This window comes from Pantanalinema sp. (assembly GCA_036704125.1).
Lineage (GTDB): Bacteria > Cyanobacteriota > Sericytochromatia > S15B-MN24 > UBA4093 > JAGIBK01.
In genome coordinates this window covers 1-56196 of sequence record DATNQI010000004.1, presented here as the reverse complement: position 1 = coordinate 56196, position 56196 = coordinate 1, and the positions used below count along the sequence as shown (strand labels likewise).

Genomic DNA, 56196 nt, shown 5'->3' with positions numbered 1-56196 from the left:
TGCCGATCACGATGGCGGGGCGGCCCTCTCCTTCGATGACGTAGCGCAGCTGGAAGCCGCCGGACTCGATAATGCCGCTTTCGGTCGGCATGCGCGGGGTCTCGCCTGTCTTCATTTCGCGTTCCTTACGACGTCGGAAGGGGGGTTAGAATCGCGCCTCGCGCCGGATGAGGTCGTACGAGCCGTTGGCCGGCACCACCGAGAGCGACATTCCCGTGATGCCGGAGGGGCCCGGCGAATCCTCGGGGGCGAGCTTGAAGCCCGTGGCGTCCTTGGCTTCGAGGAACATGACCTGGCTGGTGCCGAAGACGGTGGCCTGGCCGCCCGATATGGTGAGGGCGTTGTCGGGCGAGAGGCCGACGGCCAGCGAGCGGCTGCCCCGGATCGACGAGCGCACGAGTCGCTCGACCGCGTCCGTGGTCCAGAACGCCTTGTCCACCACGGCGGACGGCAGGATGCCGAGCCCCGGCAGCGAGAGGTAGTCGTTGGAGCCGGGCGCCCCGAAGATCGCATGGGTGCCGAAGAGGCGCACGCCGTTGCCCGCGGCCCCCATGGGCATGCGGTTGCCCGCGTCGATCACGACCTGGGCGAGACGCCCCTGGTTGGCGAGCAGGGCCTTCAAGAGGCTCGCGCGGCCGTCCTCGAGCATGAAGATGCCCGTGGCCTGCTGGAGGGCCAGGGCGAGGCCCTGCTCCGAGAGCTCGATGGACTGGTAGTTGACCACCTGGGCCGCGCCCAGGCGCATCAGGTGGGTCTTCCACATGCGCGCGCCCTGGGTGGCGCCCTCGCCGGTGAGGAGCAGGATGCGGGCCTGGCTTCCGCCGCTGGCGCGCACGAAGTCCGAGATGGGCGGCGATTGCTTGGGGGGGGTGTCGCTGCCCGCCAGCGCGATGTAGGGCGTGCGCGGGGGCTGCCCCTGGGCTTGAGCGAGCGGTTCCTCTTCCTGGATCGTCTTCCACTTGCGCAGGTAGGTCTTGCCTGGGATCAGGCGGTGGTACGAGACCCTGCCGATGGCCAGCGGGTTGCCGGGGCCCACCGTCTCGGCGTTGCTCGCGCTCACCTTGTCGGTCTCGAGGACGGTGACCGCGCCTGTCCCGATCGCCTGGATGGTGTCGTTGGTGACGATCGCAGCCGTCCCCTCGTCGATGCCGAGGCCGGTGTAACCCTGGTTGCTCGCGATCGCGAGCACCAGGCGCCCGAGGCGCTGCTGCTCGGTGAAGTGGGTGTCGACGATCAGGTTGTCCCACAGGTTGAGCCCGGGGCGCAGCTCCAGGCCGGGCATCCCCTGGCTGTCGCGGCTGAAGCCGTTGAGCAGCGCGCCGCGGCTGCTGCCGTTGGCGATGAACTCGGGGCCCCAGACCATGGCGCCCGCGCTGGTGCCCGCGATGAGCGCGGCGCGCTGCCAGGCGGTCTGGATGGAGCCGTGGACCGCGGTGTTGGTGAGGGTGTTGACCAGGCGGTTCTGGTCGCCGCCGGTGAAGTAGAGCAGATCGGCCCGGCCGATGACCTTGACCGGCTCCAGCTCGTTGGCGCCGTCCCGGTCGGGGATGGGCAGGCTGTCCACGTCCTGCACCCCCGCCCCCAGGAAGTATTGCTTGTAGGCGAGCCCGCTCTCGGAAGGGGCGCCCGAGGCGGTGGGCATCACCACCACGTGCTTGTCCTTGCCGCCCGCGAGCTGCAGCACGGTCGAGACGATCTCGGCGCGCTCGGGGCCGCCGCCGATGGCGACGAACACGCCGCTCTTGACCTGCGCGGCAGCCGGCGCGACGGCCGTGAGCGAAAGAGACGCCAGCGCGACGAGCGCGCAGGCGCGGCCCGCGCGAGGCCCCCTCGGTTGAAACCCGGATGTGCTCAAACCGTCTCCTTTGTGGCTGTCCCGATGGCTCGATTATAACAAGGATGCGGAAATTAGGGCCAAGCTGGCCCAAAGGGACCATACCCCGCGACGATTTGCTCTAAAATGAAAGGGCCCGCCACGCCATCGCCCAAGAGGAGGCCTCATGACCGCGCGCTACGTCCTGGCCATCGATCAAGGCACCACCGGCTCCACCGTCCTGCTCTTCGACCGCGACGGCCGCGTGGCGGGCCGCGCCTATCGCGAGGTGACCCAGCACTACCCCCAGCCCGGCTGGGTCGAGCACGACGCCTCCGAGATCTGGCGGGGGGTGCAGGAGGCCATCGACACCTGCCTCCAGGCCGCGGGCGCCACGAGCGATGCGATCGCCGGCATCGGCATCACCAACCAGCGCGAGACGGTGGTGGTCTGGGACCGCGAAACGGGCGAGCCGGTGCACCGGGCGATCGTCTGGCAGTGCCGCCGCACCGCGGGAATGTGCGACGCCCTGCGCCAGGAGGGGCTGGTCGACTTCTTCGCCTCCAAGACCGGCCTGGTGCTGGACGCCTACTTCTCGGGCACCAAGCTTGCTTGGCTGCTCGACCGGATGCCGGGGCTGCGCGAACGCGCCGAGCGCGGCGAGGTCCTCTTCGGGACCATCGACTCCTACCTGCTCTGGCGCCTCTCGGGCGGCGCGCGCCACGCGACGGACTTCTCCAACGCCAGCCGCACCATGCTCTTCAACCTCTCGACCCTCGACTGGGATCCCGAGATCCTGGAGCGCCTCGTCATCCCCCGGGCCATGCTGCCCGAGGTCCTGCCCAACAGCGGCGAGTTCGCCCGCACCGTGGCCCACGGCCGCCTGGGAGCCGGAATCCCCGTTTCGGGGATGGCGGGCGACCAGCAGGCGGCCCTCTTCGGGCAGCGCTGCTGGGAGGAGGGGATGGGCAAGAACACCTATGGCACCGGCTGCTTCCTGCTGGTCAACACGGGCGATCGCCCCATCTTCAGCCGCAATCGCCTCCTGACGACCATCGCCTGGCAGATCGGCGGCAAGACGGTCTACGCCCTGGAGGGCAGCGTCTTCTCGGCAGGAGCCACCATCCAGTGGCTGCGCGACGGGCTGGGCCTCATCTCGAGCGCCTCGCAGACCGAGGCCCTGGCGCGCTCGGTGCCGGACACGGGCGGGGTCTACCTGGTGCCGGCGTTCGTCGGCCTGGGTGCTCCCCACTGGGACCCGTACGCGCGCGGCACCATCGTGGGGATCACCCGCGGCACCACCCGGGCGCACCTGGTGCGCTCGGCCCTCGAGTCCATCGCCTTCCAGAGCGCCGATCTCATCGAGGGGATGCAGGCGGACACGGGCCGCGCCATCCGCGAGCTGCGGGTGGACGGGGGGGCCAGCGCCAACGACTTCCTGATGCAGTTCCAGGCGGACGTGCTGGGCCTGCCCGTTCGCCGGGCGGCCGTCGTCGAGAGCACGGCCTGGGGGGCGGCGATGCTCGCGGGCCTTGGCGTCGGCTTCTGGCAAAGCCCGGAGGCCATCCCGGCGCCTGCGGGCCTCATGACCTTCGAGAGCGCCATGGCCGAAGCGTCGCGCGCTCCTTTGCGCGCGGCCTGGAAGCGCGCCGTTTCGCGCTCGCGCGACTGGGTCCTCCATGAGGAGGACGGCGTCCGCGAGCCCATCGCGTAATTTTAGGGGAATAGTGCTTCAATGCTGAGCCGTGAACTGTCCGCCACCTCGCGCCGAGTGACTCTCGAGCGCCTTTCCAAGGAGAGCTGGGACCTGCTGGTCGTCGGCGGGGGCATCACCGGGGCGGGGGTCGCCCTCGAGGGCGCCCTGCGCGGCCTGAAGGTGGCCCTCATCGAGCGCGGCGACTTCGCGGGCGGCACCAGCAGCAAGAGCTCCAAGCTCCTGCACGGGGGCCTGCGCTACCTCGAGCACGCCGAGCTGGGCCTGGTCCACGAGGCCCTGAGCCAGCGCAACAAGCTCTTCCGCCACGCGCCGCACCTGGCCAAGGAGCTGCAGTTCCTCTACCCGATCTACGCCGAGTACGGCGGCTTCGGCCTCTCGACCATGGACCTGGGGCTGTGGCTCTACGACGGCCTCGCGAGCGCCTCGGAGTTCCGGCTGGGGCGCCTGCACCACAAGCTGAAGCCCAGGGAGGCGGTGGGCAAGGAGCCCGTCCTGCGCGTGGAGGGCATGCGCGGCGCCCTGTCGTACGTCGACGGCCTGACCGAGGATGCCCGCATGAACCTCGAGACGATCAAGTCGGCGGCGCTCTGGGGGGCGGCGATCGCGAACCACGCCGAGGTCGAGTCCTTCGCGAAGGGCCCCGACGGCAAGCTTTCGGGCGTGGTGGTGCACGATCGCCTGGGGGGCCAGCGCCTGAGGGTCCATGCCCGCCGGGTGATCAACGCGACCGGCCCCTGGGTGGATCGCCTCAACCGCCTGGACGACCCCGAGGCCAGGCCGCGCCTGAAGCCGACCAAGGGCATCCACGTCGTCACCCGCAAGATCACCGACGCGGCGATCGTGATCAAGAGCGCGGACACGTCCGACCCCAAGAAGAAGCGCCTGATGTTCGTCATCCCCTACGGCGATCGCACGATCATCGGGACGACGGACACCGCCCACCCGGAAAAGGGCGAGGGCGATTCGTACCTGGACGACGACATCTACGCGAGCCCCGACGAGATCCGCTACGTGCTGGAGGCGGCGAACGCCGCCTGCCCGGGGGCGCACCTGACGCCCGACGACGTGATCGCGACCTTCGGCGGCTGGCGGCCCCTGATCGCGCCCGAGGGCGAGGGCGTCAGCGAGTCGGACATCTCGCGCGAGCACGAGATCTTCACCACCCCCTCGGGCCTCATCTGCGTGGCAGGGGGCAAGTACACGACCTTCCGGGCCATGGCGCGCCAGGTCGTGGAGGTCGCCATCAAGAGCCTGCGCGCGGAGGCCTGGCTCGCGCCCTTGACGGACCGGCACTGCGACGACGTGCCCCTCTCGGGCGGCGACGTCCCGGGCGGCAGCTTCGAGGCGTACATGCAGTACGCGCTCGCGACCCATCCCCGGGTGGAGCCTTCTCTCATCCGCACCCTCATCGGGCGCTACGGCACCAACTACCTGGTGGTGCTGTCCCTGATGGACGCGGATCGCGGCCTGGACCGCAGGATCTCGGGCCTGAGCCCCGAGACGCCGCTGTTGCGCTCGGAGGTCGCTTACTTCGTGCGCTTCGAGCTGGCCATGACCCTCCAGGACGTCATGATGCGCCGGACGCGCCTGAACCTGCTCGATGCCGACCAGGGCCTGGGCGCCGTCGACGAGATCGCCGCGGTGATGAGCGGCAGCCTGCAGGCCCTCGAGGGCTGGACCGAGGAGGCCCGCGCCGCCTGGGTCGAAAAAGAGGTGGCGGCGTACCGCGCCGAGATCGAGCGCGCGCGCGCGACGACGAAGGGCGTGCACGCTTAGCGTCCGGCTTCCCCGCCCCCCGGTGGGGCGGGGTTAGGGTGAACGTCTAACGAAACTGTTCAATCAAGCCGCTTACAGCGGCCACCACAACACATGCCTGGTTTTGTTAGATGGGAGGGGTGGGGGGATCTCATCGTTCCGAGGCCCGGGGGATCAGAACTGCCTAGCGAAGCCGAAGGTGAGCGCGTCGCTTCCAGGGACCACTTTCCCCGAGATAGGCCAGCCGAGGCGATCCGTCACCTGGCTCATCCCCCAGGTCGTGACCTTGCCCGCCCCGTAGCCCAGAAGCGCCCCCGCCAGCAGGTCGGTGGGGTAGTGGACCCCGTTGTACATCCGCGAGTAGCTGATGAGGGCAGCCAGGCCGTAGGCCGGCCAGGCGTAATCCGGCCGCGCGTCGGCGATCGCCGTGGCCGCCGCGAAGGACACGGCCGCATGGCCCGAGGGGAAGCTGTTGGGATCCGTCTCCCACTTTCCGCTCGGCGTGCGCAGCGAGGGGTCCGCCGCGAAGGGCCGCGGCCGCTCGAAGAGCGGCTTGATCAGCATGACGCTCATGCCGGCGAGCCCCTCGGCGACGAAGGCCGCGGCGGGGGCCTTGAAGGTGGTGTGGTCGGCCGCCACCGCGAGGGCGAGCGGAGCGCCCAGCAGGAAGACGTTGTTGGACAGCAGGCCCATGGGCGCATCCAGCGCCGGCGACCCGAGGGTGTTGACCCCGCGCACGATCGAGAGATCGAGCGAGGGCGCTTCGGGCTCGGCCAGGGCGTTTTGCGGCAACGCGACGATCGCCGTAGCGAGGCAGATGCTTGCGAATGCTTTCATGATTTTTCCTCCCTCAACGGCACAGGCGCCCATTATCGCAGAAGAACCCGCGACAATGGGCGCCTGTGAAGAGAGGGCTATTCGCCGTCGTCCGGCTGCGCCTCCATGGGCTGCTGCTGCTCTTGCGCAGCGTTGGCGACCCGCTGCGGCATCTGGCCGAGGGTGACGTCGAGGGTCTTCTTCTGGCCCTCGCGGTTGACCAGCAAGGAGACCTTCTCGCCGACCTTGAGGGTACCCACCGCGACGATCAGGTCGTGCGCGTTCTTGACGGGCTTGCCGTTGAGCGCCTGCACCACGTCGCCGGTCGTGAGGCCCGCCTTGGCGGCCGGGCCCCTGGGGTCCACCTGGGCGACGATCACCCCGGCATCCACCGGGTAGAACATGGCCTGGCGGTTGTCGGGCAGGTCCTTGAGGCCCACCCCCAGCCAGGCGCGCTCGACCTTGCCCTTGGCCTCGAGCTGGGGAATGATGCGCGAGACGGTGTCCACCGGCACCGCGAAGCCGATCCCCTGGGCGTGGGCCGCCACCGCCGTGTTGACCCCGATCACCTCGCCCTTCATGTTGAGCAAGGGCCCTCCCGAGTTGCCCGGGTTGATGGGCGTGCTCGTCTGCAGGAAGCCGACCCGGTTGTTGAGCGAGACCTCGCGGTCCATGGCGCTCAGGATGCCGGCGGTGACCGAGTGGCTCAGGCCCAGCGGGCTGCCGATGGCGACCGTCCACTGGCCCACGCGCAGGCTCTTGGGGTCGGCGAGCTTGAGGGCGGGCAGGTCCTTGGCCTCCACCTTGACCAGCGCGAGGTCGCTGCCGGGGTCGGTGCCGATCAGCTTGCCCTTGAACTTGCGGCCGTCCGGCAGGGTCACGCTCAGCTCGGTGGCGCCCGCGACCACGTGGTTGTTGGTGACGATCAGGCCGTCGGGGCGCACGACGAAGCCCGAGCCGACCCCCTTCTGCTGGACGATCCGCTGGCGCTGCTGCATGGGCTGGCCGTTGAAGAAGTCATCCAAGGAAAAGGGATTGAACGAGTAGGCGGGAACCCGCCGCTCGCTGACCGTGTCGATGTTCACCACCGCCGGCCCCACCCTGTCGACCAGGTCCGCGATGACCTCGGTGCCGCTGGCGACGACCGGCATGGGAGCGGTGGTGGGCGTCGCGAAGGCGGGCTGGGCTTCGACGGCGGGCTTGGCGGCGAGCACCGCCGCGGCTCCGATGGCGCCCCCGCCGGCGCCGATCACCAGGGTGAGGGCAGCGGGTATCACGCGCATGCGCATGGGCGTTGGACTCCTTTCGGGCGTAACGTTCGGACGTAACGTGGACGTGTGACGCGATCGCTCTCAATAGACCAACGAGGGATCGAAAAAGTTCCCCGCAAGCGAGCGATCGCTCAGGGGGCCGTGGAGGCCGCGATCTTGGTCAGCTCGCTCTGGGCGAGGTCGCCCACCAGCGAGTAGGAGCCGTTCGGCATCTCCCAGCAGAGCATCCGGTGGGAGCCGTGGCCCAACACGTGGCCGCGGCCGCCCTCGAAGGTGACCTCCCGAGCGTCTTCGGGCATGGGGGGCATGCTCTCGCGGGTCGCCTGGAACAGCGAGAGCATACCGAGCCCGTCGCTGAGGCGCCAGTGGACGTTGCGGACGCCCTTGCTCTCGAAGACCTGGACGTCGAGCACCTCGAAGCCGGCGGGCAGGTAGCTCGGCAGCCTGGGTGTGAACGGCAGCTCCACGTCGATTTCATCGAGGGTCTGGCCCGAGGCCAGCACCTGCACCGAGCTGCCCACCTTCGCGCGAGGGGGAAGGGTGAACTCGAAGGCGTCGGGCTTCAGCGCGGTCTGGACCTGGATGGAGCGGAACTCGCTGCGATCGAGGACGAGGCCCGAGGGGCTCAGGTGCTCGGTCCTGAGCGCCAGGCCCGTCGCCACGTCCATCCAGAGGCGCTGGCGCGAGCGGCCCGGGTGCAGAGGAACGATCTCGACGATGCGGGTCGGACGCCCGAGGACCGTCGCGCGCGAACCCACCTCGAGCCGGAAGTTGCGAGACAGCAGGCGCTCGCTGACCATCGGGCGGCGCAGGCCCAGCGTCGAGGGGGTGATGTCGACCCGCTGGGTCCTCGGCGAGTAGTGCCAGCGCGTCTTGCCGTTGTCCACCACCAGCTCGCCGGCCATGCGCGCGGGCGAGACGACCTCCTGCCTGCGGCGATCGCCCGCGCCGTGGGTCACCCTGAGGACGGTGCGGCCGTTGACCACCAGCTCGCCCACGTAGGGGACCTGGCCGGCCTGGACCAGGCGCGCGAACGAAGGCTCGGCGGTGGCCTGGGCCGAAGGAGAGAGGAGGGCCAGGACCGAGAGCGAGGCGATACCGAGGGCGAATTTGCGCATCATTCCCCCTGGAGCTGGAAGGTGGCCTCGATGGCGTCGATGGAGGGGCCACCGCTGAAGGGCGCGGGCTCCTCCTGGGCGGTGAAGATGGCGTGCTCGCGCCAGTAGGCGTCGAGGCTCGCGGGAGGCGGGGCGGGCCTCAGCGCGGTGTAGGCGACCACCACGGCGACCGCGCCGGCCGTGGCCACCCCCCAGGGCAGCGGGCGCGCCCACCAGGCGCGGATCAGGCCCTCGCGCCGCAGGGTGAAGGCGACGGCCTCCCAGCAGTCGGTGCCCGGCAGGAGGCGCGGCAGGGCGCGCAGGGCCTGGAGGGTGGCGAGCAGCTCCGCCAGGTGCCGGGTGCACGCCGGACAGCCCGAGAGGTGGGCGTGGAGCCAGTGGGCCTCGTCCGGCGAGACGCAGTCGTCGATGTAGCTCGAGAGCTGCAGCTTCGCATGGTCGCAATCCATCACCGGATCCTCCGTTCTCATCCCAGATACTCCTTGAGCCAGCGCATGGCCTGGGTCCGCGCCCGCGCCAGCCTCGACTTGACGGTCCCGAGGTTGGCGCCGGTCGTGGCCGCCACCTCCTCGTACGAGAGCCCCTCCACGTCGCGCAGGATCAGCACCGCCCGGAACTCGGGACTCAGCTTGGCCAGCGCCGCCTGGATCTTGTCGCCCAGCTCCTCTCCCAGCAGGACCTCGTCCGGAGGCCGCTCCCCGGAGGGGATCTGGCTGCCGCGGGTCTCGCCCCCCTCCTCGCCGAGCGGATCGTCGAGGCTGTCGTAGGGCTGCGTCCGCTTGATCTTGTCCGCCTGGGTCAGGCAGACGTTGGTGGCGACCCGGTAGATCCAGGTCTTGAGCGAGGAGTCGCCGCGGAAGGTCTTCAGGCCGCGAAAGGCGCGGATGAACGCCTCCTGCACCGCGTCGTCGACCTCGGCCGCGTTCCCGAGCATCCGCGTCGCCAGGGCGTGGACCATGGGGTGGTAGCGTCGAAAGATCGCCTCCGCGGCGCGCTTGTCGCCTTGTTGGTAGGCCTTGATGAGTGCTGTTTCGTCTGCCGCGTTGGGGTTCATGCTCCACCCTTATACCACGAGACTCGCTCAGCCCCGATTAGGTTCCCGTCGGGTCCCCCTTCGTTTCAGGCGAATGCTTTCGGGCATAAGTTGGAAGCGTTCGTCCTTCACGCCTTCGAGGTCCCATGATTCCCAAGCGTCCCGTCGCCTCAGCCCTCTGCGCCCTCGTGGCCGCCTGCGCCCTCTTCCCGGCGAGCGCCATGGCCTGGGCCGATCACGACCTGTTGACCCGCGAGATCCTGCGCGAGGTCTCGTGGCTCAACCAGTACCGAGCGATCAAGGTGACCCCCTACACCTACGCCGCGCAGGAGAAGGGGATCAACCCCGACTACAAGCCCGTCTACCTCGACAAGCTGGTGGGCGAGACGACCAACGCCCGCGAGGTCATGATCCGGTACGCGGACGAACCGGACTGGGGCCTCGACGACGGCCTCTCGGCCTCGCCCGCCCAGGCCCTGGCCGGCGGATCCCGCGGCTACCGCCACCGGAGCTACCACCTGGCCAACGGGGTCGTGAAGCTCGGCGAGGGACCCGCGCGCTCCAGGGCCTACTACGACCTCGCCCGCGTCGCCTTCAACAAGAAGGACACCTACTGGGGCTTCCGCTTCCTGGCGCGATCGGTCCACTACCTCGAGGACATGGGCCAGCCCTACCACACCAAGCCGATCCTGTGGCGCCAGCTCCTGGACGCCAAGCTCGACGCCAAGCGCCTCTCGACGCTTTCGACCAACCTCAACGCCTACTACGAGGCCTACGTGAGCCACCACCTGCGCAAGCAGGCGGCAAAGGGCCGTGGCAAGTGGATCGGGGCCATCCAGGACGCGAAGCCCGCGGACGTCTTCGACGCCGAGGCGGCGGCCGTGGCGCTGGCGGACTTCTCCAACGCGCGCGCCCCCGAGCTGCTGGATGCCCTCGATCGCTTCTGGCCCAAGCGGGTCAAGAGCACCAAGGCCGTGCAGCCCATCCGGGTTTCGGACCTCGAGCCCGCCGAGCCGCCGCCCTCCTTCGGGACCATCGACGAGATCACCACCCTCGATCTGCACGTCACCAGCAAGATGGTGCGGGGCCTGATGGCCCTCGCCAAGCGCGACCTGCTCGCCCCGCGCCCGGAAGAGGACCTCGACTAGAGCGAGCGCCCGGCGAATTGACGGTTGGCGTGGCGATCGCCTATAATGTTAAATCTTGGCTAAGAGTGCCAAACAAAACCAGGCTTCGGTCGATTTTGGCCGCCGTGAGCGGCTAGGCGGAACAGTTTTGTTTGACCCTCAGCATCGCTTGGCCGAGACCGTTTCCGGATCCGATCGGAGCACCATGTTCGAATCGCTGAGCGATAAGCTCCAAGACGTCTTCAAGAAGCTGCGCGGGCAGGGCAAGATCACCGAGGAGAACATCTCGGAGGCCCTGCGCGAGGTGCGGCGTGCCCTGCTGGAGGCCGACGTGAGCCTCGCGGTGGTCAAGGAGTTCGTCGCCAAGGTCAAGGAGCAGGCCCTCGGCGTCGAGGTCATGCAGGGCCTCAACCCGGGCCAGCAGTTCATCAAGATCGTCAACGACGAGCTGGTCGCCTTGCTCGGCGGCGAGCGCTCGCCTCTGGCCGATGCGCACCCCGGCCCCACGATCATCCTGATGGCCGGCCTCCAGGGCTCGGGCAAGACCACCACCTCGGGCAAGCTCGCGCTGTACCTGCGCAAGAAGGGCCGCAACCCCCTGCTCGTCGCCTGCGACGTCTACCGGCCCGCCGCCATGAAGCAGCTCGAGGTCCTGGGCAAGCAGATCAACATCCCGGTCTTCCTGAAGGAAGGCGCGAGCGATCCGGTCGCCATCGCCACCGAGGCCGTCGCCTTCGCCAAGAGCAACGGCAAGGACTACGTCATCGTCGACACGGCGGGCCGCCTGCACGTGGACGAGGCGATGATGGACGAAATCCGCCGCCTCAAGGCCGCCCTGGCCCCGCAGGAGATCCTCCTGGTGGTCGACGCCATGACCGGCCAGGACGCGGTCAAGATCGCCGAGAGCTTCCATGCGGCCCTCGACATCACGGGCGTGGTGCTCACCAAGCTCGACGGCGACACCCGCGGCGGCGCTGCGCTGTCGGTCAAGCAGGTCACCGGCCGCCCCATCAAGTTCGCGGGCGCCGGCGAGAAGCTCGACGCCCTGGAGCCCTTCCACCCCGACCGCATCGCCACGCGGATCCTCGGGATGGGCGACGTTCTCACCCTGATCGAGCGCGCCCAGGAGAACATCGACGAGGCCGAGGCCAAGAAGCTCGAGGAGAAGTTCCGCAAGGCGGAGTTCGACCTCGAGGACTTCGTGGGCCAGATGCGCCAGATCAAGAAGCTCGGCTCGCTCTCCGCGATCTTCGAGATGCTTCCCATCGGCAAGATGCTGGGGGTCGACATCAGCAAGGATCAGCTGGCGGAGGGCGAAAAGCAACTGAAGCGCATCGAGACGATCATCGGCTCCATGACGCCCAAGGAGCGCCGCAACCCGAAGCTCCTCGATATGTCGCGCAAGCGGCGTATCGCCAGCGGCTCGGGCACCTCGGTCCCCGAGGTGAACAAGCTGCTCAAGGATTTCGAGAACATGCGCCAGATGATGAAGCAGTTCGGGAAGTTCGAGAAGCAGATCGGCAAGAAGATGCCCAAATTCCCACAAGGCTTCGGTGGGGGCGGATTTCCGTTCCCGCCCAACAAGAAGCACTAGGTCGACTTTATCAAGCGACAAGGAGGTGATACAGACATGGTGAAGATCCGTCTCAAGCGCATCGGCGCGACCAAGAAGCCCAAGTACCGTATGGTCGTGGCTGATGGCCGTTCCCGTCGCGATGGCCGGGTGATCGAGGAGATCGGTTTCTACGATCCCCAGAAGGAGCCCGCTGAGGTTCGCATCAACGAGGAAGCCGCTCTCAAGTGGCTCCGGACCGGCGCTCAGCCCTCCGACACCGCGCGCGAGCTGCTCAAGAAGATCGGCGCGTTCGAGAAGCTCTCGAACCCGACCGTCTAAGGAGGCCTCATGGACCCCGTTGCCGTTGCCGACATCATCCTGCAGGGCATCGTCTCGAACCCCGAGGCGCTGCGCATCGAGCGCAGGGATGATCCGGACGCGATCCGCCTCGGCGTCCAGGTCGATCCCGACGACGTCGGGAAGGTCATCGGGAAGCAGGGCCGGACGATCAACGCGATCCGGACCGTCCTGAGGGCCGCCGGGGCCAAGCAGCAAGAGCCGATCTACCTGGATCTGCTCAACGAGTAGGTGATATTCGGCCACGAGGGCGGGAAGCAATAAGCTTCCCGCCCTCGTGGTATGGTTATAGGGTGCGCCGACGCACCTGAAGGAGGACAACCGATGCTGGAAACCCTCGTCGCCATCTACCACCACACCATGGAGCGCAACCGGGATCGGGTGGGCTTCAGGTACAAGCAGGATGGGAGATGGCACGACATCACCTTCGGCGAGATGGACCGGCGGGTGAGCGCGCTCGCGGCCTCCTTGATCGAGGCGGGCGTGCGCCCGGGCGATCGCGTCGGCCTGCTGAGCGAGAACCGGCCCGAGTGGGTCCAGACGGACCTGGCCATCCAGCGCATCGGCGCCATCAACGTGCCGATCTACATGACCCTCTCGCCCAAGCAGCTGGCCTACATCATCGACGACGCGCGGCCGCAGGTCATGGTCTGCTCCAGCAGCGACCAGCTCGACAAGGTCCTCGAAGCGGCCAAGGAAACCGATTCCCTCCGGCTGGTGGTGGCCATGGACGCCCGGCCGGCCGAGGACGCGGGGCTTTCGGTCGTGAGGTTCGCCGACTTCGTCGCCGGGGGCGAGGCCCTCGGCGACAAGCACGCCCAGGAGATTTCGCTGCGCGAGGAGGCCGTCGAGCCCCAGAGCGTCGCCTCGATCATCTACACCTCCGGGACCACCGGCAACCCCAAGGGCGTCATGCTCAGCCACCGGAACCACGCGACCAACGCGAGCTCGGTGTTGGACCTGATCGACCTGCGCTCCGATGACAGCGCGCTGAGCTTCCTGCCCCTCTGCCACGTCTTCGAGCGCGTCGCCTACTACGCCTTCCTCATGAAGGGGGCATGCACCGCCTACGCCGAGTCCATGGACACGATCGCCGCCAACCTGGTCGAGGTCAAGCCGACCTTCATCATCAGCGTGCCGCGGGTGTACGAGAAGATCCGCGCCCGCGTGCTCGGCTCGGTCAACGAGGGCTCCCTCGTCAAGCGCGCCCTGTTCACCTGGGCCCTCGATCTCGGCCGGCGCGTCTTCCTGGCCCGCGAGCAGGGTCAGGAGCCCGGTCCCTGGACCGCCATGGAGCTCAAGCTCGCCGACCAGCTGGTCTTCTCCAAGGTCCGCGAGCGCACCGGAGGCCGCCTGCGCTGCTGCATCTCGGGCGGGGCGGCGCTGCCGCGCGAGGTGGGGATCTTCTTCCAGGTCCTCGGCATCACCGTGCTCGAGGGCTACGGCCTCACCGAGTCCTCGCCGGTCATCGCCGTCAACCGTCCGGGCCGCGTCCGGATGGGCACCGTGGGCCAGGCCTTCACCGACGTCGAGATCACGATCGCCGAGGACGGCGAGATCCTGGCCCGGGGCCCCAACATCATGCTCGGCTACTTCAACAACGAGGAGGCGACGCGCGAGGCCATCACCCCCGACGGCTGGCTGCACACCGGCGACGTGGGCGTCCTGAGCGCCGACGGCTACCTGACCATCACCGATCGCAAGAAGGAGATCCTGGTGATGTCGAACGGCAAGAACGTCGCGCCCCAGCCCATCGAGGGGGCCCTGGCCCTGAGCCCGTTCATCGCCCAGGCGATGGTGGTGGGCGACGGCCGCAACTACGTGACGGCGCTCATCGTGCCCAACTTCGAGAACCTCGCCAAGGAGGCCAAGGACCGGGGCTGGCCCGAGACGACCCCCGAGGCGCTCGTCGCCAAGCCCGAGGTCAAGGCCCTCTTGCGGCGCGAGATCGACCTGCAGACCAAGGACTTCGCCCGCTACGAGCAGATCAAGGAGTTCGCGATCCTCGCCGAGGAGTTCAGCCAGGCGACCGACGAGCTGAGCCCGAAGCTCTCGCTCAAGCGCCGCGTCATCCTGAAGCGCCGCCACGAGGCGATCGACGCCCTGTACGGCAAGGCCCCGATCAGCGCGCACTGACCCCGCTCGCCATCCCGCTCGACCAGGAGGCGCCCCCGCTCGGGGGCGCCTCTTGGCTGTGCTAGACTGGGGGTATGGAACTAAGCGTGCTATTTCTGGGGACCGCAGGCTCGGTCCCGACCCCGCAGCGAGGCCTCTCCGCCACCCTCATCCAGCGCGGGAGCGAGCGCTTCCTGGTTGACTGCGGGGAGGGCACCCAGCGCCAGCTGATCCGCATCGGGATCGGCATCAACGACATCTCGCACGTGCTCATCACCCACCTGCACGCCGACCACTACCTCGGCCTGCCCGGCCTGGTGAAGACCTGGCAGCTCTGGGGCCGCACCGACCCGGTTGCCGTCTACGGCCCGCGGGGCCTGCTGGACTTCCAGGACGTCCTGAAGCGCCTCATCGGCAAGACCGACTTTGCGGTGACCTACCACGAGATGGCGCCGGGGGGCGACATCCCCTTCGAGGACTACCGGATCGAGGGGATCGCGACCGACCACAAGATCAGCAGCATCGGCTACTCCCTGGTCGAGGACCCGCGTCCCGGCCGCTTCGACGCCGAGTGCGCCCGATCGCTGGGCGTGACGCCCGGCCCCGACTTCGGCCGCCTCCAGCGCGGCGAGACGGTCACGGGTTCGAACGGGCCGGTTTTGCCCGAGCAGGTGATGGGCGAGGCCCGGCCGGGGCGCAAGGTCGTCCTGACGGGGGACACCCGCCCCTGCCGCAGCGTGGTCGAGGCCGCACGCGGCGCGGATCTGCTGGTCCACGACTCGACCTTCACCGTCGAGGAGGCCGAGCGCGCCCGCAACACCATGCACTCCACGGCCGCCGAGGCGGCCCAGGTCGGCAAGGACGCGGAAGTGAAGCTCCTCGCCCTGACCCACATGAGCTTTCGCTACCTGCCGCGCCACATCATCCAGGAGGCACGCGGGGTCTTCGACCGGATCGTGATGCCCAGCGACTTCGACCGCCTGGTCATCCCCCTGCCCGAGAAGGGCGAGGCCTACATGGTCAAGTCGGAGCTGGTCTCCTAGCGCCCGAAAAACCAGCCCCCCTGACGGGGGGCTGGGGGGGACGGATCAGTAGCTCCAGTGCAGGCCCGCGCCGACGCTGGTCGCGCCGCCGAGGCTGCCCGGCAGCCCTGCGCCGATGCGCAGCGTCACCGAGGGCGAGAGCCCGAGATCGAGGCCCACGTTGCTGCCCTCGACGGCCCCGTTGGTTCCGAAGCTCGTGTCGGCGATCAGGCCGATGGAGTCGGTGAGGTTGAGGTAGCCCCCCACCCCCAGCGCGAAGCGGGTCGTGGGCGCCAGCTGGTTGGCGATCGCCCCCGGCGCCATCATGGCGCTGCCCCAGTTGGGGTAGAGGCCGAGCGCGAGCCGGCTGGTCGACGTCAGGCCGAACATCTTGGAGATGGGCACGCCGACGGCGAAGCCCAGGCTGGGCGCGCCGTTGGCGTCCACGTTGAGGGCCGCTCCGGCCTGGCCCGCCAGGTCGAACAGCCCGCCCGAGCGCTCCTGCAGGAGGCCGAACTTCCCCGCCACGTCTATGCGGCCCGCCCACGGCGTGGTGGCGTAGCCGGTGATGCCCGTGTTGAGCTGGGCGGCGCCGCCCAGGGAGGACTGGCTGCTCAGGGAGAGGGCGTTGCCCGTGTAGCCGAAGCCGAGCCCCGCGCCGGCCGCCGGCATGCCCAGGGCGGCGGCGCCGCCGGGGTTGAGCTGAAGGGTCGCCGAGGTGATCGCGCGCCCCTCGGGGATCACGTCGCCGCGCGGCACGGCGATGAAGTTCATGGGGGGCAGGCGCGATTCGGACGCCATGGGGGCCGAGACGCTGTACCCGCCCGAGGGCTGCGAGGTTCGCATCTGCGCCTGGCTCGGCAGGGCCCAGATGATTCCAATCCCGAGAGACAACGTCGCCGTCAAGGCTTTCGTCGCCAGAGTCGCCATCACCCGCCTCCTTTCAATCGCTGTGAGGTCCTCCCGATACCGTCCTTTGCCAGAGAGACGCTTCGAGATTTAGGCGCGACGCTACCATGCCCCCCCGGTAAGAGACAAGATGCCAGCAGGCCATCCCCGGAACGCCGCGAGGGACCACCAAGACGGCGGTCCCTCGTAGTTTGAGGAAGGGCTGGGGCGACTATCGCTTGATGGTCGAGACGATCTGGTTCATCTTGAGGCCCAAATGGAGCATCAGGCGGTTCTCCGAGTCGTCCAGGTCGATCTGGGTGATGTCCCGGATGCGCTCGAGGCGGTACTTGAGGGTGTTGCGGTGGATGAAGAGCCGGTCCGAGGTCTCGGTGAGGTTGCCGTTGCACTCGAGGAAGGCCGTGAGCGTCTTGACCAGCTCCTTGTCGGCCTGCTGGTCGTACTCGAGCAGGCGCTGGAGGGCCTCGCAGAAGAACTCGTTGGGGTTCTGGGTCTGGGCGAACTGCAAGAGCATGCGGTAGATGCCGAGCTCGGCGAAGCAGGCGATGGTGTTGGTGCCGTTGAGGGCGCGGCCGATCTTGACGGCGTGCTGCGCCTCGCGGTAGGCGCGGGGGATCGAGAGCAGGTCGTTGTACAGCTGGCCGACCCCGATCGAGGCCCCCCAGCCGGCGGATCCCGCGAGGACCTTCTGGCGGATGGTCTCGGCCAGGTGCTTGATCTTGTCGAGGGTGGGCTGGCCCTCCTTGATGGGGTAGAGGATGGTGGCGCCCTGGGTCTGGGTGATGACCAGGGCCTGCCTGAAGGAGAGCAGGGAGTTGAGGTTGTTCGCGAGCTTCTTGACCTCGTCGGGCAGGAGCTCCTCGTTGGGGACCTGGTCGAACTCGACGGTCAGCGCCCAGTAGGCGCTGGACAGCTGGTAGCCCAGGTAGGTGGCGCGGCGGTGGAGGGTCTCGGGCGAGATGTTGCCGTTGGAGAAGAGCAGATCGCGGAAGAAGTCGCGCCTGAGCTTTTGCTCGTTCTCCGCGATGCCCTTCTGCTTGAGGAGCTCGATGGCGACCGCATGGACGCCCGCCATGAGGAACTCGGGCGCGAGAGCCCCCGCCTTGCCGTCGGTGTCCACGCACGAGAGGTAGCCCATGATCTCGCCGCCGACGACGATCGGGCAGAGGTGGCGGGGCTCCTTGCTGCCCTCGCCGCCGGGGATGGTCAAGAGCCCCTTCTCGGTGCGCATCTGGCGCAGGGTGCCCGCGTCCTCGAGCTCCTTGAGGATGGCGACCGGGGTGCCGCTGGAGGCGACGATCTCGTCGTAGGTGGGCGAGGCGACGTTCGCCGGTGCGCCGTGCCCAAGGAGGTTGAACTGCCGGTCCTCGATCAGGACGGGGGCGTCCAGGTCGTGGGCGATCGCCTTGGCGACGGCCTCGAGGCCGGCCCCGTCGAGCGCGAGCTGGGTGAGGTTGATCGAGAGCGCGAGGGCGGCCGGGGAGAAGGCGCTTTGCTGGCCTGCCGTGGCCCCGTTGGCGTGCGGGTCGCTGGTCCCCGGAACGTAGAAACTCACGTGCATCCTGAATCCCTCCCTCGAAAGCGGCCCGACGGTGCGGAAGAAGCGCCTGGAGCCCATGGGGATCGGGGTCCTCACGGGCCGCCGAGTATCGATTTGTAAAGTGTTGTTACAACTTAACATAAGTTAACAGCTTAGGCAAGCGAGGATCGCGCAACTCGCCCGGATCCCGCCCGGGGCTTCACTTCTCCCCGCTCGGGGAGGATCCACTTGACATCCGGCCACTCAAGTTATATGACTTTGAAATCTCGCGATCGCCCCCCGCCCTGACGCGCCCATGCAACAAAAGGAGGCTCAGATGCGCTTCGACCGCTTCACCATCAAAGCCCAGGAGGCCTTGCAGGAGGCCCAGGGTGCCGCCGAATCGCGCAACCAGCAGCAGGTCGAGCCCGAGCACCTGCTCTTGGCGCTGGTCGAGCAGGCGGAAGGCACCGTCGATCCGCTCCTGCGCAAGCTCGAGATCCAGCCCCAGGCCTTCGCCGAGGAGCTGAAGGGGGATCTCGCCAAGCTTCCCGCGATCCAGGGCGCGGGGGGATCGGTCTACGTCTCCGCGTCGCTCAAGGCCGCCCTCGACCTCGCATGGAGCGAGGCGCAGCGCCTCAAGGACGACTACGTCTCGACCGAGCACCTGCTGCTTGCGATCGCGGACCCCGCGATCAAGAGCCGAGGGGGCGATCGCCTGCGCGACAAGGGCGCGACCAAGGACCGCCTCTACTCGGCTCTGGCCGCCATGCGCGGCAGCCACCGGGTCACCGACGCCAACCCCGAGGCCAAGTACCAGGCCCTCGAGAAGTACGCCCGGGACCTGACCCGGGTGGCATCGTCGGGCAAGCTCGACCCGGTGATCGGCCGGGACGAGGAGATCCGCCGGGTGATCCAGGTGCTCAGCCGGCGCACCAAGAACAACCCGGTGCTCATCGGCGAGCCGGGGGTGGGCAAGACGGCGATCGCCGAGGGCCTCGCCCAGCGCATCGTCTCGGGCGACGTGCCCGAGGGCCTCAAGCACAAGCGGGTGGTCGCGCTCGACATGGGCGCGCTCATCGCGGGGGCCAAGTTCCGGGGTGAGTTCGAGGACCGGCTCAAGGCCGTCCTCAAGGAGGTGACCGACGCCCAGGGCGAGGTGATCCTCTTCATCGACGAGCTGCACACCATCGTGGGGGCAGGGGCCGCCGAGGGCTCCCTGGACGCCTCCAACATGATCAAGCCGGCGCTGTCTCGCGGCGAGCTGCGCTGCGTGGGCGCCACCACCCTCGACGAGTACCGCAAGCACATCGAGAAGGACGCGGCCCTCGAGCGCCGCTTCCAGCCGGTGATGGTCCCCGAGCCCTCGGTCGCCGACACGATCTCGATCCTGCGCGGCCTCAAGGAGCGCTACGAGGTCCACCACGGGGTCAAGATCGCGGACGCGGCCCTGGTGGCGGCGGCCGTCCTGAGCCACCGCTACATCGCCGATCGCTTCTTGCCGGACAAGGCCATCGACCTGGTGGACGAGGCCAGCAGCCGCCTGCGCATCGAGATCGACTCCATGCCCACCGAGCTCGACGAGCTGGAGCGCCGGATCACCCAGCTCCAAATCGAGAAGCAGGCCCTCAAGAAGGAGTCGGACGCGGTCTCGGTGGATCGCCTCAAGGCGATCGACGCGGAGCTTGCGGGGCTCAACGAGCGGCGCACGGCCCTGCGCGGGCAGTGGCTGCAGGAGAAGGAGCTCATCGCCCGCATCTCCGCGGTCAAGGAGAAGATCGAGGCCGCCAAGATCGCCCAAGCCAAGGCCGAGCGCGAGGGGGATCTCGCCAGGGCCGCGGAGCTGCGCTACGGCACCATGCATGCGCTCGCCAAGGAGCTCGAGGACGAGACCGCGCGCCTATCAGAGACCCAGCGGGGCACCCAGCTGCTCAAGGAGGTCGTCGGCGAGGAGGACATCGCCGAGGTGGTCGCCAAGTGGACGGGGATCCCGGTCTCACGGCTGGTCGAGACCGAGCTCGCGAAGCTGGTCCACATGGAGGAGCGGCTCCAGGCTCGCGTGATCGGCCAGAGCGACGCGATCAAGGCGGTCTCGAACGCGGTGCGCCGTGCGCGCGCCGGGATCCAGGACCCCAATCGCCCCATCGGCTCCTTCATCTTCCTCGGGCCCACGGGCGTCGGCAAGACCGAGCTCGCCCGCGCGCTCGCCGCCTTCCTGTTCGACGACGAGAACGCCATGGTCCGCATCGACATGAGCGAGTACATGGAGAAGCACGCCGTCAGCCGCCTGGTCGGCGCCCCTCCCGGCTACGTCGGGTACGACGAGGGCGGCCAGCTCACCGAGGCGGTGCGGCGCCGGCCCTACGCGGTGGTGCTCTTCGACGAGATCGAGAAGGCCCACTACGACGTCTTCAACCTCTTCCTCCAGATCCTGGACGACGGGCGCTTGACGGACAGCCAGGGCCGCACCGTGGACTTCCGGAACACGGTGATCATCATGACCTCGAACATCGGCTCGCCGTTGATCCAGGACCTGGCCGCCCAGGGCCCCGAGGCGACCCGCAAGGCCGTCATGGACGAGCTGCGCTCGCACTTCAGGCCCGAGTTCCTGAACCGGGTGGACGACGTCCTGATGTTCCACGCGCTCAGCCTGGACGAGATCAAGCGGATCGTGGACATCCAGCTGGAGAAGCTGCGCCAGCGCCTCGCCGAGCGCAAGATCGGCCTGGACCTGAGCGAGTCGGCCAAGGAGATGCTCGCCCGCGAGGGCTTCGATCCGATCTACGGGGCGCGGCCGCTGAAGCGGGCAATCCAGAACGAGATCCTGAACCCGCTCTCGCTCAAGCTGCTGGAAGGGGCCTTCCACGACGGCGATCGCATCCGCATCGACGCGGTGGACGGCGCCCTGCGCTTCGAGAAGGAGGCGCCCCAGCCCGCCTAGCTTCCTCCCCGCCCCACCGGGGGGCGGGGGAATCGCCCTTGGTGGATTCTCGCTAGAACGTCAGGCGAATGCCGGCGATGCTGCTCCCGAACAGGGTCGCCTCGAAGCCCCAGAGCTTGAAGGCGGCTTCCGGCAGGAACTGGAGGGCAGGGAAGTAGACGGTGCTGCTGGGGGTCGTGACCGAGGCGGTGCGTCCATCGCCGGGCCGCCACGCGTCGCTGCCGAAGGCCCAGGGCGTCCCGCCGTTCTGCCCGGCCCCCAGGTAGTAGGTGAGCCCGACGGGGTAGCGCAGCACGAACCAGCCGGTCAGGGGGAGCGAAAGCAGCACGTAGCCGCTCGCGGCCCCCATGTATCCCACGGCCCCCGTCACGTCGCGGACCCTTGAGTCCGCGAGCGCCGCGACCTGGTCCGCCGGAACGCTCATGCGGCCGCCGAGGGCCAGGTTCCAGCCGTCGTTCTTGCCGATGAGGCGGTAGGTCGCATGAGCGCCGACCCCGCTCCAGGCGGTCCCCACGTCCTCCGAGCGGGCATCGACTCCGACGGTCAGGTGATCGCTCAGGCCGAGATCCAGCGAGAAGGCGCCCTTGTCGACGCCGACGGCCCAGTGGCCCCCGGTGATGTCGCTGCGCGGGCCGGTGCCCGCCAAGGCGGGAGAGGCTGCGCAGGCGCCGAGTACTGCGGCGAGCAGGGCGGTCATCCAGTCACGTCGACGCATGGGGGGTGCTCCTTTCCTTCGAACGATGCCAGGAGCAATCTAGCGCTCCGCGATCACATGATCGCTCACATGCCGCGATTCTCGTTCCGAGAAAGCGCTAGCTCCGCAGGCAGCGGCGCTGCAGCTCGTTCATGCCGAGCAAAAAGCCCGTGGGGCGGCCGTGGGGGCAGGTGAAGGGCTGGTCGCACTTGCGCCACAGCTCGACGATCCGCTGCATCTGCTCCATGGTGAGGCGATCGCCCGCGCGGGTGGCCGAGTGACAGGCGATGGTGACCCGCCACTTGTCCTCCTTGTTCGCGGGCGAGACGAAGCGCGCCTCGGCCGCCTTGCCCAGCAGGTCCCGAACCGTCTGCTCGGCCTCGGCCATGGGCAAGAAGCCGGGAACCGCCCGGATCGCCCAGGTTCCCTCTCCGAAGGGCTCGATGACGAAGCCCAGTTCGCCCAGAGGGGCGAGGTGATCGGCGAGCGCCTCCTGCTCGGCGGGGCCGAGCGCGAGGGTCAGAGGCAAGAGCAGCTCCTGGCTCGTGACCTCGGCGGGGGTCATGTGCTCGTAGAGGTAGCGCTCATGCGAGTTGTGCTGGTCCAGGAGGTAAAGCCCGTCCGGGTGCTCCAGCATGATGAAGGTGTCGTGCAGCTGCCCGATGATCTTGACCTTGTCCCAGGGGAAGGTGTCCTCGCGGCCGGTGGCCACCACCGGCGCGGCCCCTGCCGGCAGGGGCACCTGGTAGACCGGGCGGGGCTCGGCGGCCGTGGGGGCGCTGGGCGCGAAGGCCGGGCGGTAGGCGTCGAAGGCCGCCCGGTTCTGCTCGACGGTGGGGCGCTCGGCCTGACCCCTGAAGGCAGGAGAGCCCGAGAAGCCGGCCCCAGTCGAGGCGCCGGGCGCCGGGATCGACGGGGCGAAGGCCGGCGCCGCCCCGAACGCGGGCATGGGCTGCGGGCTCTTGAGCAGGGCGCGAGCGACCGCCTCGCGCACCAGGATGAAGAAGCTCTGGGAATCCGCCAGGCGGATCTCCTTCTTGGTGGGGTGGACGTTCACGTCCACCCGAGCCGGATCGACCGTCAAGGAGAGGATGTAGAGGGGGTGACGACCGTGGGGGATGTGGCCCATCAGGGCCTCCTCGACGGCCCTGGCGAGCATCGGGTGGCGCACGGCGCGGCCGTTGAGGAAGAACCACTGCTTGGAGCGATCGCTGCGGATCAGCTCCGGCGGGCTCACCAGGCCCTGGACGGTGCCGTGGGGGCTCTCGCCCGAGACCGGCAACAGCTGGCCTGCGATCTCGCCGCCGAGCACCAGGCGCGCGGTGGTCTCCAGGTCGAAGGCGCCCGCGGTGTCGAAGACGTTGCGCTCGTTGACCCTGAGGCTGACGTGGATCCCTGGGTGCGCCAGGGCGAGGGCGGTGACGGTCTCGCTCACGTGAGAAAGCTCGGTCGAGTCGGCGCGCAGGAACTTGCGCCGGGCGGGCGTGTTGAAGAACAGGTCCTCCACGCGCATGGTCGTGCCCTCGGGGCAGCCCACCGGGGTGACCACGGGCTCGGCGCCCCCCTCGAGGTAGACCCTCACGCCGGAGTCGGCGCCGCGCCGGCGGGTGGTGCAGGTGACCTTCGCGATCGAGGCGATCGAGGGCAAGGCCTCGCCGCGAAAGCCCATGGTCGTGAGCTTCCAGAGGTCCTCGGCGTCCTGGATCTTGCTGGTGGCGAAGCGCTCGAAGGCGATGGGCGCCTCGTCGGGGGGCATTCCCAGGCCGTCGTCCACGATGGTGAGCGTTCGCCCGCCGTCCGAGGCGATCACCTGGATCCGCGTCGCGCCCGCGTCGATGGCGTTCTCGACGAGCTCCTTGACCACGGAGCTCGGTCGCTCGACGACCTCGCCCGCGGCGATCTGGTTGGCGATGTGGAGAGGAAGGCGCTGAATCTTCGACATGGCCCTATTCTATCATCGCGTCTGCCCTGCAATCGAGCGCCTCTCCTGGGTAGAATACCCGTAGGACCCCGCGCCAGAGGGGGGGACTCGATCACGGGGGGCAAGCCATGCATCCGGAAGACCATTTCGAGGATCGACCCGACCTGTGGCGCCCGGCGCCCGGCGAGGCCCTGGAGCTCGACCTCGACAACCCGAGCCAGCTCTCCTTCGCCATCCTCAACGTGGCCGGCCTCTCGGAGGCCGAGGTCACCCGCGTGGTGGATCACCTGGTGGCCATCGGCCAGCCCTACCAGGCGGCGCGCTGCCTCGAGATCGTGGCCCAGCAGCAGCTCGGCCTCGACGTCTCGGGCCACCAGCTGATCGACCAGGGCAGGCCCGGCTTCGGCCTCTTCCACAACCTGATCCGCGACATGCTGCGCGCCGGCACCCTCTACGACCGATCCAGGCGCCCGCGGACCGCGGACGCCGCCTACCGGCGCGCCTTGATCTTCGTCGAGGAGGCCCTGCGCAGCTTGCCGGGCTACTCCAGCGACAGCAACGCCGAGATGTGGGGGGTGGGGCTGGCCTTCGAGCTGGCCGGCCACTGCTGCGTGGCCCTCGACGACACGAGCGGGCTGGAGTATTATCAGGCTGCCGAGCGTTTCTGGAGCCGGGCCCTGCGCCTGCGTCCCGAGGCGATCTCGCAGTGGACCCACCACCCGGTCACGCGAACCGTCATCAACTGCCTCTCGCCTGCCGTCGAGCGCCGTTCGCTCGACGACGAGTGCCTGGAGCACCTGCTGACCAGTGACTACCAGACCCGGCTCGACACCGCCATGAGCCTGTTGCGCTAGACACTCTCGCGTAAAGAGAAGGAACGACCCCGTGGACTTCGCCCAGGATGATGATCACTACGCGGTGCTTGGCGTCGAGACCGACGCGGATGACGCCACCATCCGCAAGGCCTACAAGAAGCTTGCGGTCAAGCTGCACCCGGACAAGTACGTCGACAAGAGCGACGCCGAGCGCGAGGCCGCCCAGGCGGCCTTCGCCAAGGTCTCCCTTGCCTACAACGTCCTAAAGGATGCCGAGCAGCGCAACGAGTACGACTTCATGCGCCAGATGGGCGCGGGCAACCCCGATCTTGCCTTCGAGGGAGCACCGCGCGTCCTGAGCGCCGAGGAGCTGGCCGAGCGCCGCGAGCTCGCCGACAAGAAGTTCCGCATCGGCCAGGCCTACCAGATGGACAAGAAATTCCGGCCGGCCATGGACGCCTTCAAGGAGGCCATCCGGATCGATCCCGACGTGGCCCAGTACCACACCATGCTGGCGGTGACCTACCAGCGCCTGGGCTGGCTCTCCTACGCCATGACCGAGGTCCAGGCCGCCCTCAAGCTCGAGCCCAAGGACCAGCTCGCCCTCAAGATCCGCAGCCTGATCCGTGCCCAGGAGAAGGCCCAGGAGGAGGAAGAGGAAGCCCGAGCGGCCAAGGACAAGAAGGGCAAGAAGAAAAAGAAGGGCAAGGGCGAGCCCGAGCCCGTCTCGGCTGCCGCCAAGCGCAAGGCGGCCGCCAAGGCCAAGGTCACCAAGCAGCTCAGCTTCAAGAAGAAGCGCACCTCCCTGCTGCAGACGCTCCTGGGGGCGATCTTCGGCCGAAAGTAGCCCGTTTCCCCGCTTTGCGCTCCGGGTATGTTTCCCTCGGTTGAAACCGTTCGCGCAAGCGCCTGCGGCTTTTTAAGGAGGCGGCATGGCCGGCAAGTTCAAGTACCGCCTGCAGAATGTCCTCAACATGCGCGTCAAGAACGAGGACAACCTCAAGCTCGCGCTCGCCGAGCTCAAGCGCGCGCTTCAGGTCGAGCAGGACCTGCTCGACGACCTCAGGCTCCGCGAGCAGACCGCCCAGCGCCAGATGAACCAGCACCTCGAGGCAGGCCGCACCGCGGACGTGCAGATGGCCAACGACTACGCGGCCTCCTTCAAGGACAAGATCGCCGCCCAGCAGAAGAAGCTTCAGCTCGCCCAGGACAGGGTCGCCCAGGGCGAGGTCGCCTACAAGAAGGCCCAGCGCGACAGCGAGATCATCAAGAAGCACAAGGAGAAGCTGCACGAGCGCTGGCTCGCCGAGGAGAAGCGCCTGGAGGGCATCCGGGGCGACGAGATGGCCGCCAACATGTACCAGGCCAAGCAGCGGGTGCGCCGCTCCCAGGAGGAAGAGGACGCCGAGTACGAGGAGCGGCGCGCGGCCATGGAGCAAAGTGAGCTCATGCTCGCCGAATCCGCCTGGATGCAGGGGTTCCTGGCGACCGCCCAGGCCGAGGCGGAGCGCCTGAACGCCGAGTGGGGACGCAACTAAAGAAGGGGGGCCACGATGAACCTGAACGCGTTTGTTCCCATTTCCGTTCCCGCCGAGCGCATGGCGGCGCCTCCGAGCACCGACAAGATCAAGCAGGAGGACGAGGCGGCCGAGAAGCGCGTGGACGAGGCGCGCAGGGAGAAGCCGAAGGAGGCCTTCGACGCCCACCTCAACCGGGTGCTGCCGCCCGGCTGGGCCCCGGCCCCCGAAGTCGCCGCTCCCAGCGCCGCGGAGGCCTTCGCCGCACCGATCGCTTCGAGCGCCGCCTCCAAGCCCGCATGGCTCATGAAGGCCCTGGGCGATCTGGTCCAGCCCGCGGAAACCATGCCCCCGACCCAGCAGGTCGCCCTGCGCGTCTTCGAGCCCCTCCCGCTGTACCAGGCCAGCGAGGTGCTCGAGGCGGTCAAGGAGGGGGCTCCGATCCACGAGGCGCACTTCCCGAGCCTCTTCGTGGCGCAGATCTCGCAGCAGACCCAGAAGGGGGAGCCCGTCTCGCGCCTCTCGGTGCAGATCGCCCCGGAGCACCTGGGCCAGGTGCAGATGACCTTCACCCTCCAGAAGCAAGCGGTCGCCGTGTCGGTGGTGGCGGCCAACCAGCAGGCCAAGGACATGCTGGAGCAGCAGCTCGGCGCCATCCAGAGCGTGCTTTCCTCCTACAACCTCAAGCCCACGGAGCTGAAGGTGGAGGTGGCGCACCAGGGGGGCGGGGCCAACTCGGGCCAGTTCTCGGAGAACTCGGAGGGCTACCAGACCCCCAACCGCTGGGCGTTGCGCCGCGGAGGCGACCTCGACGAGGGGATCGACGTGACGGTCGGCTAGCTCGTTCGCACCCGACAAAACCGGGCATTCCAGTTATTTGGCCGCCGTGGGCGGCTTGGCGGAACAGTTTTGTCGAGCGCTCTAACGCCATTTCAGCCAGGAAGACCTGGGAGCGAGGCTCGCCTTGGTGCGGGCCTCGCTTTCATGGCGCGAGAGCCGGCTCTCCAGGACCCGGATCGTCTCGCGGGCGAAGTCGTAAGATTCGCGCAGGGCCATCAGCTCCTTGCACCGATCGGCGAGCACCCTGTCGGTCGCATGCCGGGCCGCGCGCTCGCGCTCGAGCTCGGCGCGCAGCAGCGCCCGCTCGTCGTCGTGGGCCTCCAGCGGGATGGCGGTGAGGACGGCGGCGATGCTCTCGAAGGATCGCCCTTGATCCTGAAGGGCCTTGACCTGGCGCAGGGCATGGGCTGCCTGGGTTTCTCGGGCTTCCATCAGGGCGGCTCCTCGAAGTAGGACGGGGAGCCCCATGCTAGCCCCTGCCGAGGAGCCTTCGCGGTGATGCGGGTTACTGGAGTCCGGCGATCGCAGGGGCGTAGTGGACCCGGACCTGGGTCGGCCGGGCCTGCGCGATCGCCGGGGCGACGGGTGCCACGGCGGGGCGGGCGGCCTGCCGCGCGGCGGCAGGGGCCTTCTCGTCCAGGTAGATGTAGACCGGCTTGTAGTGCACGCGGACCTCGGGCTCGGGGGCAAGGGCGGTCGCGGCGGGCGCGGCCTGCGCCACCGCCGGAGCCGGCTCGGCGTAGCTGGTGCGGGGGTGGGCGAAGAAGGCGCCGAGGCCGAAGGCGGTGACGGCGACCATGGCAAGGCGGCTCAGGGGCGAGCGCGTGACCTTGATGAGCGGGGAGATGCCGGGCAGCAGCATGCCGTAGCGAAGGGGGGTCCGCGTCTTGATCGCGCGCTTGGGGGCCGCGCGGCGAGCGGGCCTGGATCCGGGGCGGCTCGCCGCGTCCGGATCGAAGGCCTGGGCCTGCAGGCGCTGGATCATCAGCTCCATGGTCTTCGAGCGCACCACCGGGGTCTCGACCAGCTGGGGCTTGCGCGCCCCGGTGCGGCCCAGGTGGATGTAGCGCTGGAGCTTGACGCAATCGGGACAGTACTGGTCCTCGACGCAGTGGAAGCAGACCGGCAGCTTGCAGCGGCGGCAGTGGGCCACGGCTTCGATCTTGGCGTGTTGGTAGCAGGTTCGCATGGCAGCTCCTCGCCGGTCGGGGAAATCAGGGACCTTTCTAGGGTTGTCGACGCACGGGAAGCCAGCTTTCTTAACGCATGGCTAAGCTTGAAGAAAGCGTCGATTAAGAACAGCGCGACAAGGCGGCAGCCTTGTTGCCGCCCGGCGGCAGGGGCTATAATGAGGGGGTGAACCAGCTTCCCATCAGCAACCAAGACCTTTCGCCCCTCCCCATCCTCGACGGAGATCTGGAGGGGGCGGCCATGCGCGGCGCCTGGCTGGAGGTGGACCTGGGCGCGATCGCTTCCAACGTCCGAGCCCTCAAGGCGTGGGTGCCGCCCCATACCCACCTGATGGCCGTGGTCAAGGCCGACGGCTACGGTCACGGGGCCATGGCCGTCGCGCGTTCGGCACTCGGGGCCGGGGCCGACTGGCTGGGGGTCGCGACCGTGGCCGAGGGCCTGCGCCTGCGCGCGCTGGGATTCACCCAGCCCATGCTACTGCTCGGCCTGGTGGTCCCGGACGCCTACCGCACGGCCATCGCCTCCGATCTTCAGATGGTGGTGGGCTCCGAGGAGGCCCTGCGCCTCATCGCCGAGGCGGCCACCGAGCTCGGTCGCCCCGCCAAGATCCACCTCAAGGTCGACACCGGCATGACCCGGGTGGGGGCCGCCATGGAGCAGGCCGAGCCGCTCGCGCGCATGGCCCTCGCCTCGCCCCACGTCGAGCTGGTGGGCCTGATGAGCCACATGGCGACCGCCGACGCCCCCGATCCCGCCTACGCCGAGCTTCAGCTCGGGCGCTTCGCCGAGCTCGAGGCGCGCCTCGCCCTTCCCCCGTCGGTGCTCAGGCATGCGGCCAACAGCGCGGGGACCCTGCTCTTCCCTCAGGCCCACTACAGCATGGTCCGGCCCGGCCTGCTGATCTACGGCATCCCGCCGCGGCCGGACGCGCGGCTGCCCTTCTCGCTGAAGCGCGCCATGAGCCTCACGGCCCGGATCACCCAGCTGCGCGAGGTCCCCCCCGGCGTGCCGGTCGGCTACGACGGCACCTTCGTGACCGCGCGCCCCACCCGGCTCGCGGTCCTGCCCGCGGGCTACGCCGACGGCCTGCCCCGCGCCCTCTCGAACCGGCAGGCGGTCCTGGTCGGCGGGGTGCGCTGCCCCATCGTCGGCAACGTGTCCATGGACCAGTGCACCGTGGACGTCACCGAGATCGACGCCCGCCTCGGCGATCCGGCGGTGCTGCTCGGCGAGCAGCTCGGCGGATCGATCCAGGTCGAGGAGTGGGCCTCGGCGGCCGAGACCATCCCCTACGAGATCATCTGCGGCCTCGGCCAGCGCCTGCCCAAGGTCTATCGCTCCTAGATCCGGCGTCAGTCGCCCGGGCCCCCTCCTTATCTCTCGCTCGATCCGGGTAAACTACGGATTGCGCGGCCCCAGCTCCCCCGCTCACTATGGATCCGATTTGCGGGGCGGCATGATTGCTCGAAAGGAAGGCATGGTGCGAGGTTCCGGATGGCTGATCGCCGCAATCGCCTGGACGCTCTCAGTGCCCGCCTGGGCCGCGGAGTCGGGCGAGCATCTCTTCACCCGCAAGGGGTGCATCGCCTGCCACGCCCTCAAGGGGCATGCAGGAGCGGACGGGACCCTCGGTCCCGACCTCAGCAAGCTCTTCAAGGCGAAGCCCTCGCGCGACGCCAAGGAGCTTGCCGCTTTCATCCGGGATCCGCGATCCGAGCGCCCCGAAAGCGCCATGCCGACCTTCGGCCTGAGCCAGCAGGAGGCCGAGGCGCTCACGTCGTACTTGCTCACCCCGCGAACTCCGTCGCGTCGCCCCTGACCCCCCCCTCGATCCTCGCTATCAGGGACAAACATTCGTAAAGGGGCGGCAAACAAGCGGGGATTATGCTTTAATAGGGAAGCTTCAAGAGATCGTGTCTCCCCGTCTGGCCGGCCGGCGCGATCCGCATTGAAATTCTGCTTGCAGGAGGACACACCACAGTATGGCTACCAATCCTCAAGGGGGAGCGTCCGAGGCCGAAAAGGCGGACATGACGCGCCGGGCGTTCTTCGGCGCCGTCGGGTTCGGCGCCCTCGCCGCGACCCTCGGTGCCACCGCCATCGGCGGTATCCGCTACATCTTCCCGAACGTCCTGTACGAGCCGTCCAACCGCATCAAGATCGGCCTCCCCGCCAAGTTCGGCGCGGGCACCGTGACGTTCATCGCGGAGAAGAAGGTCTTCATTCGCCGGGTGGCCGAGGGCTTCCAGGCGATTTCGGCCGTTTGTCAGCACCTGGGCTGCACCGTCAACTGGACGGGCACGGACTTCATCTGCCCCTGCCACGGCTCGATCTACTCGGCCGACGGCAAGGTGGTCGCCGGCCCTGCCCCGCGCGCGCTCGATCACTTCTCGATCGAGACCTCCCGCGACGGGCAGATGGTGGTGGATCTCAGCAAAGTCATCACCTTGACCGATTTCTACAAGGCGTAGGCATCAGTAGGAGCACCTCGTGATCAACGACATCGCCAACAAATTCTTCGCGAGCAAGCTGTGGAGGTCGATCTTCCGCCACGGCATGCCGAACAACCCCAAGACCCAGTCCATGGTGACGTTCACCAACGTCTTCCTTCACCTTCACTCGGTGAAGTCGAAGGTCCGCAGCATGCGGATGAACACCACCTTCTGGCTCGGCGGCATCTCCTTGATGCTGTTCTTCCTGCTCTCGCTCACCGGCATCGTCCTGATGTTCTACTACATCCCCTCGACCGGGCTCGCCTACGACAACATGAAGGACCTCGAGTTCGCCGTGTCGTTCGGCATGCTGATCCGCAACATGCACCGCTGGTCGGCGCACATGATGGTTCTGTTCGTCTTCCTGCACATGTGCCGCGTCTTCTACGCGGGCTCCTACAAGGCGCCGCGCGAGTTCAACTGGGTGATCGGCGTCATCCTGGCGGTCTGCACCATGCTGCTGTCGTTCACGGGCTACCTGCTGCCCTGGGACCAGCTCGCTCTGTGGGCCATCACCGTCGGCTCGAACATGGCCAAGTACGCCCCATTCGTCGGCCCGGACATCAAGTTCGGCCTCCTGGGCGGCAACCTGGTCGGTCAGAACGCGCTGATTCGCTTCTACGTGCTGCACTGCATCGTGCTGCCCCTCGCGGTGCTGGTGCTGCTGGCGGTCCACTTCTGGCGCGTCCGCAAGGACGGCGGCATCGGCGACCCCAACGAGCCCGTCTCGCCCAACCTTCGCTTGTAATCAGGGAGCGTCACCACAATGACTAACACCACTCGGGAGATCACGACCAACCCCGAAGAGGCCGTCCTCTACGGCGTCGTGCGCGGCGTTCGCGGCTACGTCAAGGAGAAGGAAGGCCAGCAGCTGGTCTTCACCTGGCCCCACGTCTTCATGCGCGAGCTGGTGATGGCGCTTGCGGTCATCGTCGGCATCACCCTCATGGCGCTCGCCTTCAACGCTCCTCTGGAGCAGCTGGCGAACCCCGCCCTGACGCCCAACCCGGCCAAGGCCCCCTGGTACTTCCTGTTCCTCCAGGAGATGCTGCACTACTTCCCCCCCAACTGGGCGGGCGTGTTCATCCCCGGGCTGATGGTCGTGGGCCTGATGGCCGTTCCCTACATCGACCGCAACCCCTCGATGAACATCCTCGATCGCCCCTTCTCCGTCGGGCTCTGGAACTTCTTCGTCTCGCTGGTGGCCGTGCTGACCTACATCGGCACCTTCTTCCGCGGGCCGGGCTGGGAGTGGACCTGGCCTTGGAAGGACGGGATGTTCACCGTCTTCTAACGCCCGTCACGCATCGCATCACTTCAAAAAGGATCGCACCCCCGTATGAACACTAAGAAGCTGGACCTGAGCGTCCTCGCGTGGTTCGCGACGCTGGCGGTCGTGCTGGTCATCCTGTTCGGCCTGGCCGGCATGCGCGAAGGCAACCGCGAGTGGATGGTCACGCAGCGCGACTACGCCGACATCATGCTGGCGCGCCACGAGAAGGCGGCTCTCGAGGCCAAGGCCGCGGGCAAGCCCGTGCCGGCCCTGGGCGATACCGACAAGATCGCCATCCGTCAGCTCATGCTGACCGACCTCAAGCGCGTCGATCGCTGCACCACCTGCCACCTCGCCATCGACGACAAGTCGTTCGAGGGCGAAAAGCAGCCCTTCGCCGCCCACCCCGACATGGACATGATCGCGATCAACCACCCGACCGACAAGTTCGGCTGCACGTCGTGCCACGGCGGCCAGGGCATGGGCACCACCAGCGAGGCCGCCCACGGCTTCGTCCACAAGTGGGACTACCCCATGCTCGGCGACCGCAAGGCCATGACCAAGTACGTCCAGGCCTCGTGCGCCCAGTGCCACACCGACTCGACCAAGTGGGCCGCCATCGGCGCCCCCAAGCTCGCTCGCGGCAAGCAGATCTTCGGCGAGAAGAACTGCATCAGCTGCCACAAGCTGGGCGAGGAGGGCGGCAACATCGGCCCCGAGCTGACCTTCGAGGGTGACAAGGTCCCCGAGCAGTTCGGCTTCGAGCACCTCAAGGCGAACCTCGAGGCGGGCACCCTCGGCGAGGAGGCCAAGGCTGAGGCCAAGCACCTCCACCACGACATCGAGACCTGGCACAAGTTCCACTTCAAGAACCCCCAGGCCGTCTCCTCCGGCTCGATCATGCCTGCCTTCGGCTTCTCGGACGAGGACACCGAGGCTCTGGTCACCTACATGCTGAGCCTCAAGGCCACGACCGTCCCCGCGTCGATGATGACCAACGACGCCAAGGTCAACGCCAAGGCCATCCCGGCCGCCAAGAAGGCCGCAGCCGCCGCGCCCGCCGCCGCTGCTGTTGCCGCCGCCCCCGCCGGGGCCAAGGCCGACGGCACGAAGGTGTACGAGACCAACTGCGCCTCGTGCCACCAGGCCACGGGTGCCGGCATGCCCGGGGTGTTCCCGCCCCTGGCCGGCGCGGAGATCCCCAACGGCGACGCCGCCGAGCACATCAAGATCGTGCTCCACGGCAAGTCGGGTCCCATGACGGTCCTCGGCAAGCAGTACAACGGCGCCATGCCGCCGTTCGCCCAGCTGACTGACGAGGAGATCGCCGCTGTCGTCACCCACGAGCGCACCTCGTGGGGCAACAAGGGCAGCGCGGTCACCCCCGCCCAGGTCAAGGCCCTGCGCTAAGCAGCACAGCCGCCCCGAAGGCCCCGGCTCCTTGTGAGCCGGGGCCTTCCCCATGGAGGAGAGAATGCCGCGTCACTTCGTCTACCTCGTGCGCTGCGCCGACGGCACGCTCTACACGGGCTATTCCACCGACGTCGCCCGCCGGGTCTCGGTTCACAACAGCGGGAAGGGGGCCAAGTACACGCGATCGCGCCTGCCCGTCGTGCTGGTCGCCCACTGGGAGTACCCCAGCCGGGGCGAGGCCCTGTCCGCCGAGCACCGGATCCGCCGCATGAGGCCAGCCGCCAAGCTCGCGCTGCTTCCGGGCGATTCACCCTGAAACGGATCGTTTCGAATCTCGCGTCTCCGGGAAGATGTCTCATGAACGACTGATCGTTCCTGAGGCAAAGGAGGCGAGAATGCTGCTAGACATGATCGGCGGGCTGGGTCACATGATCTCCCAGGGGGCCTCGCACGCGGTGCGAGCGCTGGGTGGCGCGGCGAGCGCCACGCAGCCGGCGGACTCGAGCCCCCAGTCCATCGGCGCCATCCAGGGCGCCCCCATGGCGCGGGACTCGCGCCAGGCGAGCCAGCCTGCCGGGGCACAGTCCTCGGCCTTCTCCCTCAAGGACCTGATGCTGGCAGCGATCGACACCGATCGCGACGGGAAGGTGAGTCAGGCGGAGGCGAGCGCCTTTCTCGCCGACCTGATGGGCCGGCCGGCCGAGCAGAACCCCGGCGCCAGCGAGCTGAGCGGCTCCTCGCAGCCGGACCCCGCGTCGCGCCGCCTGCCGGATCCTTCCGAGTTCGCGAGGATCGACCTGAACGGGGACGGCCGCGTCACCGGCGCGGAGGTCCGGGCGCGGGAGGTGCTCGACGCCTTCGACGCCGACAAGAACGGCGTCATCAGCAAGAAGGAGTACCTCAGCGGCACGCGGGGGGCGGAGCGGACGAGGCGCGACGCGGGCTTCGATCGCATGGATGCCAACGGGGATGGCAAGCTGGATGCGGGCGAGCTCGTCCGGGGCGAGACGCCCTCGTCGGGCGATCGGGCCGTTGCCGCCCGCCTCAACGCGACGAACCTCGCACGCTTCGATTCCAACGGAGACGGGATGGTCGACGGGAAGGAGGTGGCGGCCCGGAACCTGCTGGACCGCGCGGATCGCGACGGCGATCGCAGCCTGAGCCTCGACGAGTTCATGGCCCAGCTGCCCGGGCCTGCCTCGGCTGTGGCAGGCGAAGGGTTCGCGGACGTGATGGCGCGGACGGCGCGGGAGGTTGCGCGCCTCACCGAAGCGCGCGCCCGGTTCCAGGCTCTCGACCGGGACGCAGACGGCAAGCTGAGCGCCGAGGAGCTGCGAGGGGCGGTGCAGCCCACCCAGGTGGATTATCGTCTTGCCGCGGACCTCTCGGAGGCAGCGGAGGCCTAAGCTGCTCGTGGCTGGGACAACCCCTACTCGAAGCCTCCCCGCCCCCCGGTGGGGCGGGGAATCAAGTGGAGGCCAATCTCATTCTGACGTGCTTATCGGGGCGCGATCGGCTCGAGCAGGGTGGCCACCGGGCCCTCCTCTTCCAGTCGATCCACTCGAACGAGCCAGCGCTGGTTGGGCTCGGTGTTGGCCGCGTCCACCCAGACCTTGAGCCCGTGCGGGGTGGTCCCGGGCCTCAGCTCCGAACGGGTGCGCTCGGTCAGGATCTCGACCTCGCGCCCGATGAAGCCCTCCTGGAACCGGTGCCGGGCGGCGCCGGCGACGGCGGCGAGCCGATCCATCCGCTCGGCGATCACCGCGGGAGGCACCCGGTCGCCCAGGGTGGCGGCGTGGGTGCCCTCGCGCACCGAGAAGGGGAAGAGGTGGACCCCCGCGAAGCCGATCTCCTCGACCAGGCGGCAGGTCTCGAGGAAGTCCGCCTCGGTCTCGCCCGGAAAGCCCACGACGACGTCGGTCGTGAAGGCCGCGTCCGGCCTGGCTTCCTTGATCCGAGAAACCAGCCGACGGTACTGGTCGGCGTTGTACCGCCGGCGCATGGCCGCGAGGATCCGGCTGCTGCCGCTCTGGAGGCAGAGGTGGACGCTCGGGCACACCTCGAGCGAGGCGAAGCGCTCGATGAGGGTATCCGGGAAGTCGATGGGCTCGATGCTCGCCACCCGGAAGCGCGGGATCTCGGGGACCTCGGAGATGAGGCGGCCGAGCAGCGCAGCGAGGCCCGTCGAGAGGTCCTTTCCGTAACCCCCGATATGGGTGCCGGTCAGCACCAGCTCCTGGTAGCCCAGGGCGGCGTAGGCGCGGGCGCGCTCGACCAGGGTGTCCGGCGGGATGCTCCGCTCGCGCCCGCGCACCGTGGGCACGATGCAGAACGAACAGCGATTGTTGCAGCCTTCCGAGACCTTGAGCCAGGCGCGGGTGTGCCCCGACTCGGCGGGAGTCGCCGGGCGCCAGTCCCCCTCGCGGGCCTGGTACCAGTCGGCGATGGCGCGGGCGATCGCATCCTTCTCGGCGTTGCGCGCCACCAAAGACACGCCCGGCATCTCGGCGAACTCGTCAGGGTGGAAGTCCACGGCGCAGCCCGTCACCACGATCCGCGCCTCGGGGTTGGCCCGGTGGGCGCGGCGCACCAGCTGGCGGCTCTGCCGGTCGGCCTCGTGGGTGACGGTGCAGGTGTTGACGACGTAGACGTCCGCCTCCTGCGAGAAGGGCACGATGGCGCAGACGTCCGCGAGGTCGGCGGCGAGCTGGGCCGTCTCGGCCTGGTTGGTCCGGCAGCCGAGGGTTGAGAAGGCGAGGGTCGGATGGCTGTGCACGGCGCTAGAACAGCAGCTTCTTGTGCCGCATGCTGATGCTCTGGAGCAGGCCGATGGCCGCGAGGTTGGTCATCAGGGCGGTGCCGCCGTAGCTCATCAGGGGCAGGGGAATGCCCACGACGGGCATCATGCCGGTGGCCATCCCCATGTTCACGAAGAGGTGGAAGGTCAGCATCGAGACGACCCCGATGGCCAGGAGCGAGCCGAACTTGTCCTTGGCCCGGTTGGCGACGATCAGGCCGCGCACCAGCACCAGGGCGTAGAGGCAGAGCAGCAGGGCCCCCGCGAAGAAGCCCAGCTCCTCGCCGACCACCGAGAAGATGAAGTCGGTGTGCTGCTCGGGGATGAAGTGGAGCTGGGTCTGGGTGCCGTGGAAGAGCCCCTTGCCGAAGAGGCCCCCCGAGCCCACCGCGATCATGGACTGGATGACGTGGTAGCCCGAGCCCAGGGGATCGGCCTCGGGGTTGATGAAGGTGCGGATGCGGTTCTTCTGGTACTCCTTGAGGACCTGCCACGCCACGGGCACGGCGAGGCCCGCACCCAGGTTGGCGAGCCAAACCCCGACCGGCACGATCCAGTGGTTCCGGCGCTGGAAGTACAGCCAGACTCCGAGCCCCAGCAGGTAGAGCGCCACCACCCCCAGCGACGCCCGGTGGACGGCCGGATCGTCGAACAGCACGAAGGGCATGCACACGACCAGGCTGATCACCGGCGAGACCATCTTGAAGAGGGTCGAGACGCCGAGCCCCGCCCAGAACAGCATCCCCATGGTGATGGCGCCGAACACGAGGCTGGTGCCCAGATCGGGCTGCTTGAAGATGAGCAGCGCCGGGAAGCCCACCACCGCCAGGCTCGACAGGAAGCCCTCGGGCGAGTGGATGTTCTTCGAGGAGAGGACCTTGGCGAGGCTCACGATCAGCCCGAACTTGGCGTACTCCGAGGGCTGGATCTTGATGGGGCCGAGGGTCAGCCAGCGCTGGGCCCCCAGGGCCGAGTGGCCCATGACGTCCACGGCGATGAGCATGACGATGGTGATGGCGTAGATGACCCAGGCGGCCTTGCCGTCGAGCCAGTCGTAGCCGTAGAGGACGAAGAAGGCCATGGCGACCACCGCCGGCAGCAAGTTCAAGAGCTGCCGGATCGCGTCGCCGTGGCTCACCGACGAGATCGAGGTGATGCCGATCGCCAGGATCCCGACGACGCCCGCCAGCATCGTCCAGTCGAAGTTGCGCCAAGAACGGCCCAGGTTCGGAATCATGAGTGCTTCCTAGCAAGCTCCCCGCCCGGGGGGGCGGGGAAGCGGGGGTTTTGGCTAGGCCTCGGCCTTGGCGATCTCGGCGGACTCGCTCTCGGGCCGGACGCGCCGGATGGGGATGTTGGCCAGAAGGGCGACCGTGCCCTCCGAGCGCTCCAGGCTGACCTCGAGGGCAGACTGGTCGATCTCGACGTACTTGGAGAGGACCGACATCAGCTCGGCGCGCATCTGCTCCATCATCGGGGCGGGGATGTCCGCCCGATCGTGCATCAGCACCAGGCGCAGGCGATCCTTGGCCGCGGTGCGCGCGGAGTTGTCCTGCCGGCCGAAGAGCTTGTCGAAGAAGGTGGGTAGTGCCATGCGATGAACCTCCGTGGGAGCGGGCCTAGCCCGCGGCGAACAACTTCTTGAGCTTGCTGAAGAAGCCGGAGGCCTCCTCCAGGGTCATCAGGGGGATCTCCTCGCCCTTGATGCGGCGCGCGATGTTGCGATAGGCCTGGCCGGCGCGCGAGGCCTCGTCCAGCGAGGCGGGCTCGCCCCGGTTCGCGGTGGTGATGATCGACTCGTCGTCCGGCACGATGCCCAGGAGCTTGATGCTCAGGATCTCCTGCACGTCCTCGACCGACATCATCTCCTGGTTCTTGACCATCCTGGGGCGCAGGCGGTTGACGATCAGCTGCGGGTTGCGGAGCTCGGCGGCCTCCAAGAGGCCCACGATGCGGTCCGCGTCACGGACGCTCGACACCTCGGGGTTGGTGACGATGATCGCCTCGGTGGCGCCGGCGGTGGCGTTCTTGAAGCCCTGCTCGATGCCGGCGGGGCAGTCGATCAGGATGGTCGTGTAGCCCTCCTCCTGCAGATCCGCGATGATCTGGCGCATCTGGTCGGGGGAGACCGCCGACTTGTCGCGGGTCTGGGCCGCGGGCAAGAGGACCAGGTTGGGCTGGCGCTTGTCCTTGATCAGCGCCTGGCGCAGCTTGCAGCGGCCCTCGAGCACGTCGACGATGTCGTAGACGATGCGGTTCTCGAGGCCGAGCACCAGATCCAGGTTGCGCAGGCCGATGTCGGCGTCCAGCAGGGCGACCTTCTCGCCCAGGGCCGCCAGCGCCATGCCGAGGTTGGCGGTGGTGGTCGTCTTGCCGACGCCCCCCTTGCCCGAGGTGATGACGATGACCCGATTGGACATGATTCCTCCTAGAGAGTGGTTGAGAAAGGCGTGGTCGGCCTGGTGGTTCGGGGTGGTCGAGGCGCCCTACAGGGGATTGATGCAGATCTCGCCGTTCTCGACCAGCGCGATCTCGGGGAACTTGCTCAGGGGCGGGGAGCCGGCGTCGGGCGAGCGCGCGATGCGGCTGCCGATGCGCAGCTGGGTCGGGCGCAGGTTGGTGGCGACGATGCGGGCCGTCTCGTCGCCCGCGGATCCCGCGTGGGCGACGCCGCGCAGGGTGCCGAACACCACGATGTCGCCCGAGGCCACCACCTCGGCCCCGGCGTTGACGTCGCCGCAGATCACCAGGTGGCCGTCGTGCTGGACGCGCTGGCCCGAGCGGATGGTCTGCTTGAGGTAGAGGGCGTTGTTGAGCGGCAGGGCGGGCGCTGCCGCCTCGCCGGCTACCGGGGTTGCCTTCTTCTCGGCGGAAGGCAGCTTTTCGTGGGCCTCGAGGCCGAGCTTGCCTGCGACCGAGCGGGTCTCGGCCGCGGTGGTCACCACCGCGGTGGGCACCAGGCCGTAGTCGCCGCGCATCAGGCCCAACAGGCCCTCCATGTCGTCGTGGGGCACCTTGCGCTCACCCACGTCGAGGGTGGTCTGCGCGCCCTTCCAGAAGTCCTGGGCCTCCTTGAGCTTGTCTTCGATCTGGGTGACGACCTCGTCCCACGCAGCAGCGGCGGGGACGACGACGAGCACGCCGTTCTTCCAGCCCTTGACCGAGATGTTGTCCAACGTCCCCTTCTCCTTACCGAGCATCGTGTTTCCCCTAGTCCGCCGTGGTGGCCGCAGGCAGGGCCGGCTTTGCCGAGGCGGTGGCCATGGTCGGATCCGGCACCCCGAAGTAGCGCCGCATCATCCTGGCCGTCACCGGGGCCGCCATGGAGCCGCCGTGGCCCGCCTGCTCCAGGATCACCGCCAAGGCGATCCGGGGCTTGTCGACCGGGGCGTAGCAGACGAACCAGCCGTGGGTCTTCAGCTTCTCCCCGTTTGCAGCCTGCGCCGAACCGCTCTTGCCCGCCGCGGGGAAGCCCGGGATCTTCGCGGCCGTCCCCGTCCCCGCCGCGACCGTCTCGGCCAGCGACTGGTGAAGGTGCCGCCAGGTCTCGGGCTTCCAGGAGGTCGGGTGGACCCCCTCGTCGGCCGGCGGATCGTCCTGGCGCTCCTGCTCGGCCGCGGGACGGACGAGCTTGGGGCGCAGGACGCGGCCGTTGTTGGCGACGGCCGAGATCATCACCGCCGCCTGGACGGGCGTGACCTGGACGTAGCCCTGGCCGATCGACATGTTGACCGACTCGCCGTCGTACCACTTCTCGTGGTACGCCTCGCGCTTCCACCTGGCGTCGGGGATGAGCCCCTTGACCTCGTGCGGCAAGAGGATGCCGGTCTGACGTCCCAGGCCCAGCGCCCGGGCGTAGCGGGCCATGCGGTCGGCGCCCATCTTGAGCCCCAGCTCGTAGTAGACCGTGTCGATCGACTGGACCAGCGCCTTCTTGAGGTCCACCACGCCGAAGCCGCCCTTTTTCCAGTCCCGGAACATGCGAGAGCCGACGTAGAACACCCCGGTCGAGCGCCATCGCGAGTTGGCGTTCGCGAAGCCCTCCTCCAGGGCCGCGGCGTGGGTGACGATCTTGAAGACCGACCCGGGCGGGTACTTGCTGCTGATGGCGCGGTTGATCATCGGGCGCTGGGTCCCGTCGCTCAACTGTCGCCACAAGCTCGGCGAGATCCGTCCCGCGAAAAGGTTGGGATCGAAGCTCGGCGCCGAGGCCATCGCCAGCACCTCGCCCGTGTTGGGGTCGAGGGCCACGGCCGCGCCGCGATGCCCCGCCAGGGACTTCTCGGCCACCTCCTGCACCTTCGCGTCGATGGTCAGCGTCAGATCCTTGCCCGGCACCGGGGGCACCGAGGCCAGGATCCGCACCGGCTTGCCCCTGGCGTCCACTTCGATCTGCTGACGCCCGGGCGTTCCGCGGAGATCGGCGTCGAAAACCTTCTCGACGCCGGTCTTTCCGATTATATCACCTGCTCGGTAACCTTGATCACTGAGATTCTCCACTTCCTTGTCGGTGATCTCGCCGGTGTAGCCGAGGACATGCGACAGGAAGTTGCCCTTGGGGTAGTAGCGGATGGTGAGCGGCTCGATGCTCACGCCGGGCAGCTGGAGCTGGTTCTCGGCGATGATGGCGATGGTCTGCGGGTCCACGTCCTGCATGAGGCGCACGGGCCTGGCCACGTTGCCGGGCCGCTTCCACTTGGCGCGGATCTCGTCGGCGGGCATGTCGAGGAGCTTGCCGAGCCTGAGGATGACCTCGTCGGTCTGGTCCTTGGTCAGCTTGAGGGGGTAGAGGGTGACGGCGTAAGAGAGGCGGCTGGTGGCGAGCACCACCCCGTTGCGATCGCGGATCACCCCGCGCGGGGCGGGCTCGAGGATGATGCGCAGCCGGTTGCCGTCGGCGCGCTCCGAGAAGGTCTCGTTGCGCACGATCTGGAGCTGGACCAGGCGCCCCATCAGGATCGCGCAGACCAGGGCGATGACCCCGGCGAAGGCGAAAAAGCGCAGGTGAAGCTGGTTCATCCGCCCAGGCTCTCGGCGCGCATGCCCCAGCGATCCTGGGTGAGCTTGAGGGCGAGCCGCAGGCCGTGGTAGACGGGCCAGACGAGGACCACGTTGCCCAGGGACTCGGGCAGGAGGATCGCCCCCAGGTGCTGCACCAGCCACCCCCGGCCCGTCAGGGCGAAGCCGAGCATGACCATGGCCTCCTGGAGCACGGTGCAGGCGATGACCAGGGGCAGCACGATGAAGGCCTGCCGGTAGTAGAGGATGGGCTTGAGGCTGCCGGCAAGAAGGCCGACCGCGAGCTTGGGCAGGGCGAAGAGCAGCCCGTCACCGATGAGCAGGTCCTGGGCAGCACCCGCGCACAGCCCGAACAGGGCCCCCTCCCGCGGTCCCGTGCTGACGCCCCAGGCGACCACCACCAGAAGCACCGGGTCCAGGCGCACGCTCAGGAGGTGGTTGAGCGGGGAGGCCTGGAGCCAGAGGCTGAATAGCAGACAGACGACGGCCAGCAGGATGCGCATCTACAGCCTCGGATCGGTGGCCATGGGCGGGAGCACCGAGACCTCCTCGACGCGGTCCAGGTCGGTGTTGAGGACGATGGTGACCTTGGGGGTGATGGCGTTGGGGGCCTGCTCGACGCGGGTGACGCGCCCGACGCTCAGGCCCTTGGGGTAGACCCCGCCGAGCCCCGAGGTGAGCACCGCGTCGCCCACGCGGAAATCCGCCTGCTGCGGGAGGTACTGGAGCATCAGGTTGGCGCTGCCCTCGCCGAGCACCACCGCGGGGGTGCGCGATCGCTGGTTGAGGATGCCCACCGTCTGGCCGGGGTCGGTCAAGAGGCGCACGACCGCGCTGTTGGGGCTGACCTTGAGCACCCGCCCGATGACCCCGCGCGGGATGAGCACCACCGAGTCGACCCCGATCCCGGCGGCGCTGCCCCGGTCGATGACCAGGCGCTGCTGCCAGTTGTTGGGCGAGCGCGCGATCACCCGGGCGGCGACCCCCTTGGTCGGCGCCGCCGAGGACAGCGAGAGCAGCTGGCCGAGGCGGCGGTTCTCGGCCTCGATCTCGAGCTTGCCGGCGAGCTCGACCTCGACGCGCGAGAGGCGCTCGTGCAGCTCGGCGTTCTCGCGCCGCAGGCGGTCGAGATCCTGGAAGTAGGTCGCCCCGCCCTTGAGCGAGCCGACCACGGACTGGGTGAGGACCCAGCCCGGCCGAAGCACCTCGGTCAGGACGGTGGTGCGGCCCGCCGCCCAGCCGACGAAGGCCGCGGCCCCGAAGAGGGCCGCGACGAAGCCGATCTCGCGGGTGGGCAGGCGCTTGAGGAAGGCCATGGCCTAGTTGTAGGTGCCGAGCACCCGCTTGAGGGTGGCGAACTCCTCGAGCACGCGGCCGGTGCCGAGGGCCACGCACGAGAGGGGGTCGTCCGCGATGTGGACGGGCATCTCGGTGTCGTGGCTGATCAGCTCGTCGAGCCCCTGCAGCAGCGCGCCGCCGCCCGCGAGCACGATCCCGCGGTCGATGATGTCGGCGGCGAGCTCGGGCGGGGTCTTCTCGAGGGTGTCGCGCACGGCGTCGACGATGGCGGTCACGGGCTCCTGGAGGGCCTCGCGGACCTCGCTCGAGGTGATGGTCACGGTGCGGGGCAGGCCCGACACCATGTTGAGGCCCCGGACCTCCATGGACTTGTCCTCGCCGCGGGGGTAGGCCGAGCCGAGCTTGACCTTGATGTCCTCGGCGGTGCGCTCGCCGATGCTCAGGTTGTGGACCTTCTTGAGGTACTGGACGATGGCATCGGTCAGCTCGTCGCCCGCGATGCGGACCGAGCGGCTCACGACGATGCCGCCCAGGGAGATGACGGCCACCTCGGTGGTGCCGCCGCCGATGTCGACGATCATCGAGCCGGTGGGCTCGGAGACCGGCAGGCCCGCGCCGATGGCCGCCGCCATGGGCTCCTCGATCAGGTAAACCTCGCGAGCGCCCGCCTGCAGCGCGGCGTCCATGACCGCGCGGCGCTCGACGCCGGTCACGCCCGAGGGGATCCCGATGACCATGCGCGGGCGGAAGACGCCCTGGCGCTCGTGGACCTTCTGGATGAAGTGCTTGAGCATGGTCTCGGCCACGTCGAAGTCGGCGATGACGCCGTCCATCAGGGGCCGGATGGCGATGATGTTGCCGGGGGTGCGGCCCAGCATCTGCTTGGCCTCCTCGCCGACCGCCAGTGCTGCGCCGCGGTTGCCCTGCTGGATGGCGACCACCGAGGGCTCGCGCAGCACGACCCCCTTGCCCCGCACGAACACCAGGGTATTGGCTGTGCCAAGATCGATGCCCATGTCGCGGCTGAAGCGGCCGAAGAGATTGTTGAACACGGATGACTCCTTACGAGCGATGGTCATTACGAGCGATGGTCACTCGCTATAGTCTACAACGTTGCGCCGACACCGGCCCCGCCGGCATCTGTCCCCTCCCACAGCCCGCGCTCGGCGCGCAGGCTGTAGTAGCCCCCTTCCGCCACGATCACGTGGTCGATGAGGGGAATCCCGACCAGCCCCCCCACCGCGACCAGGCGCCGCGTGAGGGCGCGATCCTCCTCCGAAGGGGCCGGATCGCCGGACGGATGGTTGTGCAAGAGCGCGATCGCGCAGGCCCCCCGGCGGATGGCCTCGCGATACACCTCTCGCGGGTGGACGACGGCCTCGGTCAGGCTTCCGACCGACACCGCCTCCCAACCCAGAACTTGCTGTCGTCCGTTCAGCCAGACGACTAGGGCATGCTCCCTGGCCTCGCCTCGCAGGTGGGGCGAGACCAGGCGCACCAGGTCCTCGGGCCCGCCGACGGCGGGCCGCTCGGTCGCGCGCAGGGTCCCCGCGCGCTCGGCGAGCTCGAAAGCCGCGACCAGGCGCGAGGCCTTGGCCGGCCCCAGGCCGTGGAGCCGTGCGAGCTCCTCGGGCCGCGCGCTCGAAAGGCCCCTGAGGGCCTCGGGCCCCGTGGCCCCGAAAGTGGCGAGCAGCCGCAAGGCCAGATCCAGCGCCGTTTCGCTGGCCGAGCCCGATCCCAGGAGAATGGCGAGCAGCTCGGCGTCGGCGAGCCCCTTGGGGCCCAGCTCCAGCAACCTTTCACGGGGACGGGCGTCGGGCGGCAGATCCTTGAGGCGGAGGCGCGAGGCCTCTCTCTTGTCCTGCGACTGCATGATCTATATAACGTGCCAGCCGAATTGCCGCAAGGCTTGACCGATGGCTGCGATCGGAAGCCCCACGATGTTCGCGTAGTCTCCCTCGATCGCCTGAACGAACAGGCCTGCCTTGCCCTGGATGGCGTAGGCGCCGGCCTTGTCCATGGGCTCGCCGGTCGCCACGTACCGCCGGATCGTCTCCTCGTCGAGGTCGGCGAAGAAGACCCGGCTGCTGGTGAACTCGCTCATGGCGTGATCGCGCCTGGGATCGACCAGGCTCCACCCCGTCACCACCGCGTGGGCGCGCCCCGAGAGGCGCTTGAGCATGCGCACGGCGTCCGCGGGGTCCGCGGGCTTGCCGAACACCTCCTGGTCCACGACCACGACCGTGTCGGCCCCGATGACCAGGTCGGCGTCGGGGTGGCGGTTGGCCACGTCGAGGGCCTTGCGGGCCGAGAGGCGGGTGGCTGTCTCGCACGGGTCCCAGTCGGGCTCGGGGACCTCCGGGAGGTCGCTCGGGTCGACGACGAAGGGGATCCCCGCCTGGGCGAGCAGCTCCGAGCGCCGCGGCGAGGCGGAGGCGAGCACGACGCGGGCTTCTTGAATCGATCGGGTCAAATTGGGAATCTCTGGTATGGGCATGGTGGCTCCCAGTTTACACGTTCGCGTGAGGTCAGCGTGAATTATTTTCGGGGGCGGGCTTGCCTCCCAGCTGCGCCTCGACCGAGGCCAGGTAGCGGCCGTACTGGTCCGACTGGCTGCCGGCGGTCTCCCAGCGGTAGAGGGCCTCGAGCCTGAGGAAGACCCCCGGCAGCAAGGGGTGGATGTCGCCGACGACGGTCTCGCGCACCATGTAGCCGCGATCGCTCCGGGCGCTAGGGTCGAAGAACTGGCTGTAGCCGGTGTAGAAGACGTTGCCTGCGCCCATCGCCTGGCTCGCCTCGACGGCGTAGCCGTCGCGCGGCTCGGGGTCGAGGTTGAGGCGCTGGTCGCGGGTCCACTCGCCGCGCACCGTGGCCTCGGCCGCCTTGAATTGCCAGTGGACGCCGTAGCGCCTTCGCCCGACGGTGACGCCGGGATCGGCGAAGCCCCGGGGGAAGACCTGGTCCTGGCCCCACACCCCGCTCACGCCGATGAGGTCGGTTGCGCTCGCGGCCCAGTCGAGGCGGGCGAAGTAGTCCTTGTCGCCGTTGTCGTCGAGGCGGTTGGGCCCCGCCCCGTTGAAGACGCCCACGGCGTAGGGGAAGCCGCCCGCGCGGCTGCTGAGGACCGCCCCCACGTCGCGCCAGCGGATGCCCGATCCCTGGTAGACGCCCTGCCCCAGGGCCGAGAGGACCTGGGCCATGGGGGTGTCGGCGCTCGAGACGGCCACCGGCGGCGAGACGCTCAGGTAGTCGGTGACGCCGAACGGGACGAGGAACTGGCCGACCTTGAGCTCGCCGCTGCGATCCGGGTCGTGGACGGTGACGAAGGCGTCCTCGATCTGGGCGGTGTAGAGCGGGTTGAGGCCGACGCCGCCCCGCTGGCTCCAGGCCAGGCGGTCCTGGTAGGCCTGGTAGAGCTCGGGGTTGGCGAGGGGCTGGTCGATGCGCTGGCGCAGGGCCGCCGAGATCTCGGCGTCGATGGTGCTCGTGAAGCTCTGGCCGAGCCGCAGCTCGAGGAAGGGCAGGCTGCCGCTGAGCTGGGTCTGGGCCAGGCCGAAGAGGGCGAGCGGATCGATCCCGCCCGCGAGCTCGGCGCGCGGCTGGTTGCCCAGCTCGGCGCTGACCTTGAGCGCGTACCAGGGCTCGGCCGCGTGAGCGGGAAGCGCCAGTGAAGCGATCCCCACGAGGGCGAGGGCGAGGGTGAGCGTGAGCCGGGTTCTGGGGCGGATGGACAAGAGGCCCTCCTGCGACGTTGACGGCATGGATGAGGGAAAACTTCTGCTCCTTGAATTGTCGATCGCCCGAGGCGGATCGGCAAGCCCATGGATCTCGCCCCCGGGGGAACGGGGCGAACTAGCGCGCGCGCAGGCTTCTCATCAGGGCCAGGGCCGCCTCGTCGCGCAGGTTGAGGCTCAGGCAGCGCTTGCAGTGGAAGCGCGCGCGTGCGATGCGGCCGGTCTCGGCGAGCAGCAGGGCCAGGTTGAAGTGGGCCTCGCCGTGGTCGGGCAGGCGCTCGACCGCCCGCTCGAGCTGGGCGATCGCGCCCTCCAGGTCGCCCTTGAGGCGCAGCACGTTGCCCAGGTTGAGGAAGGCCACCGGCAGGTCCGGCTCGAGCCTCAGGGCCTGCTGGATCTCCCAGAGGGCCTCGGCGAACTCGCCCCGGCGGCTGAGCAAGAAGCCCAGGTTGTTGCGGGCCTCGGCGTCGTGAGGCCACCGGGCCAGGAGGTTGCGGTAGGTGGCGATCGCCGCGTCGTGGCGGCCGTGGTCCGCCAGGGTCATCGCCAGGTAGAACCAGGCGGATTGCAGGTCCGGGTCCCGCGAGAGGGCCTCCTCGAAGGCGGAAGCGGCCTTCTCCCATTCCCGCTGCTGGCGATAGGCCATGCCGAGCGCCCCGTGGGCGAAGGCGTCGTCGGGCTCGTCGCGCAACAGCCGCCTCAGCTCATGGGCGGCGAGCTTCGCCTCGCCGACACCGAGCAGGGCCTGCGCCAGCTGGGCGCGCAGGTCGAGGGCGTCGGGTTGCCGCTCGAGGGCGCGCCGCAGGGCGAGGATCGTGCCCTGCGTGTCGCCGAGCGCCTCGCGGACCCGGGCGAGATTGGCCCAGGCGAAGGGGTGCTCCGGGTTGCGCTCGAGGGCCGCCTCGAAGGCGGGGGCCGCGAGAGTCAGCTCCATTCGGTGCTCCCGCAAGAGGCCCAGGTTGTTGTGGGCGTCGGCGTCGTCGGGGTCGCAGGCGAAGATGGCCGCCAGCGTCGATTCGGCCTGATCGAGCTCGTCGACGGCCATGTAGGCGTAGACCAGGTTGTTGAGGGCCTCCAGGTGCCGCGGGTGGCGCAGGCGCAGGGCCTCCAGCACGGGGACGGCCTCGTGGTGCCGATCCGCGTCGAAGAGCAGGTAGCACAGCTCGAGGCCGGCCTCCAGGTCGTCGGGGGAAAGGGCGAGGGCCTCGCGCAGCGCCTCCTCGGCGCCTGACGGGTCGTCCTGGGCCAGGCGCGTGCGCGCCGCCTCGAGCCACTCGGTGAACTGGCTCATGGCCGTCAGGGGGTGCTCAGGCGCGCGCTCATGTACGCGCCGGTCCGGATGGAGTGGTACTCCTGGCCGATCTCGCGGTAGCGCGCGCGCGTCTCGGGGCTCATCGCTGAGCCGTTGGCCATGGCCGAGCGGTACTTGGGCTGCTCGTTGCGCCAGTAGGTCGCGATCGCGCGCTCGTCGGGGGTGAGCGGGGTGCCGTGCTTGATCAGGTGCAGGCGCGCGATGAGGCGCTCCTGCATGCAGTGCATCTCCTCGTGGGCGACCACGTCGATGAAGTCGGCGAAGGTCCCCGAGAGCGTCCTCTCGGGGAGGTAGATCCGGTCGTGCCTGAGATCGTAGAGGCCGTTGTAGCCGCCCGAGAGGGTGTCGTCGAACTGAACCGGGCAGGGCTTGAAGCCGTAGGCCTCGCCCAGCTTGGGCAGGAAGTAGCGCATGAACTCGCTTGCCACGCGGCGGTTGACCTCGGGGCGGCCCGGCTGCCACACCTCGCGCATGCTCGAGAGGACGGGCTCGTCGCGCATGGCCTCAGCGGCGTCCTCGGCCTTCGCGTCGAACAGACGGCCGAGAAGGGCGCGGTACTGGCCCCGGCTGCGGGGCAGCTCGCCGACCGGCGCCTCCTCGCTCGCCTCGAGCAGGGCCGAGCGGGTGAAAGTGCCGGGGCGCGAGGCGCCGGGGCGCTCGGCTTCCCCCGCCCCTCCCGGGTGCGCGTTCTGGAAGCGGGGATCGAACTGGGCCTCGAAGAGGATCTCGCTCATCCAGGCCTTCTCCCCCTTCGCCGGGCGAGGAGGAGAGGCGGGCACGGGCTTCACCGCCGGTGCCTGCGCGGGCGCCGGGGCCTGGGGCGCGCGGAGCGGACGGGCGATGGCGGGCTCGCTTGAGATTCTTCGGACCATCCGTGCGCTCCTCGTGCCTGTGTGATCTTCCAGTACCCTGCCTCCTGGGGGGCTAAACGGGCGTTACGGCCTCGGCGCCTCCAGGGCGCGGGGCTGCGCGCTCTTCGTCCCTTTGATAAGATGGAAGGCGGCCCCCGTGCCGCTTTACCCCTCTCTATCGCCGGAGAACCGAATGGACACGACCCCGCTCCTGGATCCCTGCGCCGCCGATCGCCTCGCCCTGCTCTCGAAGCTCGACGCCGCGGTGGACGCCATGACCGCGGAGCTGGTCGAGACCCGGCGCGACTTCCATCGCTGGCCCGAGCTGAGCTTCCAGGAGGTCCACACCGCGGCCCGGATCGCCCAGGCCCTCCACGGCCTCGGCCTCGAGGTCCAGACCGGCATCGCCAAGACCGGCCTGGTGGCCCTCTTGCGGGGTGCGCGAGCGGGCAAGACGGTGCTGGTGCGGGCGGACATCGACGCCCTGCCCCTGCACGAGGAGGCGCCCCACTCCTACGTCTCGCGCAACCCCGGGGTGATGCACGCCTGCGGCCACGACGCCCACATGGCCATGCTGCTGGGCGCGATCCGCTTCCTGGTCGCGCACCGCGACAGGCTGTGCGGCAACGTCAAGTTCGTGTTCCAGCCCGCCGAGGAGGGGCCCGGCGGCGCCGACCTGATGATCGAGGAGGGGGTGCTCGAGGGCCCCCGCGTGGACGCGGCCCTCGGCTTCCACATCTGGAACGAGCTGCCGGTGGGCACGCTCGGGATTCGCGAGGGGGCCCTGATGGCCTCGGCCGACGAGTTCGAGCTGCACGTCCGCGGCCAGGGGGGGCACGGGGCCGATCCTCACCTTTCGGTGGACGCGGTGGTGGTCGCCGCCCACATCGTCACGGCCCTGCAGACCGTCGTGAGCCGCATGGTCTCGCCGCTCGAGTCGGCGGTCTTGACCGTGGGCCAGATCGCCGCGGGCTCGGGCCACAACATCATCGCGCAGGATGCGGTGATGCGCGGGACCGTGCGCACCTTCGACGAGCGGCTGCGCGCCGAGATGCCCCGCCGGATCGAGGCCCTCGCCCAGGGGGTGGCCTCGGCCTTCGGGGCGCGCTGCGAGCTCAGGTACAAGCACCAGTACCCGGTGACGGTCAACGACCGGGAGATGACCCGGCTGGTGCGCAGGGCCGCCGAGCATGCCGTCGGGGTCGAGCGGGTGGTCGAGGCCGAGCGGACCATGGGCTCCGAGGACATGGCCTTCTTCCTGCAGAAGGTGCCGGGCTGCTACTTCCTCATCGGCTCCTTCAACGCCGCCAAGGGCTTCGACAAGCCCCACCACCATCCCAGCTTCGACATCGACGAGGACGCCCTGCCGATCGGGGTCAAGGTGATCGTGCAGAGCGTCCTGGACTACCTGGCGGGCTGAGCCCCCTCTACCAGGGCGCCCCCGAAGCCCGGACCACGGCCTGGGCGTGCTCGAGGCGCGCGGCGTACTCCCGGCGCGGGCCTTCGAAGACGTCCTCGCCGAGATCGGCGAACAGGGCTCCGTCGGCCGTGAGGACCGCCATGCGGTAGAAGAGGGCGGCGGCCTCGAGTCGCCCGGCCGTTTCGAGGTCCTGCCCCTTGCGGTAGAGGGTGTCGAACTCGTGAAGGTCGCAGTGCGCCACCTGCTCCCACTTGAACCGGTAGACCCCCCGGGCCACCTCGAGGAGGTCGGCGGCGCCGAGCGGGGTCAGCACCTGGCGAAGGCCGTAGACCAGGTTGCGCAGGGCGCCCGCCGGGTCGGAGTTGTCCGAGTCGCGGTACAGCGCATCGCGCAGGGCCTCGGCCTCGATCCCCTGCGGGTGCAGGGCCAGGATCGCGAGGAGCGACAGCGCCTTCTTTCGGGGCCAGTGGGGCAAGGCGAGCTTCGCCCTCGCGAAGGCGGTTTCGCCGAACGCGCGCATCTGGAAGAGCGCGGGGGCTTCGCGCAGCCCGAGCTCCGCGAGGATCTCGACCTCGATCTCCCACATGCCGGTGCCTTCGGGCGTCGCCAAGAGCGCCCGGACCTCGTCGGCAGCCCCGGAATCGCCGCGCCGGTGGCGGATCCAGCCGAGGTAGAGCCGGGCGCGCACACGCTCCTCTGCGCTGCTCCAGGCGTCGTGCGCCAGGATGGCGGCCTCCGCCTCGTCGAGCTGACCGCTCAGGACGAAGAGACTGGCCCAGTTCAGGGGCGTGAGGGTCGCGTACTGCTCGTCGGCCGACATGGCGCGCAGGAGGGCCGGGTCGATCTCGTCGGAGGCCCTTCTGATCTTGGTGAGGCTGAGCCAGTACTTCAGGATCGGCACGCGCATGGTCAGCTGCTGTGAGACGGCGTGCGCCAGGACGAACGGAAAGAGGCGCAGCGCGAGGTCGTACGCCGCGATCGCGTCGGCGCGCACCGCGAAGCAGGTGAGGTAGAGGTTGAGGGCGGTGGGGTTCGGGGCGAGGAAAGCTTCCTCGGGGATGTCCACGAGCTTGGCGAGCGAGGCGGGCCGGGAGTCGCCCAGCACCAGGCAGCGCCAGCGCAGGGAGAAGGCGCTCAAGAGATCGCGGTGCAGGTCGAAGGCCAGGCACATGTTGACCAGCCGCTCCGCGAACGAGGTGGCGTCCGCGACGTGCCCCAGGTTGTGGTTGATGCTGACCAGGTAGATCAGGGCACGCGCGTGGCTGCGCGTGACCCTTTGATCGCCGGAAGCCGGGACGTTCAGGACCCGCTGGAAGGTCGCCAGCGCTTCGTCGACGCGCCCGGCGTCCAGCGCCATCCTCCCGCGCCAGTAAAGCAGGTGGGCCTCCATGTAAGGGGGATCGCTCCCTTCCTCGGGAACGAGCCTCTCCAGGATCGCGGCGGCTTGGGCGTCGTCCGAGAGGTAGACGGCGGCCGCGAGCAGGTGGATCAGGAGGTCGCGCCGGGACAGGGGGTCGGGCGCGAGGTCCATCGCCCTTCGGAAGCACTCGCGGGCTTCGAGAAAGCGTCGGGCCTCGAGGTGGATCTCCCCTTCCACCTCGAGCAGGAAGGGGCTGCGGGCCCGGACCTCGCTCGGGATCCGCTCCAGGATGCCCGGGATCGAAAGCTCCTTGCCCTTGCGCAGGTGACGCCGAACGAAGCCCCGCAGCTCGGCCTCGACCTCGCCCCAGATCGCAGGGATGGCGGGTGAAGCCGCGACCCCCGCGATCGCTTGCCATGCCGCTCGCAGGCGGTGAGTCCCGACGGGCATCTGGAGAGCGATGTTGCGGCGGACAAGCTCCGCCCCCTCGCAGGAGGGGGAGGCCTCGCCCACGACGTGCATGACGACGGCCTTGGCGAGCAGCGATCGGGGCAAGCCCTCGAGGTCCTCGCGGGTCGGGGCCTCCGAGAAGGCCGGGTGGTCGGCGTCCCACACGATCAGCGGCGTGCGCTCGAGCTCGGGCAGCCGGTGGCGGGAAGCGACGGCGAGGGTGCCCGTGGGGGGGAAGTGGCGAACGAGCGCAAGCCAGCTGGCGGCCTCCGGCGTCTCCTCGCTGAGGTGGAAGTCGTCGAGCAAGAGGCACAGATCGGGGAGGACCTCGTCGATGGCCATGGCGAGCACGGCCCCCCAGGGGAGGGAGGGAAGCTCCGCGCGGAGCGCCTCGAAGTGGGTCCGGATGCTGGGCCAGTCCCTGAGCATGCGCCGCAGGGCGAAGGCCGGCTCGGCATCCTCCGGCGTCAGGCGAAAGTAAATGGTCGGCAAGCGACACGATTCGCGCCACTCCAAGAGCTGGGCGGTCTTGCCGGCGCGAGGGCCGGCGATGAGCAGGGTGGTCTTGCCGAGGTGTTCCGGGGTCATCTTTCTTCCAGTCGAACGCTGTGCTGCAATGGCCTGTAGACGGTTTGTATATGGCGCGACGAGCGGGTTTCGGGTAGGTGATCCTTGTCATTCAATGCTTACCCAAAGAGCGAAGCTCCATCTCCAAAAGATCGGAGCGACGCTCGAGAGGCTCCCGATGCGGACGCGCGCGCTCCTGTCTTCAATCTCGCGGCTCGTGGCTCTCAGTGGCTTGCTGACGGCCTGCGTGGCGGCGTCTCCCGTGACGCAGACCGGGCTGCGCGGGGAGGTGCGGGCGCTGCCGGGCTGGTCGGTCCAGGCGAGCGAGGCCGAGGTGGGCACCGCCGCGACGGTCTCGCTCATCGACCCGGCGCTTGGCCGTACCATCGCCACCACCCTGACCAGGCCCGATCGCTCCTTCTCGCTCGCGCTCGCGGGCTTCCGGCCCCAGGTGCGCACCTACTACCTGGAGGCCATCAAGGGGCTCAGCTCCAACCAGGCCGCCCATGACGCGGTCCGGCTCAGGACGCTCGTGCGGTGGGACGGCGTCCGATGGCAGGCCTTGACGACGGGGGACGCCTCCATCGGGGTCTCGACGACCGCGCTCGCCGCCATCGTCGCCCTGCGCGCGGGCGCCTCGCCGGTTCCCCCGGAAGCCTTGATCGGCAAGCTGACCCTCGGGGCGCCGGACGTCTTCGCGGCGGACGGCACCGGCGTCAGCCCCGCTGAGTTCGATCGGGTCCAGGCGCTGGTGCTGGAAGCCCTGGCAGGCGATCGCGATCCCCTGGAGGCGCTGGCCTACGACGAGAGCCGCTATGCCCTCAAGCTGCCGGCGGGGGTTCACCCGCTCTTCCTCGCGGCGGTCCACCCGAACCCCGTGGCCGTCGACGAGCGCCTCACGCTTCGCGGGGACGGCTTCCAGCTGCCGCCGGAACGCAACGCCGTGAGCCTGAACGGGCTCTTGCTGAGCGTCGAGTCGGGGGCGAGCACGTCTCTGGTGGTGCTGGTGCCCTCGGGAGCGACCAGCGGCGTCCTGAGCGTGACGGCGGAGACGGGCCGCGCGACGGCCTCCCTGACCGTCGTGCCGCCCGCGCAGGGCGCCCTCTTCCCGGATCCGGCTCCAGAGCCGACCCCCACGCCCGGAGGGACGGACGTGGGCGGTCGCGTGAACCCTTGAGGCCATGTGATGCCGCCACGCTCGAACCGCTCGTCTCGCCTCCTCGTCAGCCTCGCCTTGCTCCTGCTGGTCGGGTGCATGGCGACCGAGGACCCGTTGCCCGGGGCCGGCACGGCCCCCACTTCGAGCGCCGACGGTGAGGACGGCTTCTCGTCGGCGCTGCCTCCGACCGCCACGCCCACCGCGTCGAGCGCCCCCACCCCGACCCCCACGTCGCCGCCCCGCTCGAGCGCGGTGGCGATCGCGCCGCTCGCCCCCGAAGTCTGGCTGAGCTCCTCCGAGGCCGTGGGCGCTGCGCTGGGCCAGCCGGGCTTCGCTCAGCTCACCGCGACCGTGACCATGACCGACGGCTCCCATCACGGGCGCGTGGACTGGGTCTCGCTGAGCCCCGGCATCGCGGCCGTCGATCGGATGGGGGTGGTGACGGCCGTCGGCACAGGGGAGGGTCCCGGCCCCTGGAACGTGACGGTCCAGGCGATCGCCGCGGACGGCAAGGCCGTCGGGGTTCGCAACGTGGTCGTGCGCGCCGAGGGCGACGTCGCCGTGTCCGTGGAGTAGGAGGCCCCATGCGTCCGTTTCCCCTTGCCCTCCTCATCCTCGCCCTCGGCGCGCTCGGGTGTACGTCCCCTGCGCCACGAGCGGGGGCTGCTGCCGGGCTTGCTGCCGTTTCGCCCCCCCTTTCACAAGGGGTCGGGTCGCTCACGGTGAGCATTCGCTGGCCCGCCTACGATGCGCAGGCGATTCCCCTGAGCACGACCACCCTCGATCTCGAGCTGCGCGACGCGCAGAGCGCGCTGGTGGCGACCGCCTCGATCGCGCGTCCACTGGCCACGGCGAACCTGCCGGGCATCCCGGCCGGCACCTACTCGCTCTCGGCGATCGCCCGTCGAGCCGGCGGGGGAGCGGTCGCTTCCGACGCGGTCTCGGTCCGCGTCCTGGCCAATCGAAGCGTGCCTGCGAGGCTCGTTCTCGTCCCCTCGGCTCCCCCGCGACTGGATTCGATCGTTCCCACGAGCGGCCCCCCCACCACGCAAATCCAGCTCCGGGGCGCGAACCTCGCCCCGCCGCCCGGCGGCACCTACTCGGTGCTGGTGGACGGGCGCCCCGTGCCGAAGGAGATGCTGCAGCCCGGGAGCAGCATCGTCTATCTCAACGGCCTTCCCGACTGGGCCGGGGCGGCGCCCGTGATCGCGATCGCGGTGGATGGCATCGCCATCCCTTCCAGCCAGCAGAAGACCTTCCAGTCCCAGGTCATCGACCACCTCGCGCTCACGCCGTCCGAGGCGACCATGGCGACCTACGGCACCCGGCGCTTCATCGCGACGGCCTACCGGGATGCGGCCGGCTTGCAGCCGATCGCCGACGTCCGCTTCGAGTGGTCCATGGAGGACGTCGTCCCTGCGCCGGTCTTCGGCGAAGGGACGACCGGTCCGCAGTTCTCCCTGGTGGGCGGTTTCTTCCAGGCGCAAGATGCGACCGGGTCCGCCACCGTCGTGGTAACGGCCGGCGGCCGCAAGGCCACGGCCTCGGTGGTGGTCGACACCATCGGGACCCCGCCGCCGCCACCGACGCCGTAGAGAAGAGGATGCACGACGTGACGGGATGGGTGAGCAAGGTGCTTGGAGGCGCGGCGTGGCTGGTGGCCGCGCTGTGCCTCGTCGCGTGCCCGGCAGCCCGCACGCCGGACGCGGCCCCCGAGAAAAGCCTCTTCGGCCGGGTCGTGTTTCCGCGGTATCGCGCGCAGGCCCTCATCGAGGAGGTCGCGACCGCCGCGACGGTGTCGGTGATCGACCCGGTCCGGAACGAGACCGTCGCGACCAGCCTGACCGACGCCCAGGGGCGCTTCCGGATGGGCTTCAAGAAGCAGACGCTCGCGAACCAGGTCTATTACCTCGAGGCGGTGAAGGGCCTCTCCTCGAACGCGGTCGGCAAGGACGCCGTGCGGGTCCGCACCTTCATCCAGTACCAAGGCGGCGGCTGGCGCTCGCTCACGAGCGCCGCCCCCGGCTTCGCCATCCTCATCAACCAGTCGACCACGGCCCTCTGCCTCATGGTCAGCCTGCGAGAGTCCACCTCGCCCGTCGACCCGCTGACGCTGCTCGGGCGGCTCTACCCGGGGGTCCCGGCCGGCGATTCGCCGGACACCTTCGTCAACAACCCCGGCGTCACGGGCGTCCAGGAGGGCGACTTCGCCAGCCTGCGCGCCCTGGTCGCGACCCTCTTGGCCGACGATCGCGATCCCTTCGACGGGGTGCGCTACGAGAACGGCGCCTATGACCTGAAAATCGGCTTCGGGGCGAGCCTGAGCGTGACGGACCTGGATCCGGCCCTGGCCACGGCGGGCGACACGGTCTCGGTCCGAGGGTCGGGCTTTACCGCTTCCGCGAGCGTCGTCTTCAGCCCCGCAGCGACGGCGGACCTCCTCCAGGCGACCCCCACGGCGCTCAAGGTCCGCGTCCCGCAAGGAGCGGCCACGGGTGAGGTGCGGGTGTCGGTGGGGGGACAGTCGGCGACGGCTTCCTTTACCCTCGTTCCGCTCGTGTCCGGCGGCCTGCAGCCATAGGAGATGACCATGAAGCTTCCGCGCTGGACGATGATCGTGCTCGCCCTGACCTTGCTCGGTTGCCAGGCGCTGCGGCCGAACGTGCCCGCGATCGGGGATCGCGCCGCGGCGGGCTCGGCGATCGCGAGCGCCTCGGTTCATGGGCGCCTGAGCGCGCCCGACGCCCGGCAGGCGCAGGCCCTGCCCTCGGACGTGGTGAACGCGGCGACGGTCTCCTTCATCGACGCGGCCAACACGACGGTGGCGACCGGGAAGACGGACGCCTCGGGCAACTTCAGCCTGAGCCTCGGCGGCTACGCGCCGGCCAACGGGGCGACCTACATCCTCGAGGCGGTGAAGGGGCTTAACAACCAGGCCCCGGGCTCCAGCGCGGCCCGCTTCCGCACCCTCTTGCAGTGGAACGGGACGGGCTGGCTGAGCTGC

The 56196-nt window shown here is 69.2% G+C and carries 55 protein-coding genes (1 of these 55 only partly in view); 27 read left to right on the top strand and 28 right to left on the bottom strand.

Annotated features, from left to right (window positions below):
• Together V6D00_00545 and V6D00_00540 are read right to left on the bottom strand one after the other, a co-directional pair.
• On the bottom strand, positions 1-115 hold the beginning of the coding sequence (locus tag V6D00_00545) for an alpha/beta hydrolase (protein HEY9897642.1). Its footprint begins 764 nt before the window's first position; 115 of the gene's 879 nt are visible here — the first part of the coding sequence; its start codon is at positions 113-115; its stop codon lies off the left edge, out of view.
• A 30-nt stretch (positions 116-145) separates the two neighbouring features.
• Positions 146-1855, bottom strand: a complete 1710-nt coding sequence (locus V6D00_00540; protein ID HEY9897641.1) for a cyanophycinase — start codon at positions 1853-1855, stop codon at positions 146-148.
• Between the two features lie 145 nt (positions 1856-2000).
• Between V6D00_00540 and glpK the strand changes: the two genes are divergently transcribed.
• Together glpK and V6D00_00530 are read left to right on the top strand one after the other, a co-directional pair.
• Positions 2001-3527, top strand: a complete 1527-nt coding sequence (gene glpK / locus V6D00_00535) for a glycerol kinase GlpK (protein ID HEY9897640.1) — start codon at positions 2001-2003, stop codon at positions 3525-3527.
• Between the two features lie 21 nt (positions 3528-3548).
• Positions 3549-5306 (top strand): glycerol-3-phosphate dehydrogenase/oxidase, encoded by a 1758-nt coding sequence (locus V6D00_00530; protein HEY9897639.1) that lies wholly within the window; start codon positions 3549-3551, stop codon positions 5304-5306.
• Between the two features lie 153 nt (positions 5307-5459).
• Here the strand turns inward: V6D00_00530 and V6D00_00525 are convergent, their stop codons facing one another.
• The 5 genes from V6D00_00525 to V6D00_00505 all read right to left on the bottom strand — a co-directional run bounded on the left by V6D00_00525 (position 5460) and on the right by V6D00_00505 (position 9544).
• On the bottom strand, positions 5460-6122 hold the full coding sequence (locus V6D00_00525; protein HEY9897638.1) for a phosphatase PAP2 family protein: 663 nt from the start codon (positions 6120-6122) through the stop codon (positions 5460-5462).
• 77 nt (positions 6123-6199) lie between these two features.
• Positions 6200-7390, bottom strand: coding sequence for a trypsin-like peptidase domain-containing protein (locus V6D00_00520; protein HEY9897637.1), 1191 nt, complete (start codon positions 7388-7390; stop codon positions 6200-6202).
• Between the two features lie 113 nt (positions 7391-7503).
• Positions 7504-8490: a sigma-E factor regulatory protein RseB domain-containing protein gene (locus V6D00_00515; protein HEY9897636.1), complete on the bottom strand. Its 987-nt coding sequence runs from the start codon at positions 8488-8490 to the stop codon at positions 7504-7506.
• Positions 8490-8960 (bottom strand): zf-HC2 domain-containing protein, encoded by a 471-nt coding sequence (locus V6D00_00510; GenBank protein HEY9897635.1) that lies wholly within the window; start codon positions 8958-8960, stop codon positions 8490-8492. Before V6D00_00510 ends, V6D00_00515 begins: the two co-directional genes overlap by 1 nt.
• Positions 8957-9544: a sigma-70 family RNA polymerase sigma factor gene (locus V6D00_00505; protein ID HEY9897634.1), complete on the bottom strand. Its 588-nt coding sequence runs from the start codon at positions 9542-9544 to the stop codon at positions 8957-8959. The genes V6D00_00510 and V6D00_00505 overlap by 4 nt, the downstream gene beginning before the upstream one ends.
• Positions 9545-9669: 125 nt before the next feature.
• Between V6D00_00505 and V6D00_00500 the strand changes: the two genes are divergently transcribed.
• The 6 genes from V6D00_00500 to rnz all read left to right on the top strand — a co-directional run bounded on the left by V6D00_00500 (position 9670) and on the right by rnz (position 15720).
• Positions 9670-10671: a hypothetical protein gene (locus V6D00_00500; GenBank protein HEY9897633.1), complete on the top strand. Its 1002-nt coding sequence runs from the start codon at positions 9670-9672 to the stop codon at positions 10669-10671.
• Positions 10672-10855: 184 nt separating this feature from the next.
• The gene (gene ffh / locus V6D00_00495; protein ID HEY9897632.1) at positions 10856-12244 is read left to right on the top strand and encodes a signal recognition particle protein; all 1389 of its coding nucleotides are present in this window, start codon (positions 10856-10858) and stop codon (positions 12242-12244) included.
• Between the two features lie 36 nt (positions 12245-12280).
• Positions 12281-12544 carry a 30S ribosomal protein S16 gene (rpsP, locus tag V6D00_00490; protein ID HEY9897631.1) on the top strand — a complete coding sequence of 88 codons (264 nt, stop codon included), beginning with the start codon at positions 12281-12283 and terminating at the stop codon, positions 12542-12544.
• A 9-nt stretch (positions 12545-12553) separates the two neighbouring features.
• Complete coding sequence (locus V6D00_00485) at positions 12554-12793, top strand: KH domain-containing protein (GenBank protein HEY9897630.1); 240 nt, start codon at positions 12554-12556, stop codon at positions 12791-12793.
• Between the two features lie 93 nt (positions 12794-12886).
• Positions 12887-14698 carry a long-chain fatty acid--CoA ligase gene (locus V6D00_00480; protein ID HEY9897629.1) on the top strand — a complete coding sequence of 604 codons (1812 nt, stop codon included), beginning with the start codon at positions 12887-12889 and terminating at the stop codon, positions 14696-14698.
• 74 nt (positions 14699-14772) lie between these two features.
• Complete coding sequence (gene rnz, locus V6D00_00475) at positions 14773-15720, top strand: ribonuclease Z (GenBank protein ID HEY9897628.1); 948 nt, start codon at positions 14773-14775, stop codon at positions 15718-15720.
• 45 nt (positions 15721-15765) lie between these two features.
• On the opposite strand, the gene V6D00_00470 is transcribed toward rnz, so the two are convergent.
• The gene (locus V6D00_00470; GenBank protein HEY9897627.1) at positions 15766-16545 is read right to left on the bottom strand and encodes a hypothetical protein; all 780 of its coding nucleotides are present in this window, start codon (positions 16543-16545) and stop codon (positions 15766-15768) included.
• 274 nt (positions 16546-16819) lie between these two features.
• A complete protein-coding gene (locus V6D00_00465; GenBank protein ID HEY9897626.1) occupies positions 16820-18163 on the bottom strand; it encodes a helix-turn-helix domain-containing protein in 1344 nt (447 codons plus the stop codon).
• A gap of 301 nt (positions 18164-18464) precedes the next feature.
• Between V6D00_00465 and clpB the strand changes: the two genes are divergently transcribed.
• Entirely contained in the window at positions 18465-21068 is a 2604-nt protein-coding gene (gene clpB, locus V6D00_00460; GenBank protein ID HEY9897625.1) for an ATP-dependent chaperone ClpB, read from the top strand.
• A 52-nt stretch (positions 21069-21120) separates the two neighbouring features.
• Here the strand turns inward: clpB and V6D00_00455 are convergent, their stop codons facing one another.
• Positions 21121-21783: a hypothetical protein gene (locus V6D00_00455; GenBank protein HEY9897624.1), complete on the bottom strand. Its 663-nt coding sequence runs from the start codon at positions 21781-21783 to the stop codon at positions 21121-21123.
• A gap of 97 nt (positions 21784-21880) precedes the next feature.
• Positions 21881-23704, bottom strand: coding sequence for a DNA mismatch repair endonuclease MutL (mutL, locus tag V6D00_00450; GenBank protein HEY9897623.1), 1824 nt, complete (start codon positions 23702-23704; stop codon positions 21881-21883).
• Positions 23705-23811: 107 nt separating this feature from the next.
• Here mutL and V6D00_00445 point away from each other — a divergent pair, with 107 nt between their 5' ends.
• The 4 genes from V6D00_00445 to V6D00_00430 all read left to right on the top strand — a co-directional run bounded on the left by V6D00_00445 (position 23812) and on the right by V6D00_00430 (position 26855).
• The gene (locus V6D00_00445) at positions 23812-24537 is read left to right on the top strand and encodes a hypothetical protein (protein ID HEY9897622.1); all 726 of its coding nucleotides are present in this window, start codon (positions 23812-23814) and stop codon (positions 24535-24537) included.
• A 31-nt stretch (positions 24538-24568) separates the two neighbouring features.
• Positions 24569-25345 (top strand): DnaJ domain-containing protein, encoded by a 777-nt coding sequence (locus V6D00_00440; GenBank protein ID HEY9897621.1) that lies wholly within the window; start codon positions 24569-24571, stop codon positions 25343-25345.
• Between the two features lie 85 nt (positions 25346-25430).
• On the top strand, positions 25431-26036 hold the full coding sequence (locus V6D00_00435) for a flagellar FliJ family protein (GenBank protein HEY9897620.1): 606 nt from the start codon (positions 25431-25433) through the stop codon (positions 26034-26036).
• Between the two features lie 15 nt (positions 26037-26051).
• Positions 26052-26855: a flagellar hook-length control protein FliK gene (locus V6D00_00430; GenBank protein HEY9897619.1), complete on the top strand. Its 804-nt coding sequence runs from the start codon at positions 26052-26054 to the stop codon at positions 26853-26855.
• A gap of 81 nt (positions 26856-26936) precedes the next feature.
• Here the strand turns inward: V6D00_00430 and V6D00_00425 are convergent, their stop codons facing one another.
• Both V6D00_00425 and V6D00_00420 read right to left on the bottom strand, forming a co-directional pair.
• The gene (locus tag V6D00_00425) at positions 26937-27287 is read right to left on the bottom strand and encodes a hypothetical protein (protein HEY9897618.1); all 351 of its coding nucleotides are present in this window, start codon (positions 27285-27287) and stop codon (positions 26937-26939) included.
• Positions 27288-27360: 73 nt separating this feature from the next.
• Positions 27361-28044 carry a hypothetical protein gene (locus tag V6D00_00420; protein HEY9897617.1) on the bottom strand — a complete coding sequence of 228 codons (684 nt, stop codon included), beginning with the start codon at positions 28042-28044 and terminating at the stop codon, positions 27361-27363.
• 167 nt (positions 28045-28211) lie between these two features.
• On the opposite strand from V6D00_00420, the gene alr reads away from it, so the two are divergent.
• From alr to V6D00_00380, 8 genes are all read left to right on the top strand, one after another.
• Entirely contained in the window at positions 28212-29390 is a 1179-nt protein-coding gene (alr, locus tag V6D00_00415) for an alanine racemase (protein HEY9897616.1), read from the top strand.
• A 133-nt stretch (positions 29391-29523) separates the two neighbouring features.
• Positions 29524-29865 carry a c-type cytochrome gene (locus V6D00_00410; protein ID HEY9897615.1) on the top strand — a complete coding sequence of 114 codons (342 nt, stop codon included), beginning with the start codon at positions 29524-29526 and terminating at the stop codon, positions 29863-29865.
• 163 nt (positions 29866-30028) lie between these two features.
• Positions 30029-30517 (top strand): Rieske 2Fe-2S domain-containing protein, encoded by a 489-nt coding sequence (locus V6D00_00405; GenBank protein ID HEY9897614.1) that lies wholly within the window; start codon positions 30029-30031, stop codon positions 30515-30517.
• A 19-nt stretch (positions 30518-30536) separates the two neighbouring features.
• Entirely contained in the window at positions 30537-31286 is a 750-nt protein-coding gene (locus tag V6D00_00400; protein HEY9897613.1) for a cytochrome b N-terminal domain-containing protein, read from the top strand.
• Positions 31287-31304: 18 nt separating this feature from the next.
• Complete coding sequence (locus tag V6D00_00395; protein ID HEY9897612.1) at positions 31305-31832, top strand: hypothetical protein; 528 nt, start codon at positions 31305-31307, stop codon at positions 31830-31832.
• 45 nt (positions 31833-31877) lie between these two features.
• A complete protein-coding gene (locus tag V6D00_00390; protein ID HEY9897611.1) occupies positions 31878-33221 on the top strand; it encodes a c-type cytochrome in 1344 nt (447 codons plus the stop codon).
• 64 nt (positions 33222-33285) lie between these two features.
• A complete protein-coding gene (locus V6D00_00385) occupies positions 33286-33540 on the top strand; it encodes a GIY-YIG nuclease family protein (GenBank protein ID HEY9897610.1) in 255 nt (84 codons plus the stop codon).
• A gap of 79 nt (positions 33541-33619) precedes the next feature.
• Positions 33620-34630 (top strand): EF-hand domain-containing protein, encoded by a 1011-nt coding sequence (locus V6D00_00380; GenBank protein ID HEY9897609.1) that lies wholly within the window; start codon positions 33620-33622, stop codon positions 34628-34630.
• A 92-nt stretch (positions 34631-34722) separates the two neighbouring features.
• Here V6D00_00380 and mtaB read toward each other — a convergent pair whose 3' ends face one another.
• The 14 genes from mtaB to V6D00_00310 form a co-directional block, all read right to left on the bottom strand.
• Positions 34723-36000: a tRNA (N(6)-L-threonylcarbamoyladenosine(37)-C(2))-methylthiotransferase MtaB gene (gene mtaB, locus V6D00_00375; protein HEY9897608.1), complete on the bottom strand. Its 1278-nt coding sequence runs from the start codon at positions 35998-36000 to the stop codon at positions 34723-34725.
• Positions 36001-36004: 4 nt separating this feature from the next.
• Complete coding sequence (rodA, locus tag V6D00_00370) at positions 36005-37258, bottom strand: rod shape-determining protein RodA (protein ID HEY9897607.1); 1254 nt, start codon at positions 37256-37258, stop codon at positions 36005-36007.
• A 54-nt stretch (positions 37259-37312) separates the two neighbouring features.
• Positions 37313-37615 carry a cell division topological specificity factor MinE gene (gene minE / locus V6D00_00365; protein ID HEY9897606.1) on the bottom strand — a complete coding sequence of 101 codons (303 nt, stop codon included), beginning with the start codon at positions 37613-37615 and terminating at the stop codon, positions 37313-37315.
• A 25-nt stretch (positions 37616-37640) separates the two neighbouring features.
• Complete coding sequence (gene minD, locus V6D00_00360; protein HEY9897605.1) at positions 37641-38441, bottom strand: septum site-determining protein MinD; 801 nt, start codon at positions 38439-38441, stop codon at positions 37641-37643.
• A gap of 66 nt (positions 38442-38507) precedes the next feature.
• Positions 38508-39197: a septum site-determining protein MinC gene (gene minC, locus V6D00_00355; GenBank protein ID HEY9897604.1), complete on the bottom strand. Its 690-nt coding sequence runs from the start codon at positions 39195-39197 to the stop codon at positions 38508-38510.
• 34 nt (positions 39198-39231) lie between these two features.
• Positions 39232-41040, bottom strand: coding sequence for a penicillin-binding protein 2 (mrdA, locus tag V6D00_00350; protein HEY9897603.1), 1809 nt, complete (start codon positions 41038-41040; stop codon positions 39232-39234).
• Positions 41037-41543 (bottom strand): rod shape-determining protein MreD, encoded by a 507-nt coding sequence (gene mreD / locus V6D00_00345; GenBank protein ID HEY9897602.1) that lies wholly within the window; start codon positions 41541-41543, stop codon positions 41037-41039. Before mreD ends, mrdA begins: the two co-directional genes overlap by 4 nt.
• Complete coding sequence (gene mreC, locus V6D00_00340) at positions 41544-42356, bottom strand: rod shape-determining protein MreC (protein HEY9897601.1); 813 nt, start codon at positions 42354-42356, stop codon at positions 41544-41546. It abuts the gene before it with no gap.
• Positions 42357-42359: 3 nt separating this feature from the next.
• On the bottom strand, positions 42360-43391 hold the full coding sequence (locus V6D00_00335; protein HEY9897600.1) for a rod shape-determining protein: 1032 nt from the start codon (positions 43389-43391) through the stop codon (positions 42360-42362).
• A gap of 53 nt (positions 43392-43444) precedes the next feature.
• On the bottom strand, positions 43445-44212 hold the full coding sequence (gene radC, locus V6D00_00330) for a DNA repair protein RadC (GenBank protein HEY9897599.1): 768 nt from the start codon (positions 44210-44212) through the stop codon (positions 43445-43447).
• A 3-nt stretch (positions 44213-44215) separates the two neighbouring features.
• Positions 44216-44812, bottom strand: coding sequence for a Maf family protein (locus V6D00_00325; protein ID HEY9897598.1), 597 nt, complete (start codon positions 44810-44812; stop codon positions 44216-44218).
• Between the two features lie 55 nt (positions 44813-44867).
• Positions 44868-46073 (bottom strand): hypothetical protein, encoded by a 1206-nt coding sequence (locus tag V6D00_00320; GenBank protein HEY9897597.1) that lies wholly within the window; start codon positions 46071-46073, stop codon positions 44868-44870.
• A gap of 118 nt (positions 46074-46191) precedes the next feature.
• The gene (locus V6D00_00315; protein ID HEY9897596.1) at positions 46192-47364 is read right to left on the bottom strand and encodes a tetratricopeptide repeat protein; all 1173 of its coding nucleotides are present in this window, start codon (positions 47362-47364) and stop codon (positions 46192-46194) included.
• A gap of 5 nt (positions 47365-47369) precedes the next feature.
• The gene (locus V6D00_00310) at positions 47370-48257 is read right to left on the bottom strand and encodes a hypothetical protein (protein HEY9897595.1); all 888 of its coding nucleotides are present in this window, start codon (positions 48255-48257) and stop codon (positions 47370-47372) included.
• 172 nt (positions 48258-48429) lie between these two features.
• Between V6D00_00310 and V6D00_00305 the strand changes: the two genes are divergently transcribed.
• Complete coding sequence (locus V6D00_00305; GenBank protein ID HEY9897594.1) at positions 48430-49656, top strand: amidohydrolase; 1227 nt, start codon at positions 48430-48432, stop codon at positions 49654-49656.
• A 7-nt stretch (positions 49657-49663) separates the two neighbouring features.
• On the opposite strand, the gene V6D00_00300 is transcribed toward V6D00_00305, so the two are convergent.
• Positions 49664-52054, bottom strand: coding sequence for a hypothetical protein (locus V6D00_00300; GenBank protein ID HEY9897593.1), 2391 nt, complete (start codon positions 52052-52054; stop codon positions 49664-49666).
• Between the two features lie 157 nt (positions 52055-52211).
• On the opposite strand from V6D00_00300, the gene V6D00_00295 reads away from it, so the two are divergent.
• The 5 genes from V6D00_00295 to V6D00_00275 all read left to right on the top strand — a co-directional run.
• Positions 52212-53210 (top strand): hypothetical protein, encoded by a 999-nt coding sequence (locus V6D00_00295; GenBank protein HEY9897592.1) that lies wholly within the window; start codon positions 52212-52214, stop codon positions 53208-53210.
• A 9-nt stretch (positions 53211-53219) separates the two neighbouring features.
• Complete coding sequence (locus tag V6D00_00290; protein ID HEY9897591.1) at positions 53220-53768, top strand: Ig-like domain-containing protein; 549 nt, start codon at positions 53220-53222, stop codon at positions 53766-53768.
• Positions 53769-53776: 8 nt separating this feature from the next.
• Positions 53777-54787 (top strand): hypothetical protein, encoded by a 1011-nt coding sequence (locus V6D00_00285; protein ID HEY9897590.1) that lies wholly within the window; start codon positions 53777-53779, stop codon positions 54785-54787.
• 8 nt (positions 54788-54795) lie between these two features.
• Entirely contained in the window at positions 54796-55773 is a 978-nt protein-coding gene (locus tag V6D00_00280; protein HEY9897589.1) for an IPT/TIG domain-containing protein, read from the top strand.
• 9 nt (positions 55774-55782) lie between these two features.
• Positions 55783-56196 (top strand): hypothetical protein (locus tag V6D00_00275; GenBank protein HEY9897588.1); only part of this gene is annotated, 414 nt, incomplete at its 3' end.

Excerpts from the sequence above, each read along its gene's own strand:
- glpK (HEY9897640.1), top strand. The coding sequence starts at position 2,001 with ATGACCGCGCGCTACGTCCTGGCCATCGATCAAGGCACCACCGGCTCC.
- V6D00_00530 (HEY9897639.1), top strand. The coding sequence starts at position 3,549 with ATGCTGAGCCGTGAACTGTCCGCCACCTCGCGCCGAGTGACTCTCGAG.
- V6D00_00525 (HEY9897638.1), bottom strand. The coding sequence starts at position 6,122 with ATGAAAGCATTCGCAAGCATCTGCCTCGCTACGGCGATCGTCGCGTTG.
- V6D00_00520 (HEY9897637.1), bottom strand. The coding sequence starts at position 7,390 with ATGCGCATGCGCGTGATACCCGCTGCCCTCACCCTGGTGATCGGCGCC.
- V6D00_00515 (HEY9897636.1), bottom strand. The coding sequence starts at position 8,490 with ATGCGCAAATTCGCCCTCGGTATCGCCTCGCTCTCGGTCCTGGCCCTC.
- V6D00_00510 (HEY9897635.1), bottom strand. The coding sequence starts at position 8,960 with ATGAGAACGGAGGATCCGGTGATGGATTGCGACCATGCGAAGCTGCAG.
- V6D00_00505 (HEY9897634.1), bottom strand. The coding sequence starts at position 9,544 with ATGAACCCCAACGCGGCAGACGAAACAGCACTCATCAAGGCCTACCAA.
- V6D00_00500 (HEY9897633.1), top strand. The coding sequence starts at position 9,670 with ATGATTCCCAAGCGTCCCGTCGCCTCAGCCCTCTGCGCCCTCGTGGCC.
- ffh (HEY9897632.1), top strand. The coding sequence starts at position 10,856 with ATGTTCGAATCGCTGAGCGATAAGCTCCAAGACGTCTTCAAGAAGCTG.
- rpsP (HEY9897631.1), top strand. The coding sequence starts at position 12,281 with ATGGTGAAGATCCGTCTCAAGCGCATCGGCGCGACCAAGAAGCCCAAG.
- V6D00_00485 (HEY9897630.1), top strand. The coding sequence starts at position 12,554 with ATGGACCCCGTTGCCGTTGCCGACATCATCCTGCAGGGCATCGTCTCG.
- V6D00_00480 (HEY9897629.1), top strand. The coding sequence starts at position 12,887 with ATGCTGGAAACCCTCGTCGCCATCTACCACCACACCATGGAGCGCAAC.
- rnz (HEY9897628.1), top strand. The coding sequence starts at position 14,773 with ATGGAACTAAGCGTGCTATTTCTGGGGACCGCAGGCTCGGTCCCGACC.
- V6D00_00470 (HEY9897627.1), bottom strand. The coding sequence starts at position 16,545 with ATGCGAACCTCGCAGCCCTCGGGCGGGTACAGCGTCTCGGCCCCCATG.
- clpB (HEY9897625.1), top strand. The coding sequence starts at position 18,465 with ATGCGCTTCGACCGCTTCACCATCAAAGCCCAGGAGGCCTTGCAGGAG.
- V6D00_00455 (HEY9897624.1), bottom strand. The coding sequence starts at position 21,783 with ATGCGTCGACGTGACTGGATGACCGCCCTGCTCGCCGCAGTACTCGGC.
- mutL (HEY9897623.1), bottom strand. The coding sequence starts at position 23,704 with ATGTCGAAGATTCAGCGCCTTCCTCTCCACATCGCCAACCAGATCGCC.
- V6D00_00445 (HEY9897622.1), top strand. The coding sequence starts at position 23,812 with ATGCATCCGGAAGACCATTTCGAGGATCGACCCGACCTGTGGCGCCCG.
- V6D00_00435 (HEY9897620.1), top strand. The coding sequence starts at position 25,431 with ATGGCCGGCAAGTTCAAGTACCGCCTGCAGAATGTCCTCAACATGCGC.
- V6D00_00430 (HEY9897619.1), top strand. The coding sequence starts at position 26,052 with ATGAACCTGAACGCGTTTGTTCCCATTTCCGTTCCCGCCGAGCGCATG.
- V6D00_00425 (HEY9897618.1), bottom strand. The coding sequence starts at position 27,287 with ATGGAAGCCCGAGAAACCCAGGCAGCCCATGCCCTGCGCCAGGTCAAG.
- V6D00_00420 (HEY9897617.1), bottom strand. The coding sequence starts at position 28,044 with ATGCGAACCTGCTACCAACACGCCAAGATCGAAGCCGTGGCCCACTGC.
- V6D00_00410 (HEY9897615.1), top strand. The coding sequence starts at position 29,524 with ATGGTGCGAGGTTCCGGATGGCTGATCGCCGCAATCGCCTGGACGCTC.
- V6D00_00405 (HEY9897614.1), top strand. The coding sequence starts at position 30,029 with ATGGCTACCAATCCTCAAGGGGGAGCGTCCGAGGCCGAAAAGGCGGAC.
- V6D00_00395 (HEY9897612.1), top strand. The coding sequence starts at position 31,305 with ATGACTAACACCACTCGGGAGATCACGACCAACCCCGAAGAGGCCGTC.
- V6D00_00390 (HEY9897611.1), top strand. The coding sequence starts at position 31,878 with ATGAACACTAAGAAGCTGGACCTGAGCGTCCTCGCGTGGTTCGCGACG.
- V6D00_00385 (HEY9897610.1), top strand. The coding sequence starts at position 33,286 with ATGCCGCGTCACTTCGTCTACCTCGTGCGCTGCGCCGACGGCACGCTC.
- V6D00_00380 (HEY9897609.1), top strand. The coding sequence starts at position 33,620 with ATGCTGCTAGACATGATCGGCGGGCTGGGTCACATGATCTCCCAGGGG.
- rodA (HEY9897607.1), bottom strand. The coding sequence starts at position 37,258 with ATGATTCCGAACCTGGGCCGTTCTTGGCGCAACTTCGACTGGACGATG.
- minE (HEY9897606.1), bottom strand. The coding sequence starts at position 37,615 with ATGGCACTACCCACCTTCTTCGACAAGCTCTTCGGCCGGCAGGACAAC.
- minD (HEY9897605.1), bottom strand. The coding sequence starts at position 38,441 with ATGTCCAATCGGGTCATCGTCATCACCTCGGGCAAGGGGGGCGTCGGC.
- mrdA (HEY9897603.1), bottom strand. The coding sequence starts at position 41,040 with ATGAACCAGCTTCACCTGCGCTTTTTCGCCTTCGCCGGGGTCATCGCC.
- mreD (HEY9897602.1), bottom strand. The coding sequence starts at position 41,543 with ATGCGCATCCTGCTGGCCGTCGTCTGTCTGCTATTCAGCCTCTGGCTC.
- mreC (HEY9897601.1), bottom strand. The coding sequence starts at position 42,356 with ATGGCCTTCCTCAAGCGCCTGCCCACCCGCGAGATCGGCTTCGTCGCG.
- radC (HEY9897599.1), bottom strand. The coding sequence starts at position 44,212 with ATGCAGTCGCAGGACAAGAGAGAGGCCTCGCGCCTCCGCCTCAAGGAT.
- V6D00_00315 (HEY9897596.1), bottom strand. The coding sequence starts at position 47,364 with ATGAGCCAGTTCACCGAGTGGCTCGAGGCGGCGCGCACGCGCCTGGCC.
- V6D00_00310 (HEY9897595.1), bottom strand. The coding sequence starts at position 48,257 with ATGGTCCGAAGAATCTCAAGCGAGCCCGCCATCGCCCGTCCGCTCCGC.
- V6D00_00305 (HEY9897594.1), top strand. The coding sequence starts at position 48,430 with ATGGACACGACCCCGCTCCTGGATCCCTGCGCCGCCGATCGCCTCGCC.
- V6D00_00300 (HEY9897593.1), bottom strand. The coding sequence starts at position 52,054 with ATGACCCCGGAACACCTCGGCAAGACCACCCTGCTCATCGCCGGCCCT.
- V6D00_00295 (HEY9897592.1), top strand. The coding sequence starts at position 52,212 with ATGCGGACGCGCGCGCTCCTGTCTTCAATCTCGCGGCTCGTGGCTCTC.
- V6D00_00290 (HEY9897591.1), top strand. The coding sequence starts at position 53,220 with ATGCCGCCACGCTCGAACCGCTCGTCTCGCCTCCTCGTCAGCCTCGCC.
- V6D00_00285 (HEY9897590.1), top strand. The coding sequence starts at position 53,777 with ATGCGTCCGTTTCCCCTTGCCCTCCTCATCCTCGCCCTCGGCGCGCTC.
- V6D00_00280 (HEY9897589.1), top strand. The coding sequence starts at position 54,796 with ATGCACGACGTGACGGGATGGGTGAGCAAGGTGCTTGGAGGCGCGGCG.